This is a genomic window from Sporomusaceae bacterium (genome assembly GCA_031460455.1).
Taxonomy (GTDB): domain Bacteria; phylum Bacillota; class Negativicutes; order Sporomusales; family UBA7701; genus Anaeroselena.
The window spans coordinates 1-56,595 of sequence record JAVKTQ010000008.1; the positions used below are offsets into that span (position 1 = coordinate 1).

At 61.6% G+C, this 56,595-nt stretch carries 57 protein-coding genes, 6 tRNA genes and 2 rRNA genes (1 of these 65 only partly in view); 55 read left to right on the top strand and 10 right to left on the bottom strand.

Translation table 11 applies throughout. The features are described 5' to 3' along the window. The 5 genes from RIN56_12410 to RIN56_12430 form a co-directional block, all read left to right on the top strand. Nucleotides 1–95 (top strand): 23S ribosomal RNA (locus RIN56_12410); the annotation flags it as partial. Nucleotides 96–187: 92 nt separating this feature from the next. Further along, a 5S ribosomal RNA gene (gene rrf / locus RIN56_12415) occupies nt 188–304 on the top strand. Nucleotides 305–394: 90 nt separating this feature from the next. Continuing rightward, nucleotides 395–1,444 (top strand): DUF2157 domain-containing protein, encoded by a 1,050-nt coding sequence (locus RIN56_12420; GenBank protein ID MDR7867614.1) that lies wholly within the window; start codon nt 395–397, stop codon nt 1,442–1,444. 24 nt (nt 1,445–1,468) lie between these two features. Further along, entirely contained in the window at nt 1,469–2,089 is a 621-nt protein-coding gene (locus tag RIN56_12425; protein ID MDR7867615.1) for a hypothetical protein, read from the top strand. After that, a complete protein-coding gene (locus RIN56_12430; GenBank protein ID MDR7867616.1) occupies nt 2,071–2,445 on the top strand; it encodes a spore germination protein GerW family protein in 375 nt (124 codons plus the stop codon). The genes RIN56_12425 and RIN56_12430 overlap by 19 nt, the downstream gene beginning before the upstream one ends. Nucleotides 2,446–2,678: 233 nt before the next feature. Here the strand turns inward: RIN56_12430 and RIN56_12435 are convergent, their stop codons facing one another. The 3 genes from RIN56_12435 to speD form a co-directional block, all read right to left on the bottom strand. Continuing rightward, nucleotides 2,679–3,611: a CsgG/HfaB family protein gene (locus RIN56_12435; GenBank protein ID MDR7867617.1), complete on the bottom strand. Its 933-nt coding sequence runs from the start codon at nt 3,609–3,611 to the stop codon at nt 2,679–2,681. 127 nt (nt 3,612–3,738) lie between these two features. Beyond that, nucleotides 3,739–4,230, bottom strand: a complete 492-nt coding sequence (locus RIN56_12440; GenBank protein ID MDR7867618.1) for a rubrerythrin family protein — start codon at nt 4,228–4,230, stop codon at nt 3,739–3,741. A gap of 178 nt (nt 4,231–4,408) precedes the next feature. Next, nucleotides 4,409–4,864, bottom strand: a complete 456-nt coding sequence (gene speD / locus RIN56_12445; protein MDR7867619.1) for an adenosylmethionine decarboxylase — start codon at nt 4,862–4,864, stop codon at nt 4,409–4,411. 319 nt (nt 4,865–5,183) lie between these two features. Here speD and RIN56_12450 point away from each other — a divergent pair, with 319 nt between their 5' ends. From RIN56_12450 to disA, 9 genes are all read left to right on the top strand, one after another. Beyond that, nucleotides 5,184–6,131, top strand: coding sequence for a nitronate monooxygenase (locus RIN56_12450; protein MDR7867620.1), 948 nt, complete (start codon nt 5,184–5,186; stop codon nt 6,129–6,131). Between the two features lie 54 nt (nt 6,132–6,185). Beyond that, entirely contained in the window at nt 6,186–6,713 is a 528-nt protein-coding gene (locus RIN56_12455; protein MDR7867621.1) for a hypothetical protein, read from the top strand. Between the two features lie 2 nt (nt 6,714–6,715). After that, nucleotides 6,716–7,897 carry a class I SAM-dependent rRNA methyltransferase gene (locus RIN56_12460; protein MDR7867622.1) on the top strand — a complete coding sequence of 394 codons (1,182 nt, stop codon included), beginning with the start codon at nt 6,716–6,718 and terminating at the stop codon, nt 7,895–7,897. A 284-nt stretch (nt 7,898–8,181) separates the two neighbouring features. Continuing rightward, complete coding sequence (locus RIN56_12465) at nt 8,182–8,628, top strand: CtsR family transcriptional regulator (protein ID MDR7867623.1); 447 nt, start codon at nt 8,182–8,184, stop codon at nt 8,626–8,628. Nucleotides 8,629–8,644: 16 nt separating this feature from the next. Further along, nucleotides 8,645–9,160, top strand: a complete 516-nt coding sequence (locus tag RIN56_12470; protein ID MDR7867624.1) for a UvrB/UvrC motif-containing protein — start codon at nt 8,645–8,647, stop codon at nt 9,158–9,160. 5 nt (nt 9,161–9,165) lie between these two features. After that, nucleotides 9,166–10,242 carry a protein arginine kinase gene (locus RIN56_12475; GenBank protein MDR7867625.1) on the top strand — a complete coding sequence of 359 codons (1,077 nt, stop codon included), beginning with the start codon at nt 9,166–9,168 and terminating at the stop codon, nt 10,240–10,242. After that, the gene (locus RIN56_12480; GenBank protein MDR7867626.1) at nt 10,235–12,694 is read left to right on the top strand and encodes an ATP-dependent Clp protease ATP-binding subunit; all 2,460 of its coding nucleotides are present in this window, start codon (nt 10,235–10,237) and stop codon (nt 12,692–12,694) included. Before RIN56_12475 ends, RIN56_12480 begins: the two co-directional genes overlap by 8 nt. Nucleotides 12,695–12,778: 84 nt before the next feature. Next, a complete protein-coding gene (gene radA / locus RIN56_12485) occupies nt 12,779–14,146 on the top strand; it encodes a DNA repair protein RadA (GenBank protein ID MDR7867627.1) in 1,368 nt (455 codons plus the stop codon). Next, the gene (gene disA, locus RIN56_12490) at nt 14,143–15,225 is read left to right on the top strand and encodes a DNA integrity scanning diadenylate cyclase DisA (protein MDR7867628.1); all 1,083 of its coding nucleotides are present in this window, start codon (nt 14,143–14,145) and stop codon (nt 15,223–15,225) included. The genes radA and disA overlap by 4 nt, the downstream gene beginning before the upstream one ends. A gap of 17 nt (nt 15,226–15,242) precedes the next feature. On the opposite strand, the gene RIN56_12495 is transcribed toward disA, so the two are convergent. The 3 genes from RIN56_12495 to RIN56_12505 all read right to left on the bottom strand — a co-directional run bounded on the left by RIN56_12495 (nt 15,243) and on the right by RIN56_12505 (nt 17,310). Continuing rightward, on the bottom strand, nt 15,243–15,593 hold the full coding sequence (locus RIN56_12495; protein ID MDR7867629.1) for a stage II sporulation protein P: 351 nt from the start codon (nt 15,591–15,593) through the stop codon (nt 15,243–15,245). Between the two features lie 17 nt (nt 15,594–15,610). Then, a complete protein-coding gene (spoIIP, locus tag RIN56_12500; protein MDR7867630.1) occupies nt 15,611–16,780 on the bottom strand; it encodes a stage II sporulation protein P in 1,170 nt (389 codons plus the stop codon). 134 nt (nt 16,781–16,914) lie between these two features. Beyond that, nucleotides 16,915–17,310, bottom strand: coding sequence for a DUF1573 domain-containing protein (locus RIN56_12505; GenBank protein MDR7867631.1), 396 nt, complete (start codon nt 17,308–17,310; stop codon nt 16,915–16,917). Nucleotides 17,311–17,551: 241 nt separating this feature from the next. Between RIN56_12505 and RIN56_12510 the strand changes: the two genes are divergently transcribed. From RIN56_12510 to sigH, 14 genes are all read left to right on the top strand, one after another. After that, complete coding sequence (locus RIN56_12510) at nt 17,552–18,046, top strand: CarD family transcriptional regulator (protein MDR7867632.1); 495 nt, start codon at nt 17,552–17,554, stop codon at nt 18,044–18,046. Between the two features lie 118 nt (nt 18,047–18,164). After that, nucleotides 18,165–19,271: a PIN/TRAM domain-containing protein gene (locus RIN56_12515; protein MDR7867633.1), complete on the top strand. Its 1,107-nt coding sequence runs from the start codon at nt 18,165–18,167 to the stop codon at nt 19,269–19,271. Nucleotides 19,272–19,644: 373 nt separating this feature from the next. Continuing rightward, the gene (locus RIN56_12520) at nt 19,645–20,841 is read left to right on the top strand and encodes an HD domain-containing phosphohydrolase (GenBank protein ID MDR7867634.1); all 1,197 of its coding nucleotides are present in this window, start codon (nt 19,645–19,647) and stop codon (nt 20,839–20,841) included. A 68-nt stretch (nt 20,842–20,909) separates the two neighbouring features. Continuing rightward, nucleotides 20,910–22,076 (top strand): 2-C-methyl-D-erythritol 4-phosphate cytidylyltransferase, encoded by a 1,167-nt coding sequence (gene ispD / locus RIN56_12525; GenBank protein ID MDR7867635.1) that lies wholly within the window; start codon nt 20,910–20,912, stop codon nt 22,074–22,076. Nucleotides 22,077–22,160: 84 nt separating this feature from the next. Next, complete coding sequence (locus tag RIN56_12530) at nt 22,161–22,433, top strand: hypothetical protein (protein ID MDR7867636.1); 273 nt, start codon at nt 22,161–22,163, stop codon at nt 22,431–22,433. A gap of 261 nt (nt 22,434–22,694) precedes the next feature. Beyond that, nucleotides 22,695–24,155: a glutamate--tRNA ligase gene (gltX, locus tag RIN56_12535; GenBank protein MDR7867637.1), complete on the top strand. Its 1,461-nt coding sequence runs from the start codon at nt 22,695–22,697 to the stop codon at nt 24,153–24,155. A gap of 369 nt (nt 24,156–24,524) precedes the next feature. Next, nucleotides 24,525–25,208 (top strand): serine O-acetyltransferase, encoded by a 684-nt coding sequence (gene cysE / locus RIN56_12540; GenBank protein ID MDR7867638.1) that lies wholly within the window; start codon nt 24,525–24,527, stop codon nt 25,206–25,208. Next, entirely contained in the window at nt 25,189–26,658 is a 1,470-nt protein-coding gene (gene cysS, locus RIN56_12545) for a cysteine--tRNA ligase (GenBank protein ID MDR7867639.1), read from the top strand. Before cysE ends, cysS begins: the two co-directional genes overlap by 20 nt. Continuing rightward, nucleotides 26,648–27,145 (top strand): ribonuclease III domain-containing protein, encoded by a 498-nt coding sequence (locus RIN56_12550; protein MDR7867640.1) that lies wholly within the window; start codon nt 26,648–26,650, stop codon nt 27,143–27,145. The genes cysS and RIN56_12550 overlap by 11 nt, the downstream gene beginning before the upstream one ends. Next, on the top strand, nt 27,142–27,822 hold the full coding sequence (thyX, locus tag RIN56_12555; GenBank protein MDR7867641.1) for an FAD-dependent thymidylate synthase: 681 nt from the start codon (nt 27,142–27,144) through the stop codon (nt 27,820–27,822). The genes RIN56_12550 and thyX overlap by 4 nt, the downstream gene beginning before the upstream one ends. 660 nt (nt 27,823–28,482) lie before the next feature. Continuing rightward, on the top strand, nt 28,483–29,235 hold the full coding sequence (rlmB, locus tag RIN56_12560; GenBank protein MDR7867642.1) for a 23S rRNA (guanosine(2251)-2'-O)-methyltransferase RlmB: 753 nt from the start codon (nt 28,483–28,485) through the stop codon (nt 29,233–29,235). Between the two features lie 5 nt (nt 29,236–29,240). Then, nucleotides 29,241–30,608 carry a VanW family protein gene (locus RIN56_12565; GenBank protein ID MDR7867643.1) on the top strand — a complete coding sequence of 456 codons (1,368 nt, stop codon included), beginning with the start codon at nt 29,241–29,243 and terminating at the stop codon, nt 30,606–30,608. A gap of 18 nt (nt 30,609–30,626) precedes the next feature. Next, nucleotides 30,627–31,145, top strand: a complete 519-nt coding sequence (locus RIN56_12570; GenBank protein ID MDR7867644.1) for an NYN domain-containing protein — start codon at nt 30,627–30,629, stop codon at nt 31,143–31,145. A gap of 148 nt (nt 31,146–31,293) precedes the next feature. Beyond that, the gene (gene sigH, locus RIN56_12575; protein MDR7867645.1) at nt 31,294–32,031 is read left to right on the top strand and encodes an RNA polymerase sporulation sigma factor SigH; all 738 of its coding nucleotides are present in this window, start codon (nt 31,294–31,296) and stop codon (nt 32,029–32,031) included. A 57-nt stretch (nt 32,032–32,088) separates the two neighbouring features. Here the strand turns inward: sigH and RIN56_12580 are convergent, their stop codons facing one another. After that, complete coding sequence (locus tag RIN56_12580; protein MDR7867646.1) at nt 32,089–32,445, bottom strand: hypothetical protein; 357 nt, start codon at nt 32,443–32,445, stop codon at nt 32,089–32,091. Nucleotides 32,446–32,588: 143 nt separating this feature from the next. On the opposite strand from RIN56_12580, the gene RIN56_12585 reads away from it, so the two are divergent. The 7 genes from RIN56_12585 to RIN56_12615 all read left to right on the top strand — a co-directional run bounded on the left by RIN56_12585 (nt 32,589) and on the right by RIN56_12615 (nt 37,478). Beyond that, nucleotides 32,589–32,906, top strand: a complete 318-nt coding sequence (locus RIN56_12585) for a hypothetical protein (GenBank protein MDR7867647.1) — start codon at nt 32,589–32,591, stop codon at nt 32,904–32,906. 84 nt (nt 32,907–32,990) lie between these two features. After that, nucleotides 32,991–33,455: a BREX-3 system P-loop-containing protein BrxF gene (gene brxF, locus RIN56_12590; protein ID MDR7867648.1), complete on the top strand. Its 465-nt coding sequence runs from the start codon at nt 32,991–32,993 to the stop codon at nt 33,453–33,455. Between the two features lie 216 nt (nt 33,456–33,671). Beyond that, nucleotides 33,672–34,208: a peroxiredoxin gene (locus RIN56_12595; protein MDR7867649.1), complete on the top strand. Its 537-nt coding sequence runs from the start codon at nt 33,672–33,674 to the stop codon at nt 34,206–34,208. A 235-nt stretch (nt 34,209–34,443) separates the two neighbouring features. Then, entirely contained in the window at nt 34,444–35,148 is a 705-nt protein-coding gene (locus tag RIN56_12600; GenBank protein ID MDR7867650.1) for a DUF421 domain-containing protein, read from the top strand. Nucleotides 35,149–35,200: 52 nt separating this feature from the next. Further along, complete coding sequence (locus RIN56_12605) at nt 35,201–35,731, top strand: NUDIX domain-containing protein (GenBank protein ID MDR7867651.1); 531 nt, start codon at nt 35,201–35,203, stop codon at nt 35,729–35,731. 39 nt (nt 35,732–35,770) lie between these two features. Next, nucleotides 35,771–36,568 (top strand): undecaprenyl-diphosphate phosphatase, encoded by a 798-nt coding sequence (locus RIN56_12610; GenBank protein MDR7867652.1) that lies wholly within the window; start codon nt 35,771–35,773, stop codon nt 36,566–36,568. 25 nt (nt 36,569–36,593) lie between these two features. Next, on the top strand, nt 36,594–37,478 hold the full coding sequence (locus tag RIN56_12615; GenBank protein ID MDR7867653.1) for an alpha/beta hydrolase: 885 nt from the start codon (nt 36,594–36,596) through the stop codon (nt 37,476–37,478). A gap of 500 nt (nt 37,479–37,978) precedes the next feature. On the opposite strand, the gene RIN56_12620 is transcribed toward RIN56_12615, so the two are convergent. Next, nucleotides 37,979–38,419: a hypothetical protein gene (locus tag RIN56_12620; GenBank protein MDR7867654.1), complete on the bottom strand. Its 441-nt coding sequence runs from the start codon at nt 38,417–38,419 to the stop codon at nt 37,979–37,981. A gap of 218 nt (nt 38,420–38,637) precedes the next feature. Between RIN56_12620 and RIN56_12625 the strand changes: the two genes are divergently transcribed. Beyond that, entirely contained in the window at nt 38,638–38,892 is a 255-nt protein-coding gene (locus tag RIN56_12625; GenBank protein ID MDR7867655.1) for a hypothetical protein, read from the top strand. A 214-nt stretch (nt 38,893–39,106) separates the two neighbouring features. On the opposite strand, the gene RIN56_12630 is transcribed toward RIN56_12625, so the two are convergent. Continuing rightward, nucleotides 39,107–39,847 (bottom strand): MBL fold metallo-hydrolase, encoded by a 741-nt coding sequence (locus tag RIN56_12630; protein MDR7867656.1) that lies wholly within the window; start codon nt 39,845–39,847, stop codon nt 39,107–39,109. Nucleotides 39,848–40,052: 205 nt separating this feature from the next. On the opposite strand from RIN56_12630, the gene RIN56_12635 reads away from it, so the two are divergent. Then, nucleotides 40,053–41,252, top strand: coding sequence for a metallophosphoesterase (locus tag RIN56_12635; protein MDR7867657.1), 1,200 nt, complete (start codon nt 40,053–40,055; stop codon nt 41,250–41,252). A 79-nt stretch (nt 41,253–41,331) separates the two neighbouring features. Here the strand turns inward: RIN56_12635 and RIN56_12640 are convergent, their stop codons facing one another. Then, entirely contained in the window at nt 41,332–42,414 is a 1,083-nt protein-coding gene (locus RIN56_12640; GenBank protein ID MDR7867658.1) for an HD-GYP domain-containing protein, read from the bottom strand. A 423-nt stretch (nt 42,415–42,837) separates the two neighbouring features. Here RIN56_12640 and RIN56_12645 point away from each other — a divergent pair. The 18 genes from RIN56_12645 to rpoC all read left to right on the top strand — a co-directional run. Further along, nucleotides 42,838–42,913 (top strand) — tRNA-Thr (locus RIN56_12645). A gap of 11 nt (nt 42,914–42,924) precedes the next feature. Further along, nucleotides 42,925–43,009: transfer RNA gene (locus tag RIN56_12650), tRNA-Tyr, on the top strand. A 36-nt stretch (nt 43,010–43,045) separates the two neighbouring features. Then, nucleotides 43,046–43,121 (top strand) — tRNA-Met (locus tag RIN56_12655). A gap of 42 nt (nt 43,122–43,163) precedes the next feature. After that, a tRNA-Thr gene (locus RIN56_12660) sits at nt 43,164–43,239 on the top strand. An 8-nt stretch (nt 43,240–43,247) separates the two neighbouring features. Continuing rightward, a tRNA-Met gene (locus RIN56_12665) sits at nt 43,248–43,324 on the top strand. Between the two features lie 135 nt (nt 43,325–43,459). Further along, the gene (locus tag RIN56_12670) at nt 43,460–44,434 is read left to right on the top strand and encodes a hypothetical protein (protein ID MDR7867659.1); all 975 of its coding nucleotides are present in this window, start codon (nt 43,460–43,462) and stop codon (nt 44,432–44,434) included. A gap of 172 nt (nt 44,435–44,606) precedes the next feature. Beyond that, complete coding sequence (gene tuf, locus RIN56_12675; protein ID MDR7867660.1) at nt 44,607–45,809, top strand: elongation factor Tu; 1,203 nt, start codon at nt 44,607–44,609, stop codon at nt 45,807–45,809. Nucleotide 45,810: 1 nt separating this feature from the next. After that, a complete protein-coding gene (locus RIN56_12680) occupies nt 45,811–46,197 on the top strand; it encodes a VOC family protein (GenBank protein MDR7867661.1) in 387 nt (128 codons plus the stop codon). Between the two features lie 297 nt (nt 46,198–46,494). After that, nucleotides 46,495–46,644 (top strand): 50S ribosomal protein L33, encoded by a 150-nt coding sequence (rpmG, locus tag RIN56_12685; protein MDR7867662.1) that lies wholly within the window; start codon nt 46,495–46,497, stop codon nt 46,642–46,644. Nucleotides 46,645–46,672: 28 nt separating this feature from the next. Beyond that, nucleotides 46,673–46,748: transfer RNA gene (locus RIN56_12690), tRNA-Trp, on the top strand. A gap of 88 nt (nt 46,749–46,836) precedes the next feature. Continuing rightward, nucleotides 46,837–47,010, top strand: a complete 174-nt coding sequence (gene secE, locus RIN56_12695; GenBank protein MDR7867663.1) for a preprotein translocase subunit SecE — start codon at nt 46,837–46,839, stop codon at nt 47,008–47,010. A 64-nt stretch (nt 47,011–47,074) separates the two neighbouring features. Then, nucleotides 47,075–47,608 carry a transcription termination/antitermination protein NusG gene (nusG, locus tag RIN56_12700; GenBank protein MDR7867664.1) on the top strand — a complete coding sequence of 178 codons (534 nt, stop codon included), beginning with the start codon at nt 47,075–47,077 and terminating at the stop codon, nt 47,606–47,608. Between the two features lie 85 nt (nt 47,609–47,693). Further along, the gene (gene rplK / locus RIN56_12705; protein MDR7867665.1) at nt 47,694–48,119 is read left to right on the top strand and encodes a 50S ribosomal protein L11; all 426 of its coding nucleotides are present in this window, start codon (nt 47,694–47,696) and stop codon (nt 48,117–48,119) included. Nucleotides 48,120–48,212: 93 nt separating this feature from the next. Next, on the top strand, nt 48,213–48,920 hold the full coding sequence (gene rplA / locus RIN56_12710; GenBank protein ID MDR7867666.1) for a 50S ribosomal protein L1: 708 nt from the start codon (nt 48,213–48,215) through the stop codon (nt 48,918–48,920). Nucleotides 48,921–49,160: 240 nt separating this feature from the next. Continuing rightward, entirely contained in the window at nt 49,161–49,706 is a 546-nt protein-coding gene (gene rplJ / locus RIN56_12715; protein ID MDR7867667.1) for a 50S ribosomal protein L10, read from the top strand. Nucleotides 49,707–49,771: 65 nt separating this feature from the next. Continuing rightward, nucleotides 49,772–50,149 (top strand): 50S ribosomal protein L7/L12, encoded by a 378-nt coding sequence (rplL, locus tag RIN56_12720; protein ID MDR7867668.1) that lies wholly within the window; start codon nt 49,772–49,774, stop codon nt 50,147–50,149. A 351-nt stretch (nt 50,150–50,500) separates the two neighbouring features. Further along, the gene (rpoB, locus tag RIN56_12725; protein ID MDR7867669.1) at nt 50,501–54,325 is read left to right on the top strand and encodes a DNA-directed RNA polymerase subunit beta; all 3,825 of its coding nucleotides are present in this window, start codon (nt 50,501–50,503) and stop codon (nt 54,323–54,325) included. Between the two features lie 92 nt (nt 54,326–54,417). Further along, nucleotides 54,418–56,595: the 5' portion of a DNA-directed RNA polymerase subunit beta' gene (rpoC, locus tag RIN56_12730; protein MDR7867670.1), read on the top strand. Its footprint extends 1,767 nt past the window's final position; only the first 2,178 of its 3,945 coding nucleotides appear in the window; its start codon is at nt 54,418–54,420; its stop codon lies beyond the right edge, outside the window.

Below are 56,595 nucleotides of genomic sequence, written 5' to 3' on the forward strand. Positions count from 1 at the left end.
AAGGCCCCTTGTAGAACACGAGGTTGATAGGCCAGGAGTGTAAGGTGAGTAATCACTTCAGCTGACTGGTACTAATAGGCCGAGGGCTTGACTTATATTGCCAAGCCTGATCCAATGAAATGTGCAACACTTTCTTCCGTGCTGTTTTGAGGGAGCATACTCCGCAAGAGATGCTTACCTCTTAAAATCTGGTGCCGATAGCTGTGGGGATCCACCCGTTCCCATACCGAACACGGCAGTTAAGCCCACATACGCCGAAAGTACTTGGCTGGAAACGGCCTGGGAGGATAGGTAGGCGCCGGTTAGAAAAACCCGCTCGTTTATACGAGCGGGTTTTGTCTGTTTGTAGGAGCTGACCCGACGGGCGTCGAAAGTTTCTTTATGAGGTGAAGAGATGAAAACTACAATCGGGCGCGAGGATATGGCGGAAGCCGTTGATAGAGGAATATTGACCCAGGAGCAGGCGGATGCGCTCTGGCAGATGGCGCTGGCGAAAGGCGAGGGCGCGGAGCGGTCGGAGGAGAGTTCGACTTTGAGCCAGTTCCTTTATTATCTGGGGGCGCTGATCGTGATCGGCGCGATGGGCTGGTTTATGAATTCGGCCTGGGAGATATTCGGCGGGGCGGGGCTTTTCTCGATCGCCGCCGCCTACGCGGCTGCGTTTATTATCGCCGCCCGCCATTTCCGGGATAAGTCGGCGGTGCTGAGCGGGCTGCTGATCGTTATGGCGGTCTGTATGACGCCGCTGGGCGTGTACGGGCTGCAGAAGTGGCTGGGGCTATGGCCGAAAGGCTACCCCGGCGTTTACCGGGATTTTCATATGTGGGTTAAGAGCGGCTGGGTTACGATGGAGGTGGCGACACTGGCCGCCGGCCTCATCGGCATGAGGTTCGCCAGGATACCGTTCGCGATGGCGCCGGTGGCGTTCACGCTCTGGTATATGTCGATGGACTTGACGCCGATCCTGTTCGGGCCGGACCGTTACTGGACCTATCACAAGTATGTGTCGATGGGTTTCGGGATGGCCATGACCGCCGCAGCTTTCGTTATCGACCGCCGCCGGGAGGTGGATTACGCCAAGTGGCTGTATATCTTCGGGGCGATGGCTTTTTGGGGCGGCCTGTCGATGCTGAACAGCAAGTCGGAGCTGAACAGGGCGATATATTGCGCCATCAACGTGGCCATGATGTTCTGCGGGGTGCTGCTGGAGCGGAAAGTTTTCCTGGTGCTGGGCGGGATTGGCACTTTCGGCTATATCGGGCATCTCGCGTGGACGGTGTTCCGCGATTCGCTGTTTTTCCCGTTCGCGCTTACACTGGTGGGGCTGGCGGTGGTTTATGCGGGCTGGCTCTATCATCGCAGGCAGGCGGAGCTGGACCGGCTGGTGCGGGCGGTGACGCCTGGCTGGATAATCAGGCTGCTGCCGCAGAACAGGAAGTATTAACCAGGGTTGCTGGGAGGTGTTGCCATGGTGTGGGTGCTGGTCGCGGTCGTCGCGGCGATAGCGGCGGTGCTGTTTGCGCCGCTGCGGCTGCGGGCCGGGCTGGACGGCGAAGGCCGGCTGCGCTGGTTCGCGGAGGCGGCGGCGCTGGGCGGCCTTGTGCGGGTGGGCCGCGACGGCGACGGCGGTTATTGGGCGTGCGGCGGTTTGCGCCGCGCTCTGACGCCGTCCGCGGATATTCGGCGGGAGCCCGGAGCTTCGCCGGCGGAGCGCGGCCGGGCGCTGGCCCGGAAGTGGGGCGGCCTTGGCGGCGGCGAGCGGCGGGCTTTGTTTAGGGCGCTGGCCGACATTTGGGCGGCTGTGGATTTGGCGGTGCAGGGCAATATCCGCTACGGGTTCGCCGACCCGGCCGTGACCGCCTGGCTGCACGCGCTGTACTGCGCCGCCCGCGGCACGGGAAGATTGGCCGGGCTAGAAGCGGCGGCGGATTTCGCGGATGCCGGCTGGTCAGGGCGGGCGGCGGCGGTGCTGACGCTGCGGCCGGTCGCGGTGGTGCTGCCGGTGGCAAGGTTTTTAGGCAAGTTTTATTGGCGACGGATAAGCGAAAAATTGACGGGAGGCAGAAGAAAATGGCAGGTACAGGCATAACCGATTCGATGCAGGTGTTGTTCGACCATCTCGAGAAGATGCTGCAGGCCAAGACGGTGTTCGGCGACCCGATCACGGTCGGCGAGGTTACGCTGATCCCGGTGGTCGACATCGCTTTCGGGGCCGGTTCGGGCGGCGGATCGTGCCCGGACAAGGGCGCACACGGCGAGGGCGGCGGCGGGGCTGCCGGGGCGAAGATCTCCGCTTCCGCGGTCATCGTGGTGCGCGAGGGCCAGGTGCAGGTGATGAAGCTGAAGAACGCCGCGCCGCTGGACAGGTTGATCGAGCTGGTGCCGGAGGTGCTGGAGGGATTGAAGAAGAAAAAGCCGGCGGCGGAGAAGGCCGCGGAGGAGTAAAAGGGAAGGGAGGCTGCAATAGCAGCCTCCCTTTGAACTGTCATAAAGCCTAAGGTTGCCTAGAAAGCTCCAGATGAAAGACACACCGGATAAGCAGACACACAACGCTTTAGCGTTGATGTGATCGCTTATACCCGAAAGGGTGCAAGCGCGCTGCGCCGCGTACTTTGTGGCGTACGCAAGCAAGCGCTTTGAGGAGCAACGCCGCAGATGGGGCTTTCTAGGCAACCGGCTTATGGTCTTTGGATCATCATGCCTTTGCCGATCGCCCCCGCATCGCCGCCGATGACTTCGCAGACCGACAGCTTTTCCTTGACGGTCGTCACCTGTAGGCGGGCGATCTCGTCGACGCTCTCGTCGAGCACTTCGCCGGTGCTGGGATCGCGGATGACATTGGCGGCGCCGACGAGGAACTCCTGGCCAACGGCGACGCCTTCGCGCGCGCCGCGGTTGACGTAGACGCTGCCGTCCCGGACCATGACCACCTCGCCCCGCCAGGGGACCTTGGGCAACTGGGCGATCATCCACTGGACGCCGTGGGCGACGGCGTCCTCGACCGCTTTGCCGATGTTGCTTTTCTGGAAGTTGCTGTAGCCGCCCGACCAACCGGGGCCGTGATAATGGATGGAGGTGCGGCTGCTGGTCGACTTGCCGACGACGCTGGTGGAGGCGAGCACCATGCCGGTGGTGGCGTCGACGATATACATGGTGGCGTTTATTTCCGCTTTGCCGCCGCCGCCGCCGACCGTCACGCCGCCGACGGAGATGCCGCCGCCGCTGTGGCCGGTTTCCTGGACATGGGTGATGGCTCCCTTGACGAGCAGCTGGGCCGGGGTCAGGTGGCCGGCGACCGGCGTCTTGGCTCCCTGGGCGGTGCGTCCTGATTTGGCGAGGTCTTGCTCATCAAGGGTTTCCGTGCGCATGTCTTTTTCGCCGAGGACGATGAAGCGGCCGCTCTGGTTTAGTAGGTCGGTGAGCACCATCCCCCAGGCGTCGCCGACATCCCACTGGCCTCGCCAGCCGGCCCGGTTCTCGAATTTGACCACGCTGACGGTGTAGCGGAGGCCGCCGGGCTCGGCCGCCAGCGCGGCCTGCGGCAGCCACAGCGCGAGCAGGAACGCCCCGCACAAAAGCCATATCAGCCGCCTGGCAATCAGTCTGGACATGATATTAACCCCCTTCGCTAAAATGTAAAAAATTTACAGTGTCTATATTATAATATGTTTTGGGAATAAATGTAAAACAAAAAAGCCGCGGCATAACCGCGGCTTCGCAGGGGGCTCGGAGATCAGGTCAGTCGATTTTCTTGTAGGCCGCGGCCTTGGCGCCGCAGATGGGGCAGGCGTCGGGCACGGAGCCCTCGGCGACATGGCCGCAGACGGGGCAAAGGAAGACGTCGTAAACTTCCTTGCTGGCGAGGTTGGCAAGCGCCTTCTTGTAGAGCTCGGCGTGGATTTTCTCCGCCTCGTTGGCCAGCTTGAAGGTGCGGACAGCGGCGGCGTTGTTGTCGGCCTCGGCTGTCTTGATGAACGGCGGGTACATTTCTTCGAATTCGTACGTTTCGCCCGAGAAGGCGGCTTTGAGGTTCTCGGCGGTCGACTTGACGCCGCCCATGGCTTTGAGGTGGGCGTGGGCGTGGATGGTTTCGGCTTCGGCGGTGGCCCGGAAGAGTTTGGCGATCTGGGGGAAGCCTTCCTGGTCGGCCTGTCTGGCGAACGCGAGGTATTTGCGGTTGGCCTGGGATTCGCCGGCGAACGCGGCGGCGAGGTTTTTGTCGGTGCTCATCATAATCCCTCCAAACAATAATAATTATCATCTAATGAACATTATTCTTTATTCCGACCAATTTGTCAAGTACATTTTACCATATCTGCCAATCGTATTTTAGCCGTTGCGGCCGTTTTTATACCGGGGAGCGCAGGGACAAAAAATAACAGCCCGGCTGGCGCCGGGCTGTTCGTCGCTATTTCGCGCGGGACAGGAAGCTGAGCACCCTGGCGCCGGTGGTACGGACGCGGCGCAGGGGGGTCATGCTCACTTTGACTTTGGGTTTCATATCGCTTTCCGAGCCGAAGTCGCCGCGCTTGATGTTGGTGATCTTCGTTTTCTCCGGCTTGAGGAAATTTTTGAGGATGGAGACGGCCTTATCGGGACGGCTGTGGTCGCCGCAGGTGAAGACGTCTACCGCCGCATATCCCAGCTCGGGGTATGTGTGGATACTCATGTGGCTTTCGGCTAAAAGCGCCAGGGCGGTCAAACCTTGCGGTTCGAACTTGTAGTAAGAGAAGTCCAGGAGAGTCATGTTGGCTTCGCGTACCGCGGTATGCATGGCCGTCTTGACGAATTCCAGGTCGTCGAGGCGCTCGAAGCTGCAGCCATACATGTCGACCGTGATATGTTTGCCAATCACTTTCATCATAATTATCGCCCCTTTGCCAGGTATTACCGACCCCTAAACAGCAACTTTTCCGCAAAAACAGCCGAAAACCCGGAAATTTTTGATGAAAAGCGGCATTCTCCACAAGGAATTGCTGTCTTCCTCCCATTATTATATGCTTTATACAGTTTTTCATTATAAGTCTCTTGGACATGAATGTAAAGAGTAATTTATAAAATCTCCAAAAAAAATTTCCGCCGCGCACTTTCGGCCGGGAGAGGTGGCATACTATCTTGCAAGGAAGGCGCCCGCCATAGTAAAATCTTGGCATAGAACGTAGCGTCAATCGCTTAAAAGGAGAATGAATATGCAGACAAAATTGACGTCATTGCTGGGTATCGAATACCCCGTTTTACAGGGAGCCATGGCCTGGGTTTCCGAAGCGCGCATGGCCGCCGCGGTGTCCGCTGCCGGGGGGGCGGGGATCATCGCCACCGGCGGGCAAAGCGGGGCGTGGGTGCGGGAGCAGATCCGCCTGGCCAAGTCGCTGACTTCCAAGCCGTTCGGCGTGAATGTCACGCTGCTGTCGCCGACCAAGGATGAGGTTATCGAGGTTATCTGCGAGGAGAAGGTGGCGTTCGTGACCATCGGCGCCGGCAATTCGGTGCCGTATTTCCCGGTCTTCGACAAGGCGGGGATCAAGAAGATCCCCATCGTGCCCAACGCCAAACTGGCCCAGCGCGTCGAGGCCAGCGGCGCCGACGCCATCGTCATCGAGGGCATGGAGGCTGGCGGCCATATCGGCGTGCTGACGACGATGGCGCTGATGACGCAGGTGATCCCGCTGGTATCGATCCCCGTGGTCGCGGCCGGCGGCTTCGCCGACGGACGGGGCCTGGCGGCGGCGCTCGTGATGGGCGCGGCCGGCGTCCAGATCGGCACACGGTTCATGGTCGCCGAGGAGTGCCCGGTGCACGCGAAGTTCAAGGAGAAGCTGCTGGCGGCGGTCGACACCGACACCGTCGTGACCGGCGCGACCATCGGCCACGGGGTGCGCGGCCTCAAGAACAAATTCACCGAGAAGTTTCTCGCCCTGGAGCGCAGCGGCACCCCGGTCGAGGAGCTCAACCGCCTGGCCGCCGGCACCAACCGCCTGGCGGCGGTGGACGGGGATATCGAGAACGGCATGGTGCAGGCGGGGCAGAGCCTGCTGCCGCTCAAGAAGATTGAGCCGGTCAAGGATATAATCGCGGCGATCGTCGCCGAAGCCGGCCGCGTGCTGGCCGGGGCGCCCGGTCTCGTTAAGTAGCATACGCTTCCGCACCTCGTGCCACAATAAGGGTAAACAGGCGGCGAGGTGCGGATGTTCACTTTTCATCATGGCTTCTGGCTGTATTTCCTTTCCCGGCGCCATCCCAAGGTATGGCAGTTTGTCGCCGGGTCGATGCTGCCGGACTACGTATATATCTTTCTCATGGCCGTCCTGCTGGCGCGGGGCGATTTCGGCTGGCGCGAGCTATTCCGCCTTTCGCCGACGACATTTATGACCTATCTGCCGCAGTACCCCTGGGCGCTGCATGTCGATCTCGCCGGCCATTCGGCGGTCTTCTGGGGCGCGGCCTTTGTCCTGTCGCTGCTGCCGCCCTTCAGCAGCGGGCAGGCGTTCGTCGTCGGCTGGGGCACGCACATACTCCTTGACGGCCTCACCCACGCCGCCCACGCCAACCTTTTCCTGTACCCGCTGTCGCTGCTGGCGGCGCACAGCCCGGTTTCCTACTGGGAGCCGTCCTATTTCGCCCGCGAATTCAAACTCGTCAACGGCACGCTCATGGGCCTCACAGCGGCCTACCTCGTCTATCATTGGTGGAAAAAGCGGAGAGAGAGGAACTGAATATGGACGCGACAGCCAAGATAATCCTGCGCAAGGGGGCGCAGCACCGCGTGGAGGCGGGCCACCCCTGGGTATACCAGACCGAGCTTGACGCCGTGGAGGGCGACTTCGCCCCCGGCGACATCGTCGACGTGTACAACTTCCGCCGCCGTTTCATCGGCCGCGGCTACATAAACCCCCGCTCGCAGATCATCGTCCGCATCTTAAGCCGCGAGCAGGAACCGATCGACCGCGAGTTCCTCAAGCGACGGCTCGCCGCCGCCTGGCAATGGCGGCAGCGGTTTGTCGCCGAGCCGGAGTACTGCCGGCTGGTCTTCGGCGAGGCCGACTTCCTGCCCGCCCTGATCGTCGACAAGTTCGGGCCTTACCTCGTCATCCAGACGCTCGCCCTCGGCATCGATATATATAAGGATATGATCGTCGGCATCCTCGAGGAGATGTTCAGCCCCGCCGGCGTGTACGAGCGCAACGACGTGCCGGTGCGCGAGCTGGAGGGGCTGGAGCAGCGCAAGGGCTTCCTGCGGGGCGAGTTCCCCACCCTCATCGAAGTGCGCGAGAACGGCATCCCCTTTTACGCCGATATCGAAAACGGCCAGAAGACCGGCTTTTTCTACGACCAGCGGGAGAATCTCACCCTGCTGAAGGACTTCGTCGCCGGCGCCCGCGTCCTCGACTGCTTCTGCCACACCGGCTCGTTCACCGTCCACGCCCTCCGCTACGGGGCCGAGCACGTCAACGCCGTCGATATCTCCGCGCCGGCCGTCGAGCTGGCGGCCAAAAACGCCGCCTTGAGCGGCGTGGCCGACCGCTGCGACTTTCAGGTGGCCAACGCCTTCGATGTGCTGCGCAGCCAGTCCGACGAACGCAGGCAGTACGACGTCGTCATCCTCGACCCGCCGGCTTTCACCAAAAACCGCGGCGGCCTGGAGGGGGCGGCCCGCGGCTACAAGGAGATCAACCTGCGCGGCCTCAAGCTGGTGAAGCCGGGCGGCTTCCTCGTCACCTGCTCGTGCTCTTATCACATGGACCGCGATTTCTTCGCCGCCATCGTCCTCGACGCTGCCCGCGACGCCCGGCGGACGGTGCGCCAGGTCGAATACCGGACGCAGGCGAAGGATCACCCGATACTGCCGGCCGCGCCGGAGACGAATTATCTCAAGTTTTTGGTGCTGGAAGTACTTTAGCGATTGCCTAGAAAGTCCATCTGCGGCGTTGCTCCTCAGAGCGCTTGCTAGCGTACGCAACCAAGTACGCGTCGCGGCGCGCTCTTCCGGTGCGCCTTGCATCTGGAGCTTTCTAGACAATCGCTGACCATCCCCTTAGTGCTTTTTAAACCCCTGCCTGACTAGTGGCGGGGGTTGTTATTTTTTTCATATTCCCTCTTGCAAAAAGTCAAAAAGTCAGATACAATAAAGTCAAAGGTCAAAATGTCAAAAGATCAGATAGTCAGAAACCGGGAGTTGGTAACATGGGTAATTTGGCCGATATTATCGAGAACTTCATCCTGAGCCGCCTGGCGGACGAGGAGAAACATGTCGCCGTTCTCAGGCGCAACGAGATGGCCGATGAGCTGAACTGCGCCCCGTCGCAGATCAGCTATGTACTCAGCACGCGGTTCACGGTCGAGCGGGGCTTCATCGTCGAGTCGCGGCGCGGTTCGGGCGGGTTCGTCCGCATCGTCCGCATCCCCGTGCGGCAGATTGTCTACGAGGACGCCGCCCGCCAGCTTAGTGAGGAGGCGCAGGCCGACGAGATCGAGCAGACCATTGAGCGGCTGAGGATGTACGGCATGCTGAGCGACCGCGAGGCGGGCATCATGCATCACTTTTTCCAGACGGCCGGCGGCCAGCTCGGCGCGGCCGAGAAGGCCCGCATTCTGAGGTCGCTCTTAAGGCGGCTGACGGATTTCGAGTAAACGGGAGGTAACGGTAATGCTGTGCGACGATTGCAAGGAAAAACAAGCCAGTGTGCATATCACCAAAATCAACAATAATCAGAAGACCGAAAAGCATCTGTGCGATACCTGCGCCGAGAAGGCGGGCGAGTTGTCTTTTTCGACCGACGCCAATTTTGCCTTCCAGGATTTCCTCAAGGGGATGATGGGCGCCAGCCTCGCCGGCCCGCCCCAGCACAGGAGCGAGACTGCCTGCCCCAACTGCGGCCTGACCTACGGAGATTTCGGCCGCAGCGGCAAAATCGGCTGCGGCGAGTGCTATACGGCATACGGCGACCGGCTCGAACCGCTGTTGCGCCGCATCCACGGCACAAGCGCCCACACTGGCAAGGTGCCGCGGCGGGGCGGCGGCAAGCTGGCGCTCAGGCAGCGGCTGCGTCAGCTCAGAAGCGAGCTCGACCGTCACGTGGGCCGCGAGGAATACGAGCAGGCCGCCAAGGTGCGTGACGAGATCAAGGCCCTCGAAGGGCAAATTAACGCGGAGAAGGGGTGAGACCGATGTCGATAGAGAATCTGCTCGATAAGCCGCTGACCCCGTGGATGAAGGGCGGCGGACCGGACGGGGACATCGTCCTCTCCAGCCGCATCCGCCTGGCCCGCAATCTCGAAGGCGTGCCTTTCCCGGGGCGGGCTGACGGCAAGGCGCTGGCCGCCGTCGCCGACGAGATCCGCAAATCGGTGGGCGACCTCGGCGCCGCCGACAAACACGTATATATGTATGTGGAAATGGACAAACTGCCGCAGTTGGAGCGCAACGTGCTGGTGGAGAAGCACATCATCAGCCCGCACCACGCCGACGACCGCGGCCACCGCGCTCTTGTCGTGCGCGACGACGCCGCGGTGAGCATCATGGTCAACGAGGAGGACCACCTGCGCATCCAGTGCCTGGTGCCGGGGCTGAGCCTCCAGGAGGCGTTCGCTCTCGCCAACCGCGTCGACGACCTGCTGGAGGCCAAGCACACCTTCGCGTTCAGCGAACGGGCCGGCTACCTGACCGCCTGCCCCACCAACGCGGGCACCGGCATGAGGGCATCGGTGATGGTGCACCTGCCGGCGCTGGTTCTCACCGGCCAGATCAACCGGATTGTCGCCGCCGCCACCCAGCTCGGCCTGGCGGTGCGGGGCCTCTACGGCGAAGGCACCGAGGCCATCGGCAACATCTTCCAGATATCCAACCAGATCACCCTCGGCCACAGCGAGCAGGAGATCATCGACAACCTACAGGGTATCGCCAGGCAGGTCGTCGAGCAGGAGCGCGCGGCCCGGCAGGCGCTGGCGGGCAAATCGCCGGACGCGCTTGACGACAGGGTATGGCGGGCGTACGGCGTCCTCAGCTACGCCCGCAGCATCTCCGGCCAGGAGGCCATGAGCCTGCTCAGCGAGGTGCGCCTGGGTATCGACCTAAAACTAATTACCGGCGTGGATGCGGCGGTGTTCAACGAACTGCTCGTCACCACCCGCCCGAATTTCCTGCAGAAAATCGCCGGCCGGGAGGAAATCGATCCCGGCGAGCGCGACCGCCTGCGGGCCCAGTTGATTAGAGAGAAATTGAAGGAGGGGAAACCCAATGCTTAACAAATTCACCGACCGCGCCCGCAAAGTGCTGACTCTCGCGCAGCAGGAGGCCGGCCGCCTGGGGCACAACTATATCGGCACCGAACACCTGCTGCTGGGGCTGCTCGCCGAAGGCGAGGGCGTCGCCGCCAAAGCCCTCGGAACGCTGAACATCAACCTTGACGACGTCCGTGCCCAGGTGGAGAGCACCATCGGCCGCGGCGAAGAGAACAACGGGGAGATCGCTTATACACCGCGGGCCAAGAAGGTCATTGAGCTGTCGGTGGAAGAAGCGCAGAACCTCGGCCACAATTACATCGGCACCGAACATATCCTCCTCGGCCTCGTCCGCGAGGGCGAAGGGGTGGCCGCCCAGGTGCTTACCGGCATGGGTATTGCCGTCGACCAGCTGCGCCAGCGGGTGATCGAACTTTTGGGCGGATACGCAACTCAGGGACCCGCGCCTAATCCCCACCAGCACGGCCCGGCGCCCAAGGCCGCCGGCAAGCAGCAGCAGTCGAGCACGCCCACCCTGGAGGAGTTCGGCCGCGATATCAACAAACTGGCCACCGAGGGCAAGATCGACCCGGTCATCGGCCGCGAGAACGAGATCGAGCGGGTCATCCAGATACTGAGCCGCCGCACCAAGAACAACCCGGTGCTCATCGGCGAACCCGGCGTGGGCAAAACGGCCATCGCCGAGGGGCTCGCCCAGCGGATCATCGACGGCAAGGTGCCGGAGACGCTGCGCGATAAGCGGGTAATTTCGCTCAACATGGGCTCGATGGTCGCCGGCACCAAGTACCGCGGCGAGTTCGAGGAGCGTCTCAAGAAGGTTATGGACGAGATCCGTCGCGCCGGCAATGTCGTGCTGTTCATCGACGAGCTGCACACCCTTATCGGCGCCGGGGCCGCCGAAGGCGCCATCGACGCCGCCAACATCCTCAAACCCGCCCTGGCCCGCGGCGAACTGCAGGCCATCGGCGCCACCACTCTTAACGAGTATAAGAAGCATATCGAGAAGGACGCCGCGCTGGAGCGCCGCTTCCAGCCCATCCAGGTGGGCGAGCCCAGCGAGGAGGAGGCGGTCGCCATCCTCAAGGGCCTGCGCGACAAGTACGAGGCTTTCCACCGCGCCCAGATCACCGACGAAGCCATCGAGGCGGCTGTCAAGCTTTCCCACCGCTATATCTCCGACCGCTTCCTGCCCGACAAGGCCATCGACCTCATGGACGAGGCGTCTTCGCGGGTGAGACTGAAGGCGTTCGTGCCGCCGGCCGACGTCAAGGAGATCGAGCAGCGGCTGGCCAAGACGCGCACCGAAAAGGAGGCGGCCATCGCCGCCCAGGAGTACGAGCGGGCGGCCAGCCTCCGCGACGACGAGAAGAATATCCAGGAAGAACTGGAAACTAAGCAGAAGGAATGGAAGCAGACCGGCGGCGAGCGCATCACCGTGACCGGCGAGGATATTGCCCAGGTGGTGGCAAGCTGGACGGGCATCCCGGTCAAGAAACTGGCCGAGGAGGAAAGCGAGCGCCTGCTGAAGCTGGAGGAAGTCCTCCACCAGCGCGTGGTAGGCCAGAATGAGGCCGTCGAAGCGGTGGCCCGCGCCGTACGGCGCGCCCGCTCCGGGCTCAAGGACCCCAAGCGGCCCATCGGTTCCTTCATCTTCCTCGGGCCCACCGGCGTCGGCAAGACCGAGCTGGCCAGGGCGCTGGCCGAGGCGCTGTTCGGCGACGAGAACGCCATGATCCGCATGGATATGTCGGAATACATGGAGAAGCACACCGTGTCCCGCCTGGTCGGCGCGCCTCCCGGATATGTCGGCTACGACGAGGGTGGCCAGCTGACCGACGCCGTCCGCCGCAAGCCCTTCTCGGTCATCCTCTTCGACGAGATCGAGAAGGCCCACTACGATGTCTTCAACATCCTGCTGCAGATCCTCGAGGACGGGCGGCTGACCGACAGCCACGGCCGCGTGGTCGACTTCAAGAACACCGTCATCATCATGACCTCGAACGCCGGGGCCAAGCACCTTAAGAAGGACAGCGGCACCGTCGGCTTCCTGGCCGGCGCCGACGCCGAAGACACCGAGGCGGCCAAGAACCGGGTCATGGAGGAGGTGCGCCGCACCTTCCGGCCGGAGTTTCTCAACCGGGTCGACGAGATAATCGTCTTCACCAGCCTGAACGACGACCAACTCAAAGAGGTTGTGGACATCATGCTGCGGAGCGTGACCAAGCGGCTGCAGGACAACGGCCTCGGCCTGGAGGTCGGCGACAAGGCCAAGACGCGCCTGCTGACCGAAGGCAAGGACTATGCTTACGGGGCGCGCCCGCTGCGCCGGGCCATCCAGAAGCTGGTCGAGGACGCCATCGCCGAGATGCTGCTGAAGCGCGAGGCGGCCGCCGGCGACACCGTCGTGGTCGACGCCGACGATAAAGGCCAGCTTACTTTCAGCAAAAAAAGCTGATTAGGAAGGAAATGCGCGAAATATAACGAAAAAGGTACTCAGAGCAATCTGAGTACCTTTTTCCCGTGAAAGGGGCCACTATCGGTGTCCAAGACGAAAATCCGCTTCGCGTGCCAGGAGTGCGGCCACGATTCGCCCAGATGGCTGGGCCGCTGTCCCGGCTGCGGCGCGTGGAACAGCATGGTCGAGGAGGTTGTGGCCAAGCAGCCGGCGTCTAAGGCTGCCGCCCGCTCCCTGCCTGCGGCCAGGCCGCTGCCGATCACCGCTGTGGACACCGCCGGCCTGCCCCGCATCAAGACGGGGGTGGGGGAATTCGACCGTGTGCTGGGGGGCGGCATTGTGCCCGGTTCGCTCGTCCTGCTGGGCGGCGACCCCGGCATCGGCAAGTCGACGTTGCTGCTGCAGGTGGCCGGCGGCATCGGCGACGCCAGCGGCCGCGTGCTGTACGTCTCCGGCGAGGAGTCGGCCGCGCAGACGCGCCTTAGGGCCGAACGCCTCGGCAAAATGAGTGATAATCTGCTCGTTATGACAGAAACTAATCTCGACGAAATCATCGCCCAGGCCGAGGGGATCGCCCCGGCGATGGTGGTGGTGGATTCGATCCAGACGATGTTCAGCCCCGACCTGCCGTCGGCGCCGGGGAGCGTCGGCCAGGTGCGGGAAGCGACCGGCCGCCTGCTGCGCTTCGCCAAGGAGAGCGGCATCCCGGTGGTCATCATCGGCCATGTCACCAAGGACGGCAATATCGCCGGGCCGCGGCTCCTTGAGCATATGGTGGACGTCGTCCTCTATTTCGAGGGGGAGAGAAGCTATTCTTTCCGGGTGCTGCGGGCGATGAAGAACAGGTTCGGGGCGACGACGGAGAGCGGTCTGTTCAGCATGGAGGAGGACGGCCTGACCCAGGTGGAGAACCCTTCAGCGCTGCTGCTGGCCGAACGCCCGCAGGGCGTCCCCGGCTCGGTCGTGCTGGCCTGCCTCGAAGGGGCGCGCCCGCTGCTGATCGAGATCCAGGCTCTGGTGAGCACCACTTGCTTCGGCATGCCGCGGCGCATGGCGGCGGGGTTCGATTATAACCGCCTGATCCTGCTGCTGGCGGTGCTGGAGAAACGCGTCGGCCTGGCCATGGGCAACCAGGACGCATATGTGAACGCCGTCGGCGGCATCCGCACCGACGAGCCGGCCGCCGATCTGGCGGTATGCCTGGCGCTGGTGGCCAGTTTCCGCAACCTTGTCATCGACCCGGCGACGGCGGTCATGGGCGAAGTCGGCCTGACCGGCGAGGTGAGGATGATTTCCCGCGTGGACCTGAGGGTCAGGGAAGCGGCCGCGCTGGGCTTCGAGCGGGTCGTCGTCCCGGCGGGCAACCTCGCGGGCCTCAAGGCCCGCCCGGCCGGGCTGGAGATAATCGGGGCAAGCAATGTCATGGAGGCGATGGAGGCGGTTATGACATGACAAAGGACCGGGAAGAACAACTATGGGATGCAAGATTCGTTAAAACGCTCAAGTACCTCGCCCCCGGCACCATGCTTCGCGAGGGGCTGGAGAACGTTCTCCGCGCCAAGATGGGAGCGCTGGTGGTCGTGAGCGACGGCCCCAGGGTCATGGCGGTGGTGGACGGCGGGTTCGCCATCAATTGCGAATATTCGCCGGCGGGCTTCTACGAGCTGGCGAAGATGGACGGCGCGCTCGTGCTTTCCACCGACGCGCGGCGGATCGTGTACGGCAACGCTCAGCTCGTGCCCGATGCGACGGTGCCCACCACCGAAACCGGTACCCGCCACCGCACCGCCGAGCGGGTGGCCCGGCAGACGGGGGCGCTGGTTATCGCCATCTCTCAGCGGCGCAACATTATCACCGTGTATCTCGGCAACCTCCGTTACACTCTCAAGGATATCACCGTCATTCTCAGCCGCGCCAACCAGGCTCTGCAGACGCTGGAGAAGTACAAATCGGTACTGACGGATGGGCTGCTGACGCTGAGCGCCCTCGAATTCGAGGATCTCGTCACCCTCAGCGACGTGGCGGCGGTTATCATCCGGGCGGAACACGTCAGCCGCATCGCCACCGAGATCGAGCGCAACATCATCGAACTGGGCAGCGAGGGCCGCCTCATCAGCATGCAGCTGGGCGAACTCACGCCCGAGGAGGACGATGTCCTGCTGCTTATCCGCGATTACTGCGTGACTGCGGACGCCAGGACCCACGAAGCGGTGCGCGACCAACTGGCCGCCCTGCCCGAGGATAACCTCGACCCTTACAACGTCTGCCGCATTCTCGGCTACGGCGTAACCCCCAACGCGATCGACGTGCCGGTGGTGCCGCGGGGCTTCAGGCTGCTGAACCGCATTCCCCGCCTGCCGATGCCGGTGGTCGAGAATCTTGTCAGCCATTTCAAAACCCTCAAACGGGTTTTTACCGCCACCATCGAGGAGTTGGACGAGGTCGACGGCATCGGCGAGGTCCGCGCCAAAACAATAAGGGACGGCCTCAAACGCCTTAGGGAACAGGCGCTGCTCGACCGTCACTCGTGATCTGACCGGGTATTATATTATTGCTTTTTCTTCTCTTTCTTTTCTTCTTGGCCGTCTTTGGGTATACCGACGTTTTCGACGAACCGGGCGTAAGCCCGGTTTTCTTCTATCCTCACGACCTCGTAGCGCTTGTTTTCATCTGTTATCAGTTCGTCGCCGACGCTGACCACCAGGGGCACGTACATGAGCATGCGGTCTGTCCCGTCTTCGAGGATGACATAGTGGTCGTAGACCTTCTGCGGCGCTTGCTCGGGTTTTTGCTGGATAGGCAGCAGGTTGACGGGCAACAGGTTGAGTAGCAGGTAGGCGGCGACGCCGCCGACCAGCAAGGCGGCGACGAGGATGAATAGGCGCCTTTTGGCAACCACGGCAGTTCACCCCTTGTCTAATCCTTGCGCTTTTTGCCGAGGAAATTGGTGAATTCAAAGCGGCGGAAGCGGGCCAGTTTACGTTTGGCTTCCCGCCAGCTGCCGGTGCTGATGAAGAGGAAACCGGCAATCCCGGCGACAAGGACGGCGACGATGTTCATGATGTCGCGGCCGAAGCCGCCTTCGTCCGCGCCCGTGCCTTCCCCGCCGGGCGGAGCGGCCGCCGCTGGGTTTTCCGGCGACGGCGCAAGAAAAAGGGGGACGACATCGGCGAACAGGGCGGCGGTGCGTTCGGCCGCCTCCCGGGAGTTATACTGGGTGCCCATTTCCACCAGCATCGTCCGCGGGCTGAGGTCCTGGTTGTAGTTGCCGTGGGCGATGAAAATGCCTCGTACCAGGCCCTCATGCTTTGAGTCGACCGCGGCTTTGATCTTTTTGGCGTAGTTCATGGTTGTCTGGCGGTTTTGGTTCTGGCGGCCCACGACCAGCAGCATTTTGGTCGCCGGCTGGCCGTTGACGGTGATCTGGTAGGCGCTCGCCGGCGCGCTGTCGCGGTGGATGTCGAACGAGGCGGCCGGCCCCTGCTCTAGCAGGCGTTTGAAGGTGCGGCGCGAGCGTTGGTAGGCGTTGGCGTCGTGGGGGTCGTGGCGCGTCTGGTCGTTTTCGACCGCGTAGCCGAGTTCGATGAGGCGCTGGGCGAACGCGCCGCCCACGCTGAAGATGCCGCCGTTGCCCTTGATGGTCGCCGTGCCGTCGGTGGGAATGTAGGATTCGTCGTTGTGGGTGTAGTAGACGGCGATGAGCTGTTCGGGCGGCGTCTGAGCCGGCGCCTGGAGGCTGTCGGCGGCCGGGGCGGGAATGGCCGGGTCAGGGGGGACAGGAGCGCCCGGCGGCACAGCCGGGGCCTGGGCGGGAACGCTTGCTTCAGCCGCCAGGGTTTCGTCGCGCAGGAAGCGCGCTCTGGCCAGCGTCCCTTCGACGGCGCTTATCTCGTACAGGCGGTTGTCTTCGCTGATATACATATCGCCGGCGCGGACCGCCAGCCCTGTTTCCAGGAGGACGGCACCGCGCTCGTCGACCACGGTCATATAGCCGTCAAGCAGCTCGTGGCCGTCGTCGGCGGCCGCCGACGCCAGCGGCGGAGCGAGGCAGAGACAGAATGCCAGGATTAACGCAACGCGGCCCATTACGGCACCTCGCAAATAGGGAGTCGTGGGATTAGGATAACCTGGCATTTGCCTATTTATGTGGGCGAGGCCTGTCAACGACCACAATGGAAAGGCCGCCGGGGGCTGTGCCCGGCGGCCTTATGCGGCAAGTTTTAGGAGAGGTGGAATATCCCCAGGGTTGCTATGTTCCGGTGCTCGCGGCGGAGGACGTCGTGGAGGCTGAGGCCGGAGATGTTGCACAGGGCTGCGGTGTAGAAGAGGCTGCGCCCCAGCTCTTTTGTGAGGACTTCCTTGCAATGCTCGCACGGTTCGCCGGAGACGTGGGAGGAGACGAAGTTCTTCAGGTCGCTGTACTGAACTTCGGCCGGGGCGGACTGGCGGCCGGCCTTGATTTCCACGCAGCCGCACTCGGTCACGGCTTTGGCCAACGCGCGGTTGACCCTGGCTGTAGCCTCCTGATACTTGGTGAGAACATCGAGGACGCTGCGATGGCGGATCAGATACTCATCCACCGCCGCCTGGAAGTCGACGCAGCACTTGTCATCCACTCGGCCAACACCTCACTTTAGGCTTATTATATAAATACCGTTCCGCCGTTGTCAATGGCTGCCACCTTATCCGGCGCAGAAAGATGGCGCTGTTTTCGCGCCTGCGCCGCAGTTTGGCGGCGGCTAAAATTCTTAAAAATCATTCATTGACAAGAAACGGAGGCCTGTGATAAAATAATTGATTTTGACAGAGGTGTGACCCTTGTGCTATACTATACGCATACGCTAGGGAGGTGCCGCGATGTTGATGATTGGCGACAAGGTAGTCTACCCCATGCATGGAGCCGGGGTGATCGAAGCAGTCGAAGAGCACGAGGTGCTCGGCCAGCGGCAGTTCTACTATATCCTGACCATGCCTTACGGCGGCATGCGGGTGATGATCCCGCTGAAGAACGCCGACAGCGTCGGCTTGCGCGGCGTGATCGGCGAGCCGGAGATTCCCAGGGTTCTCGATGTTCTCCGCACCGCCCCGGCCCAGACCAACGCCAACTGGAACCGGCGGTTCAACGCCAACCTGTCGAAGATCAAAAGCGGCAACATCTTCGAGGTGGCCGAGGTGGTCCGCAATCTCATGCTGCAGGACAGAATCAAGAAATTATCCACCGGCGAACGGCGGCTTCTGGATACAGCCAAGCAGATACTGGTCAGCGAACTTGTGTTAGCCTGCAATAAGGACCTCTGTAGCGTGGAAGCCTGGATCGACGGCTTATTTACCGAAAATACGCCAGGCAACTGACGTATTTTTTTGTGAGCACGGGATAAACTAGTGCTGATTTCCAATTTATGTATTTTTCAGCTTGTCGTGAGGCGTAATGTCCTATATAATTTAATAGTGACCGATAGGAGGTGAAATATTGCTTGATAAGGCACTAAGATTCGTGATCACGGTTCTTGCAGCTGTCGCCGGACTAGTTTTGGCCGACCGAATAATCCCCATCCTGGCCACGTTCGTCAACCCCGAGTTTCTGCGCTACGGTTTCTTCGGCATCACGATGGCGACCATCCTGTCCTTCGCATTCGGCGCGGTGGCGGGCGGCTTGATCGGGTACCTGCTCTCGCCCGTCATCATCAAACGCTTGTGGCAGTTTACCTACTGGGTGGAAGCCAGGCTCAACAAAATGCCCGTATATGATGTGATTGCCGGTTCCCTGGGTTTAGCCGTCGGACTTATAATTTCTAATTTGTTAGGTTCCGCGTTTTTGCCGATTCCCATCGTGGGCAAGTATGTTCCCGGTATCATCAGCATTGTCCTCGGTTATATCGGCATAAACGTCGCCATCCGCAAGCGGGAGGAACTTTTTGGCCTGTTTGCCATGGTCCCATGGCTGGCCAAGGACAAGGCGAAAGATAAGGCGTCGAATATCGCCCAGTATAAGATTCTGGACACCAGCGTCATCATCGACGGGCGGATCGCCGACATCTGCAAGAGCGGCTTCATCGAAGGCACGCTGCTCATCCCCCAGTTCGTTCTCGAGGAGCTGCAGCATATCGCCGATTCTTCCGACCTGCTGAAGCGCAACCGCGGCCGCCGCGGGCTGGACATCCTCAACCGCATCCAGAAGGAGCTCGGCATGTACGTCCAGATCGACAGCCGCGATTTCGACGATATCGCCGAGGTTGATTCCAAGCTGGTGAAACTCGGCCAGGTGCTCAAGGCCAAGATCGTGACCAACGACTACAATTTGAATAAGGTCGCCGAACTGCAGGGCGTGCCGGTGCTCAACATCAACGAGCTGGCCAACGCGGTCAAACCGGTGGTGCTGCCCGGCGAGGAGATGGTCGTGCATGTCGTCAAGGACGGCAAGGAGTTCGGCCAGGGCGTGGCTTATCTCGACGACGGCACGATGATCGTCGTCGACGGCGGCAAGCGCCATATCGGCGAGACGATCGGCGTGCTGGTGACGTCTGTGCTGCAGACGGCCGCCGGCCGCATGATATTCGCCAAACCGAAAGCGCTGTAAACTAAGGACCGACTGCCGCAGGCCGCAAACCCCAAAGGTTTGCGGCCTTGTCTTTTTGGTCTATCAGAAAGTATAAACTTTCTGATAGACATAGAAAAGACTTGGCTTCCGCGACGGAAGCCTTAGTCGTTCTATCCGGCGTCAGCCGGGAAAGCGCAACTATGGCTTCGCCTGCGACGCCCCACGGAAGGGGCTAGTGCCGAAAGAGCCATGGACGGATACTCTTTCGGCCGCCGAGAGGCTTGGCGAAGCCAAGTTTTCTAATCGCCCGGCGGCGGGAAATGTCAGGATGTGTCCGGCGCTGTGGAGGAAAAAGGCGCCGGCGGGCCGAACAGAATAGCATTCGGCCCCTTAAGGGAGGATATAGTCACCCGTGTACTTGCTGACAGGCATTCTGGCCATGGTCGCGGTTGTATCCAATGTCGTTCATGAGTTGCGTATCCATGATGGCAGTTTCCCGGTGACAGTCATCAACCTTATCGCCCTCGGCGGGCTGTGCCTGGCCGCCTGGCGGGCGGTGCGCGAGCGGCGCGAGTACCGGCGGCAGCGGGAGGACGCCGTGGCGCGGGCCAGGGAGAGCGACGCCGCGCTCAAACATATCCTCGAACAGCTGCCGTGCTCGGTAGTGGCCCTCGACCCGGCGTTCACGATCAAGCGGATGAACAAGCAAGTGGAGGAATTGACCGGTTTTACCGCCGATGAGGTGATGGGCCGCAAATGCTACACCTTGTTCGGCCCGGGCCGCGTCTGCGACGGCTGCCCGGTGGAGCGCGCCCTGGCGACGGGCCAGGTGCAGCAGAACATCAAGCAGGAAAAAACGGCCGCTGGGCAGGAGATATTCATCGAGCAGACGGCTATCCCGCTGATTGGCGATGACGGCGAAATAAGGCAGGTCCTCGAGATTGTTTTCGACGCCACCCGCAAAGTGACGCTGGAACGGGAGAACCGCGATGTTTTCGTCCAGACGGTGGGGGCTCTCGCCAGCCTGATCGACCGCCGCGACAACGCCACGGGGCGGCATTCGGTCGCCGTGCGGGACATTGCCCTGCGCATCGGGCATCAGCTGAAGCTCCCGTCCGATGTAATCGAGGAAATCTCCATTGCCGCCCTTCTCCACGATATCGGCAAAATCGGTGTGGGCGAGGCCATCCTCAACAAGCCGGGACGGCTGACGGCGGAGGAATACGCGGTCATTCGCCAGCATCCGGAGACCGGTTATAATACTCTGGTGGTCGTCAGGCCGCTGGCCAAAATAGCCGACTACATATTGGCTCATCACGAGCGCTTTGACGGCACCGGCTATCCGAGGGGGATAAAGGGCGACGAAATCCCGCTCGTAGCGCGAATACTGTGCGTCGCCGACGTATACGAGGCCATCACCGCCGACCGCATCTACCGGCCGGCGATGAGCATACCGGAAGCGGTGAGGATAATGCACGCAGGAAAGGCTACCATGTTCGACCCCGTTGTGCTTGAAGCATTCTTCGCCGACCTCGGGCGGCGGAATATCGAGGCGGCGGCCGTCATAGCCGCCCTTGAAGCGACGCGTGAGGCGAAAGATAACAGATAGACCGGCTGAAAGAAAATCGGGCGCACCTACCGTGCGCTCCCGGAGATACCGGAAGGGGGACGGGACCTGTGGTGACAGCGGTTGTCGCCGCCGCCGGCAGCGGCCGGCGGATGGGAAGGGAAGTCAATAAGGTGTTTCTGCCGCTGGCCGGCCGGCCGATTCTGGCCCGCAGCGTCGCAGCGATAGCGGCCTGCCCGGAGGTGGACAGCCTGGTGGTCGTCGTCGCCCCCGGGGAAGAGGAGCGGGCCGCGGCGATCCTCGCACCGCTGGCGCTCGCCAAACCGTGGCGGGTGGTGACCGGCGGCGCCGAAAGGCAGCATTCGGTCGCCAACGCACTGGCCGCCGTGCCCGAGGGCGCCGACCTCATCCTCATCCACGACGGCGCCCGGCCGCTCGTCGACGACGCCACCGTCGCCGCCGCCGTCGCCGCGGCCCGCGAGCACGGGGCGGCCGGCGTCGCGGTGCCTGTCAAGGATACGATCAAGACGGTCGACGAGGGCGGCTGTATCGCCGCCACCCCCGACCGCCGCACCCTGTGGGCCATCCAGACCCCGCAGGTCTTTGCCGCATCGCTGCTGCGCGAAGCATACGCAGCGGCGGCCGCCGCCGGCGTGCTGGCCACTGACGACGCCGCGCTGGTGGAGCGGCTGGGCCACAAAGTCAGGATCGTGCCCGGCAGCTACCGCAACCTCAAGATTACGACCCCGGAAGATATGATCATGGCGCAGGCGCTGTTAGAAAGCGAGGCGGAGAAAATGCGGCGAATCGGCATCGGCTACGACGTGCACCGCCTGGTGGCGGGCCGCCCCCTCATCATCGGCGGCGTGGAAATCCCCTGGGAGAAGGGCCTCGAAGGTCATTCGGACGCCGACGTTCTCCTCCACGCCATCAAGGACGCCCTGCTCGGGGCGGCGGCGCTGGGCGATATCGGCCGCCATTTCCCCGACACCGACCCGGCGTATAAGGGCGCCTCCAGCCTCAGGCTGCTGGCCGTCGTGGGCGAAAAGCTGGCCGCCGCGGGCTGGCGGGCCGCCAATATCGACGCCGTCGTCATCGCCGAAAAGCCCAAACTCGCCCCGCATATCGCGGCCATGAACGCCAACATCGCCGCCGCGCTCGGCATCGCCGCCGGCCAGGTCAACGTCAAGGCCACCACCACCGAGGGGCTGGGCTTCGCCGGCCGCCGCGAGGGCATCGCCGCCCAGGCGGTCGCCGCGATCGAGCCGGTCGGGTAAGGACGGCATAAATACGGAGATTTGGCGCATACTATGCACAATCCTCGGCTCACGCGCATATTACGGATAGCGGGGGTGTGAAGTATGGCCAGGATATTATGCGTTTTGCTGCTGGTATTTGCGCTGCTCGCGCCGGCTACGGCCAGCGCCGCGGAGTTCAATTTGGGCGTCGCCGTCAACCGCCAGGACGACGGCACCACAACCGGCGAACTGTGGTACAACGACCGGGTGGTGTGGCGCCTCAGGATCGCGAGCGACGGCGCCCAGCCGGTGACCGGCCCCGCCGGGACGAGGACGACGGTGGTGGTGCCGGATATGGAGGGCGGGCTGTTCCTGCTCAAAGTCTACAACCAGTAACTTTGCAGGCCGTTGATAGACCCCATCTGCGGCGTTGGTCCTCAGAGCGCTTGCTAGCGTACCGCCCGAGTACGCGTCGCGGCGCGCTCTTCCGGTCCGCCTGGCATCTGGGGCCTCTGAACGGCCTGGCACATTCCGGGGATGGCACTTGCCAGGTCAAGTGCTATTTTGTTTTTGCCAACTTCGGTTTGCTTATTGTCCTGATATGGATTAAAATACTAAAAGAAACGACAGACTCGCGGCATTAGGAGGCAATATACTATGGACAAGCAACTCAGGGTGCGGTTCGCCCCCAGCCCGACCGGCCCCTTCCATATCGGCGGGGCCCGCTCCGCCCTGTTCAACTGGCTGCTGGCCCGCAAGGAGGGCGGCAAGTTCATCCTGCGCATCGAGGACACTGACCTGGAGCGGTCGACCCGCGAATCGGAGGAAAATATCAAGGACGCGCTGCGCTGGCTCGGCATCGACTGGGACGAGGGCGTGGACGTGGGCGGCCCCTACGGCCCCTACCGCCAGACCGAGCGGCTCGGCATCTACCGCGAATACACCGATAAGCTGCTGGCTGCCGGCCACGCCTACCACTGTTACTGCAGCGAGGAAGAACTCGAAGCCGAGCGGCAGGCGCTGACCGCCAAGGGCGAGACGCCCCGCTACCTCGGCCGCTGCCGGTCGCTGACCGACGCCGACCGGGCGAGGTTCGCCGCCGAAGGCCGCAAGGCCACCGTGCGCTTCAAGGTGCCGGAAAGCAGGCAGATAATCTTCACCGATCTTGTCCGCGAAACCGTCAGCTTCGAGTCGAGCGGCATCGGCGACTTCGTCATCGTCAAATCGGACGGCATCCCGGTCTACAACTACGCCGTCGTGCTCGACGACGCCCTTATGCACGTCACCCATGTCATCCGCGCCGAAGAGCACCTCTCCAACACCCCGCGCCAGATACTCATCTACCAGGCCCTCGGGCTGCCTTTGCCCGAGTTTGGCCATATCTCGCTCATCCTTGGCAAGGACCGCAGCAAGATGAGCAAACGCCACGGCGCCACCTCGGTGGAGCAGTACAAGAGCCTTGGCTACCTCTCCGGGGCGCTTGTCAACTTCCTCGCCCTGCTCGGCTGGGCGCCGGAAGGCGAAGAGGAAATCTTCAACCGCGAGGAGCTTATTGAGAAGTTTTCGCTCGACCGGGTGGCCAAGAACCCGGCCGTCTTTGACGTCGACAAGCTCAACTGGCTCAACGCCCACTATCTCCGTCAGGCCGGCCCGTCTGTCATCGCCGAGCTCGCCCTGCCTCACCTCGAAGCGGCCGGCTACATCTCCCTGCCGCTGGCTGAAGAACGGCGGGCATGGCTGGAGCAGGCGGTGGCCGTCGTCCAGGAGCATATCAGCTATGCCGCTCAGGCCGTCGAGCACCTCGCCGTCTTCTTCAAGGACGAAGTCACTCTCGAAAGCGACGAAGCGCGCGATATCCTCCGCGACGCCGATATCCCGCAGGTCATGGCCGCCTTCCGCGAGCGGCTGACCGCCCTGCCGGCCGTGGACGACGCCGCGGTGAAGGGTGTGCTCAAGGGGATTGTCAAGGATTTCAAGCTGGGCGGCAACAAGGTCTACATGCCTGTCCGCGTTGCCCTTACCGGCCAGGCCCACGGCCCCGATCTCATCCGCCTGATCGTGCTGCTCGGCAGGGAGAGGGTGCTGGCGCGGATGGAGAAGACGCTCGCCGCTGTATAGGGGCGGTTGTCTAAAAAGTCCATCTGCGGCGTTGACAACAACGCTTGTCTCCCTCTATAATGTGAGTATAAGTTAAATACAACAAAACCTATCACAATACTAGGAAATGCGAAGATCGGGAGAAGTAGGCGCACACCACCCGGCAGAGAGGTACCGTCACAGGCTGCGAGCGGTACCGGGAGCGGCGCGACCGAAATGCCCCCGTGAGCAGGACGGCGGAAAGACAGTATGCCGTCCCGGCCGCCGCCGTTACCGGAGCGAGAGGGGCGCGTCCGCGCCCGAAGCAGAGTGGAACCACGGAACCACCGTCTCTGAGAGACGGTGGTTTTTTGCATCCCATGCAATCCTGAAGCAAGAGAGGGGAACAATATGTTCGCACGCCTGAAAAAGGATATCCAGGCCGTTTTCGACCGCGATCCGGCCGCCAAGAGCGCGCTCGAGGTCGTCCTCTGCTACCCCGGCCTCCACGCCATCTGGGCTCACCGCCTCGCCCACCGCCTTTTCGTGCGCGGCTGGGTGGTGCTGCCGCGCTTCATCTCCAATTTCGCCCGCTTCCTCACCGGCATCGAGATCCACCCCGGCGCGAAGATCGGCGAGGGGCTGTTCATCGACCACGGTATGGGGGTGGTCATCGGCGAGACGGCCGAGGTCGGCAATAACGTCACCCTCTACCAGGGGGTGACCCTCGGCGGCACCGGCAAGGAGAAGGGCAAGCGCCACCCCACCATCGGCGACAACGTCGTCGTCGCCACCGGCGCCAAGGTGCTCGGCTCGTTCACCGTCGGCGCGAATTCCAAGATCGGCGCAGGTTCGGTGGTGCTGAGCGCCGTGCCGCCCAATTCGACTGTCGTCGGCATCCCCGGCAAGGTGGTCGTCAAGGACGGCTGCAAGGTATTGTCGGACGCGGCGGCGAATATAGACCTAAATCACGACAACCTCCCCGATCCCGAGGGCGAAATGCTGCTCTGCCTCCACCGGCACCTGGCCAGGCTGGAGCAGCGGGTGGTCCAGTTAGAAGAGGAGCTGAAGAACCGTGACCCTGAGAGTGTATAACAGCCTGACCAAGAAGAAAGAGGAATTCGTTCCGGTGGAGCCGGGCAAGGTAAAGATGTACGTCTGCGGCGTGACGCCCTACAACCACCCCCACATCGGCAACGCCCGCCCCTTCGTCACCTGGGACGTCATCCGCCGCTACCTGGAGCACAAGGATTACGCCGTCTACCATATCCAGAACTTCACCGACGTGGACGACAAGATCATCAACGCCGCCAACGCCGAAGGCGTCACCTGGGACGTCATCGCCGACCGCTATATAAAGGCCTACTTCGAGGTCATGGATAAGCTCAACATCCGCCGCGCCCACCTCTACCCGACCGTATCGGGCCACATGGCCGAGATAACCGCCATGATCGAAAAGCTCATCGCCGACGGCTACGCGTATGCCGTCGACGGCGACGTCTACTACAGCGTCGAGAAGTTCGCCGACTACGGCAAGCTGTCCGGCCGCAGCCTCGACGATATGAAGGCCGGGGCGCGGGTGGACGTCGACGAGCGCAAGACCCACCCGATGGACTTCGCCCTGTGGAAGAGCGCCAAGCCCGGCGAGCCCTCGTGGCCCAGCCCGTGGGGCCTCGGCCGCCCCGGCTGGCACATCGAATGCTCGGCGATGTCGGCCAAGTATCTTGGCCACGGCTTCGACTTCCACGGCGGCGGCAGCGACCTCGTCTTCCCCCACCACGAAAATGAGATCGCCCAGTCCGAGGCCTACGCCGGCGGCGGCCCCTTCGTCCGCTACTGGCTGCACAACGGCTTCATCACCGTCAACGAGGAGAAAATGTCCAAGTCGCTCGGCAACTTCTTCCTCGTCAAAGACATTCTCGCCCACTACCCGCCCGAGGTGCTGCGCTTCTTCATCCTCTCCACCCACTACCGCAGCCCGCTCAATTTCAGCGACGAGCAGCTGGCCGAGGCCGGGCGGGGGCTGGAGCGGCTGCGCGCCGCGGTCGACAATATGAAGTACCTGGCCGGCACCACCGTCGCCCGCGGGGCGAGCGACGCCTCCCAGGCGCTGCTGGCGGCGGCCGCCCAGGCCCGCGCCGATTTCGACGCCGCCATGGACGACGACTTCAACACCGCGCTGGCCATCAGCGTCCTCCACGGCCTGGCCAAGGAGATCAACATCTACTACAGCGCCGTAATGGCAGGGAAAGCGCCTGTGGCCGGCGAAGCAATAGCCTCAGTGCAGGCCGCCTATTACGAACTGGCCGATATCCTCGGCCTGCTGGTGGCAGAGCGGATGGGCTCCCCCGACGTGGTCGGCGCGGCGCCTGTCCAGGATACCACAGCCCCCGCCCTTCTCGACCTTATCGTCGAGATCCGCCAGGAAGCCCGCGCCAAAAAAGACTGGGCGACCGCCGACCGCATCCGCGACCGGCTGGGCGAGCTGGGCTACGTCATCGAGGATTCTCCCCAGGGAGCAAGGTGGAAAAAACGTGAAGTTTGACCAGTTTGAGCTGCTGGCCGCCAGGACGTTCGGCGACCTGGACGTCGACGGCGTCCCCCAGGCCCGCTTCGCCGCCGCCGACGCCAGAGCCCTTCACCCGCTGGTGCTCGCCTATATCGGCGACGCCTACTTCAACCTCTATGTGCGCACAAGGCTGCTGGCTTTCGAGCAGAGCCGCGTGCGGGTGTTGCACGGCCACGGGGCGAGGATGGTGTCGGCGACGCTGCAGGCCCATGCGCTCAGGGCGCTGGAGGGCGGCCTGAGCGAGGACGAGCTGGCTGTGGTGAAGCGCGGCCGCAATGCCAAGTCGACGGTGCCCAAGAGCGCCTCGGTGGGCGATTACCGCGCCAGCACCGGATTCGAAGCCCTGCTCGGGTACCTGTATCTGAGCGGCGACGAGGCCCGGCTGACGGCGCTCGCCGGCGACGCATTTGTCGTTATTTCCCGGAAATTATCGAATCCGGACGGAAGTGGGGAAGAGAAATGAAGGTCAAACTTATCTGCCATACCCCCGACCCCGAACGCACGGTGGCCATGTCGGCCCGCCTCTGCTATTCGGCGGTCGGCGCCGAGCAGCTTGTCGAAAAAATGTCGCCCGAGCAGGTGGCCAAGCTGGTCGACAAGATCGTCGAAATGGGGCATCTGTCCACCTTCGAGCACGCCAGCTTCACCTTTGCCGTTGAAGGTGTGTCGCGGGTGCTTACCCACCAACTCGTCCGCCACCGTATAGCATCGTATTCCCAGCAGTCGCAGCGCTACGTCAAGGAGCACGACTTCGAGTACATAGTGCCGCCGTCGGTGGCGGCCAACCCGCAGGCGGCGGCCAAGTTCGCCGCCGTCATGGGCCAGATCCGCGTCGCCTACGACGAACTCGCCGCCCTCGGCGTCCATCAGGAGGACGCCCGCTATGTTCTCGCCAACGCCACCGAGACCAAGATCGTCGTCACCATGAACGCCCGCTCGCTACTGCATTTCTTCGAGCTGCGCTGTTGCACGCGCGCCCAGTGGGAGATCCGCCGCCTGGCGGAAGCGATGCTGGCCGAGGTGCGCAAAGTGGCGCCGCATCTGTTTTCGAAGGCGGGGCCGACGTGTGTCACGAGGAGCGTTTGCGAAGAGGGCGATCTCAGCTGCGGGAGACTGGCGGCGATGCAGAAAAAAGGCTAACCGGGGATACCCCCGGTTTCTTTGTAGGCAGGCTTGGTTTCAGTCGCCTTTGCATGGCTTAGGCGACCCCGACATTGGGTACCCCACGCGCTGCGGGCGGCGGACTTACTAAGCTCGTCGCCGACTCCGCCGCGCCACCGCCAAACGAACGTCCGTGTTCGTTGTCGGTTCTCGCCGCCGTCCATGGCGGCTCGCGCGGTGTCGTTTCGGCTCTCTCGCCAAGTAGCGGCCGCCGTCCTCGCTAATGTGGGTTACCCAATGCCGGGGACGCCGGAGGCGGCGGAGGACGCAGGCGTAGGCGACGTTGCGGAAAAGCAGACACACGACGCTTCAGCGGCGATGTGGTCGCTTTGTTACGCGCCGTTGGCGCAGCAGGCCGGTAAGTGCGCAAGTTCTTGGCGCTTCAGCGCCTAGAACTGCGGCCTGCCCCTTGCGGGTACACGAACGTACGCCCGTCCATGGACGGACGGGCGAGGAGCCATCTGTCACGGATGACAGTTGGCGACGGTACGGCTGTGTCGGCGCAAGCCTTACGACGCGTTCGGCCGGAGCTCCGGCGCACAGCCTGTGTTCTCCGCGGGAGTTATGCAGGTAGTTGGACCAAAACACTCATAAACACCCGCCGTTCGGGCAAATAATAAAAGGCCGCCTTATCGCGGCATGGGGGTCAGAGGAATGAGCGAAGAATTCGTCGCCGGGCGCAACAGCGTCCTCGAGGCGCTGAAGAGCGGCCGGCCGGTCAACAAGGTGCTGGTGGCCAAAGGCGAGCGGCAGGGCTCGCTGCGGGAGATAATCGGCCAGGCCAAGGCCAGGGGATTGGTCGTCCAGGAGGTCGACGCCGCCAAGCTGGCGGAGCTGAGTGGCGGCATGCGCCACCAGGGAGTCGTCGCCATGGTGCCGCCGGTGGCCTACGCCGAGGTCGAGGATATCCTCGCCAAGGCCCACGAGCTGGGAGAACCGCCCTTCATCGTGCTGCTCGACGAGCTGGAGGACCCCCACAACCTCGGCGCCATCCTCCGCACCTGCGACGCCGCCGGCGCCCACGGCGTCCTCATCCCCAAACGACGCAGCGCCCCTCTCTCGGCGACCGTCGCCAAGACTTCGGCCGGAGCGGTCGAGTATGTGCCGGTCGCCAGGATCGGCAATGTCGTCCAGGCCATCGAGGCCCTCAAGAAGGAGGGCCTGTGGGTGGTGGGGGCCGATATGGACGGCGATCGGCCGTACTACAAGGCCGACCTCAAAGGGCCGATCCTGCTGGTTGTGGGTGGCGAAGGCCGCGGCCTCAGCCGGCTGGCCAAGGAGACGTGCGATTTCCTCGTGCGCATCCCGATGAAGGGCCAGATCACGTCGCTGAACGCGTCGGTGGCGTGCTCGTTGTTATTGTACGAAGTCTATAAACAAAGGGAGTCATGAACTGAGTGATACGGAAATCCCGGCTGGTCGCAGCAACCGCCATCATCGTCCTCGCCCTGGCCGCCGCGCTCGCTCGCCCGCTCGCCGGCGGCGGGGTCTATGAGGGCGTGGCTGTGGAAGGCGTGGCCGTCGGCGGCCTTGGCCGGGAGGAACTCAGGCAGCTTCTGGCGGCGTGGCGGCAGGAATACCATGGCCGCCACATCGTCGTTTATTACGGCGACACCGCCTTCAAGCTCGACGCCGCCAGCATCGACTATGACCTCGATATCGAGGCGACTGCCGATGAGGCATGGACGTACGGCCGCCGCGGTTCGTGGCCGGACCGGCTGAAAAATATCGGCGCCGCCCGCCGGGAAGGCTATCGCATCCCGGCAAGGGTCAGGTATAATGAGAATAAACTGTCCGCCCTGCTCGATTCGTGGCGGGAGGCCATCGACCGGCCGCCGCGCAACGCCGCCATCAGCCTCGAAGAAGGCGGCATCGTGCCCCAGGAGCTGGGGCGCAGGCTCGATGTGGCGACGGTGAAGCCGCTCGTCCTCAAGGCGCTGCACGCCGGCGATCCCGCCAACCTGCCGCTGCCGGTGACGCCGCTTTATCCCGACGTTACCGTGGCCGACCTGCGCCAGACGGGCATCAGGGAACTGTGGTCTTCTTTCACGACCGCCTTCGACCCCGCCGACGCCAACCGCACCGCCAACATCCGCCTGTCGGCGCGCCGCATCAACGGCCACATCGTCTATCCGGGGCAGGTCTTCTCCTTCAACCAGGTAGTGGGGCCGCGGGACCGGGAACACGGCTTCAAGGAGGCGCTGGAGATCGTGGACGGGGAATTCGTCCCCGGCATCGGCGGCGGCGTGTGCCAGTTGTCTTCCACCCTTTACAACGCCGTCCTGCTCGCCAATCTGACCGTCGTCGAGCGGACCAACCACTCCAAGCCGCTCGGCTATGTCGGCCTCGGCCGCGACGCCACCGTCGTGTTCGGGGCGCTCGACTTCAAGTTCGTCAACGACACCGGCGCGCCGGTCGTCATTATGGCCGAAACGGCCAAGAACAAGCTTACCGTGGGCGTCGTCGGCCGCGAGCCGCTGGCGGTGGCGGTGGAGCTGCTGTCCGCCGACCGCCAGGTCATCCCGCCGGCGGTGGTCAAAAAGCAGGACCCTGGGCTCTATCTGGGCGAGACCAAGGTGGACAAGCAGGGCAAGCCCGGCTACGAGATTACCACCCTGCGGGTGGTGTCGGCCAGCGGCCGGGAGCTCAGGCGGGAGGTGCTGGCCAAGGACCGCTACCAGCCGGAGAACACCATCGTCAAGGTGGGCACGAGGCTGCCGCCGTTCGCCCAGGAAAAGGTTGACCCGGTCCAGGATAAAAAGTAACGCGCGGAGGAAACTGATTTGGCGGACATCATGCTGGTCGACGGCTACAACGTGCTGGGCGCCTGGCCGGAGCTCGCGGCGGTGAAAGAGGACAACCTCGAACACGCCCGGACGAAATTAATGGACATTCTTGCGGGCTATGGCGCATATAAAGACTATAGAGTTGTCATCGTATTCGATGCCCATGCCGTATCCGGGGATTCCCGGGCCGAGACGCTGCCCGGCGGCCTGGAGGTGGTCTTCACCGCCGAAGGGGAGACGGCCGACAGCTATATCGAGCGGCTTACCTACCAACTGACCCACGCCGGCCAGGGGGTTTATGTCGTCACCTCCGACCGGGACCAGCAGTTTGCCGTCCTCGGGTCGGGGGCGTGGCGGATATCGGCCCGCGAGCTGCGCCTGAGCGTGCTGGCCGCCGAAAAGGAGGTCCGCGAGGGGTATACCGAGGCCGATCAGCTGCGCCGGAGACAGGAACTCGGCGGGCGGGTCGGCGAGGAGGTCAGGAAGCGTCTCGACGCGCTGCGCCGCGGCCTGTGAGGGCCCGCGACCCCAATAATAGCTTGACTAAGTGGCGGGTGTGGGTTATAATTTGGTTTGAAAGTGGCATGTACAATCGATTGTGGCACTAAGTTATTTAGTGCGTTTTCTTTTTACGGCCGGCAAGATGAAGAGTGGGGGCGATATGATGCGGGCTAGTACCCAACGCGATCTGTACGGTTGTTTCGAAAACATGACAGATGAAGAAATCGTAATCGACGCAAAAGACAACGACAACACGGTCGCACTGGAGTATTTGATCAACAAGTACCGCAATTTCGTCCGGGCCAAGGCCAGATCATACTTCCTCATCGGCGCCGACCGCGAGGACATAATCCAGGAAGGGATGATCGGTCTCTACAAGGCCATCAGGGATTTCCGCAACGACAAACTTTCCTCGTTCCGCGCCTTTGCCGAACTGTGTGTAACCCGCCAGATAATTACCGCCATAAAGACCGCCACCCGGCAGAAACACATCCCGCTCAACTCTTACGTTTCCCTCAACAAACCGATATACGACGAGGACTCCGACCGCACCCTGCTTGACGTTCTTTCCGGGTCGAAGATTTCCGATCCCGAGGAACTGGTCATCAGCCGCGAGGAATTTGTCGACATCGAGGAGAAGATGGGGGAGATCCTCAGCGACCTAGAGTGGAAAGTGCTCATGTCCTATCTCGACGGCAAGTCCTACCAGGAGATCGCCGTCGAGCTCGACCGGCACGTCAAGTCGATCGACAACGCTCTGCAGCGCGTCAAGCGCAAACTGGAACGCTACCTCGACAACCGCGCCGACGACAGCGAAGTCGGCAGCATGTACAAGGGGCTGGCCAACCTGAACAAGGACCTGCAGGGCGATCTGGACGACCTGGATGTTATCGACGACTAATGCAAAAAAAACGACACCAGACGGTGTCGTTTTTTTCAACCTGGGGCTTGTCTGTTGTCAGTCTTCCTTGGTTTCGCAGCCGCCGTCTTTCTTCTGGCCGTACTCGCTGATGTAATCGCGCAGGTGGGCGGGCGAACCGGAGTAGCCATGCCAGAAGTCGTCGCCTTCCACCACAACCCAGCTCTCATTGGGGCGGATGGCGGCCTCGCAGTCATCGTCGGCGCTGAATTGCTTGATTACCAACACAGGGGTGTTCTGGTAGGTGATAACAAGACCCTTGGCGGCCAGCAGGTTGATAAGGTAATCGTACGGGCTTTCGGTGCCGAGCCAGAAGCACTTGCCGCACATATACTCGCCGTTTTTGAAATAGACGTCGCGGACGGCCCGCCCGCAGCCGCAGGTGAATTTTTGCATCGGGTTCGCTCCCTTCGGTCAAAATATGGCCAAATTGATTATAACACACTTGTCGGCGCGCCGGCCTACAAACAGGCGTCGTCCATATAGGAGATTGTTATTGCCGTCACATACATCGTTTATGATAACGGGAGGAACAGGCGATGGAATTCATCATCAATACGCCTAAAGGGGACCCGGCCGCCGTGGCCGAAATAACGCCGGAGGTCATCGCCAATCAGCGGGTCGGCTCGCGGGTCGAGTTCAAGGCCCCGCACGACCTGACGGTCGTATTTGCAGGCGGCGCCTGCATCGTCGACGATATCGACCTCATCGTCTATATTGTGCCCGACGAGTTCTTCTGTTATCGGGGCGACAGCTTTGTCCTCAAGTTCGTGATGGAGTGCCGGAACGTGCGCATCGATCACCGGCCGCAGCCCGGCGGCGTCAACGCGCAGGCGATCATCTCCGCCGCGCCGTAGTTTTTTGTCAATCCGGGCAGGATTTTGCCACACATTGCCGAATATGACTAGTGCAAATTTCGCGGGGCGGGAGGGGACTGTACCATGCCGGTAGCAATACAGATGGTAGTAGACTACGTCCAGGAACTGAAGGATTCGCAGGAACGCCTCGTGCTTATCGTCGGCCGTCCGGGAAGCGGCAAGAGCAAGATCATGCGCGAGCTCGGGCTCAACCGTGGCTGGCGTTATGTCGATTGCCGCGAGCTGATCACAGACGAATTGCTGGAGCTTGTACCCAAGGCGCGGCCGCGGGAGGCTCCCCATATCATGGACAAGATGCTGGAGCGCGAACGCGCGGACGTTATTTTGCTCGACAACGTCCAGGTGCTCTTCACCCCTATCCTGAACCTCGATCCCCTGGAGCTGCTGCGGCAGCTCGGCAAGAAGCGCACCATCGTGGCGGCGTGGCCGGGCGATTACGCCGACAGCCGGTTGGGGTACATGGAAGCGGGACTGCCTGAGCCCAAACGCTACCCGGCGACCGAGTTGAAGGTCATCGAGATAGGCTGACAGACTCTGGCATTTGCCCTGACAAAAGCATACAAAATATCTGTCGGAAATTCTGACGTCATATCTGACATTCGACGCCGGTTGTTCATAGAGCAACCGGCGTATATTTTTTCGCTCCTGGCGAAAATTATTTTCATGCGCGGGAGGAATTTTTCAGTGCGCGCATAATATAATAAATATCAAATAATAATAATTATTAATTGAGGAGGAATACATATGTCCGCCAAAGTAGGCCAGAAAGCTCCCGATTTCGCCATGCCGACGACCAAGAACCTCGAGGCGCTCGACCATGTCGCCAAGTTGGCCGATTTTCAGGGGAAGTGGCTGGTATTGTTTTTTTATCCGCTTGATTTTACGTTCGTCTGCCCGACCGAGATCCGCGGCTTCAATTCCCGGCTCGCCGAGTTCCGCGCCACGGGGGCGGAGATTCTGGGGGTGAGCGTGGACAGCGTTTACAGCCACCGGGCGTGGGTGAAAAGTTCGCCGGCCGATGGCGGCCTGGGCGGCCTGGATTACCCGCTGGCGTCCGATATCACGAAAGACGTCGCCCGCCGCTACGGGGTGCTGGTGGAGGAGGAGGGCATCGCGCTGCGCGGCCTGTTTATCATCGACCCCGAAGGGATACTGCGTTATGCGGTGGTGAGCGATCTGAACGTCGGCCGCAGCGTGGACGAGACGCTGAGGGTGCTGCAGGCGCTGCAGAGCGGGGGGATGTGCCCCCTCGACTGGCACCCCGGCGACAGGACTTTGTAGCAAAAACTGTGCGGCCGTTGATAAGCCCCCATCTGCTGTGTTGTTCTGTCGGGCGCTTGCTTGCGTACGTTCCGAGTACGCGGCGCGCCGCACCCGACAGAGCCGCCTTGCATCTGGGGGCTTCTGAACGGCCGCGGCAAAGAATACGAAAGATCGGGGGACGCGGTAGCGTCCTCTTTGTGTTTGTCATAACCCATCGGCGGGCGGTTACACTAGCGATATGGGAGGTGCGCATGTGGGTGAACTGGGCTCGATCGCTTTCACCGTCCTCGCGACGATGGCGGTGCTTGTCGCCGTTTTGCTGGTGGCCGGCAAACGGCAGATGGCCGACCTTACGCCGGTGGATTTCGCGCTGTCGATTACCGCCGGGACGGTGGCCGGGGCCAGCATCGCCGATCCCCGCATCAGCCTGGGGCACGCGCTGGTCGCTCTGGTGCTGCTTGGCGCGATCCAGGTGGCGGTCAGTTGGCTGAGCCTGAAGTACCGGGGGGTGTATACACGTCTTAATTCTGCGCCGGCGGTGGTGGTGGAGAACGGGCAGATAATCAAGGCTAACCTGCGGGGGGCGAGATTGACGGCCGAGATGCTGCTGCAGCTGCTGCGCGAGAAGGATGTTTTCGATATTACCGAGGTGGAGCTGGCGGTGCTGGAGCCGACCGGCAGGCTGAGCGTGCTGAAGAAGGCGGAGTATCTGCCGGTGACCGCCAGCCGGCTGGGGCAGAAGGTGTCGCCCAACCGGGTGCTGGTGCCGGTGGTGCTGGAGGGGGAGCTGCAGGAGGAGACGCTGGCGAGGCTGGGGTTTTCCGCCGGGCAGATCGCCGATTTTCGCGGCAGCTACGGCGCGCGGCTGGAGGATGTGTTCATCGCTCTGATGGACAGGGACGGGCAGATGCACGTCATCCGCGAGGATGTGACGGAAAGCGGCTCTTTCCTGCACTGAGCGGAGGAGTTAGGGGCGCGGGCGGCGAAGGGGAGGGGAGAGGTGACTTATTTTGACAAAAAAGCAGCGGTTCGCTTTCTGCCCGAAGTGCGGCGGGGCTCTCGCCCTGCGGCCGCGCCGGGAACGGGAGCGGCTGACGTGTTCGGCCTGCGGCTATGTTATGTACGAAAATCCGGTCGTCGGCGTGGCGGCGATCGTGCTGGACGACGAGAACAGGATACTGCTCGGCCGCCGGGCGGGGTGGTCGACCTATCCGGGGCTGTGGTGCATACCGTGCGGGTATGTGGAATATGATGAGGATGTGTATGCGGCGATAAAACGCGAATTTTGCGAGGAGACGGGGCTGGCCATCGAGGTGGACGGGGTGTTCACGGTGCTGTCGAACTGGCACAATCCCGCGGCGCATACGGTGGGCGTCTGGTTCGACGCCAGCGTGACGGGCGGCCGGTTGGAGGCGGGGGACGACCTCGACGCGGTGGCGTATTTTCCGCTGGACGCGCCGCCGACGCTGGCTTTTCCGACGGACGCGACGGTGCTCGCTATGCTGAAACGCCGCTTGCATTCGGCCGACGGTGGTATATAATGTATATTAGTGTGTCAAAGTAGCGGGAGGAAATAAGCGTTGAACGAGTATGTAATTGCAATTATCATCGGCATCGTGGAGGGGCTGACCGAGTTTTTGCCCATTTCGTCGACCGGGCATATGATCCTGGCGGGGTCGCTGCTGGGCTACGAGGGGGAGAAGGCGAGCGTCTTCATGGTATTTATCCAGCTGGGGGCCATTTTGTCGGTATTCATCCTGTACCGCGACAAGTTCCTGCGGATGATGGATCTCAGGCGCATCACGAGCACCGACGGCCTGTCGGCCTGGCATGTGGCCGCCGGCATCGTGCCGGTGATGGGGGTGGGCTTCCTGCTCCATAAGCTTATAAAGGCGTATCTGTTTTCCAATTTCACGGTGATCATCGGGCTGGTGGCCGGGGCGGTCGTGATGCTGGCGGCCGAGAAGGTTGCTAAGCGGCCGGTGACCCGCGATGTCGAGGATATGACGATCAGACAGGCTTTTTTCGTGGGCCTTTTTCAGATATTGTCGCTGTGGCCGGGCTTTTCCCGCTCCGGCTCGACGATCGCCGGCGGCCTGTTGTTCGGCATGAGCCGCACGGCGGCGGCCGAGTTTTCGTTCATTATCGCGGTGCCGCTGATGCTGGTGGCCTGCATGTACGACCTGCTGAAGATACTGGACAAGCTTAACGGCGACGATCTGGCGATGATCGCCGTCGGCTTCGTGGTGGCTTTTATTGTCGCTTATATTTCGATCGTGTGGTTCCTGCGCTTCCTGAACAAGTCGACGCTGGCGTCGTTCGCCTATTACCGTTTCGTGCTTGCGGCGGTGTCGTATTGGTATTTCTTTATGCGCTGAGCGGCCTGGCCCGGAGGATTTAACGATGGCAATCGATATGGTTAAAATCGCCGAGGCGGCGATCGCGGCGAGAGGTTATACGGGAAGCAGGGCGCCCCGTTCCCGAAACGCCTTGGCGGGCGGCGCGGCGGAGCATATTGTGCGCACCGGCGCGGGCGATACGCGCGTGCTCGTGTACAGGCCGGCGGGACAAGTCCGCGGGCCTTTGCCCGTTTTCGTGAGTTTTCACGGCGGCGGGTTCGTGATGGGCAGCGCGGACGATGACGATGGGTGGTGCCGCAGGATAGCGGATGCGGCGGGGTGCGCGGTCGTTAATGTGGACTACCGGCTGGCGCCGGAGCACAGGTTCCCGGTGGCGCTGGAGGAGTGCTACGATGTGGCGAAGTGGGTATGCGCGGACGCGGACGGGCTGGGCGTCGACCCCGGCCGGCTGGCTGTCGGCGGCCACAGCGCGGGGGGGAACCTGGCGGCGGGGCTGTGCCTGCTGGCGAAAGCGAGACGCGAGTTTTCCGTTGTGTATCAGGTGCTGGATTATCCGCCCCTCGATCTGACGGTCGACCCGTACGCGGCGGTGACCGGCGACAAGCTGATGACGCCGGCGACGCGGGCGTTTTTCACCGCCTGCTATGTGAGTGCGCCGCAGGATGTGCATAATCCGCTGCTTTCGCCGCTGCTGGCCGACGATCTTTCCGGGCTGCCGGCGGCGCTGGTGATCACGGCGGAGCACGACCCGCTGCGCAGCGACGGGGAGCGGTACGCGGCGCGCCTTAAAGACGCGGGGGTGGAGGTCACGTACCGGATGTTTCCCGGCTGTATGCACGCTTTTACCCATTTCGGCCCTGAGGAGGCGGCGCTGGAAGCCTGGCGGCTGATCGAGGACAAGCTCCGCGCGGCGTTCGCGAAGGAATAAGCTATGTAAAAGAGACCGTCTGAAGTTGATGCTTCCAGACGGTCTCTTTGGCGTTTGTAACAAGCCGGGCGGGCGAAAGCCGCATCGCCGCTCGCGTGTCTCCGGTTGAACGCGCTGTACGCCTTGCGCCGACTCAGCCGTACCGGCGCCAAACGGGCGTCCATGCCCGTTGTCGCCTCGCCCGGCCGTCCATGGCCGGGCGTACGGTTTCGTTAACGGCTTGCTTCGTCTACAGCGCGTATCAACCTGCGCCAATGCTCGCTTGCGATGCAGCTTTCGCTTCCGGCGCTCCCCGGATTCCCGGATTGCCGGGATTGGCTAGAAGGCCCCAGACGCAAGGCGCACCGCAGGCTGACACCACCGTTTCCTCCGCGACAATGTTTAGATGCGTTGTTTGCACAGGATCGGTTTAACAGCATCGCGCGTACACGAACGTACGCTGAGGATGGCAGCCGAGGAGCAACGCAGCAGATGGGGCTTTATCGCCAATCCCCTAGTAATTACTCTACAGTTACCCGGAGGTCGACGGCGCGGTCGGTCTTGTCGGTATCCGGTATAATCTGCAACTCGCCTTGGCCGGCTTTGACGGCGGTGAAGACGACGCGGCCGTCCTGGCCGGTTTCCTGTTTCATGATGTCGCCGATGAAGTATTTGCCGGCGGATTTGAAGCGGGTGTTTTTGGTGAGGCCGGCGGCGGGCTGGAGGATGAGTTTCTCGCCGACTTTGAGGACGAGGTCGTTGGCGGAGAGCTGGACTTTATCGGTGTCGTTGTAGTTGTAAACGACCTTGACTTCCCCGGCGCCGGTCGAGGGGCCGGAAGGCGCGGACGGGGCGGAGGGGGAGCCGGTTTGGGTGAGGTTTACGCAGCCCCCGAGAAGCAGAGCTCCCGATAGCAGAAGTACGGCGAGGAAGCTGGCTGATTTTGTGCGCATGGTGTTCATCGAGACCTCCTTGTCATTATTTATTAGTTGCCACGTACTATTAAACGGCGCCGGCGGGGAAAGGTAACGCCGGGACGGGGGAGAAGGGACTGGGAAAATACGGCGGCGTGGCGATATCCGAGGGAGGGCGGGGGAGGAAAAAGGCGGTTATCGACGAAAGTCTTGTTTGATTGGCATTTTGGGGGACAATATATCATAATCAAAGGGGGATAACGGAAATGCAGCAGGAGATTTTCGCCGACGGCATCAGCGCCATCCATATAACCGGGAATCTTGTCCGCATCGATCTGATGACGGTGCAGCCTCACCTGACGAGTGGCGACGGCCAGCCGGTCATCGATGTCAGCCGCAGGATAATAATGCCGCTGGAGGGCTTCGTGCAGGCGCTGTCGATTCAGGAGGATATCGTCAATCAGCTGATGGCGGCGGGGGTGATCACCAGGACGCCGCCGGAAGAGATGGGCGCGATGTAGCGCCATACGGGCATACAGCATGAGAAAGGCTGCTCCGGATAACGGAGCAGCCTTTGTGTGTTTTCGGGACGGAAAACCTATTTTGGGTTGAATTATGCCAAACCAAGGTTGCCGAGAAGGTCCCAGATGCAAGGCGCACCGGAAAAGCGCGCCGCGCCGCGTACTCGGATGTACGCAAGCAAGCGCTTTGAGGAGCAACGCCGCAGATGGGGCCTTATCGGCAACCGATGAGGGCGGCGATGCGGGAGTGTGCGTCTGGCCCATACGCGCCGCCATGGTAGCAGAGGACGGTGTCGATGTCGTAGGCGGCAAGTTTTTTGAGGGAGGCGAGGGCGGCCGGCATGTCGGGGGTGTGTTCGGGGGCGGGGCCGACAAGGGCACCGTCGATGACGCGGAGCTGGTCGCCGGCGATGAGCAGGCGGCGGGATTTGATATATAGGCAGATGTTGCCGGGGGTGTGGCCGGGGGCGTGGACGACTTCGAGGCCGCCGTGCCAGGGGAGGAGTTCGCTGTCTTCAAGGGCGCGGCCAACCGGGGCGTGGGGAAGGGCGGCGAAGGTGGCGGCGGCACTGGGGCGCATATCCGGGGGGAGGGCGGCGATGCGGGCGGCGATTTTTTCGGGGGTGAGTTTGTAGTCGGGGAGGGCGCCTTCGATGTAGGGTTTTTCGAGGCGGTGGGCGCAGACGAGGATGCCGGGGCCGGCGGCGAGGAGGTCGGGGAGGGCGCCGGTGTGGTCCCAGTCCTGGTGGGTGAGGATGACGCGGCGGAGCTGGGGGAAGGGGACGCCGGCGCGTTCGATGGCCTGGCGGAGGCGGGGGAAGAGGCCGGGGTAGCCGGTGTCGACGAGGGTGGCGCCGTCAGTATCGTCACGGATGAGGACAGGGTGGATGGTGCTGGTGCTGCCGAAGACGTCGGCGTCGATGGCGAGGGCCTGGATGTCGACGGTGTTTGCCATGGGGCGCGGGACGTTGTCCCGCCGTCACCTCCCGGTGTGGTTTTGTCAGGATAATTATACCACGCGCAAAGCGGGTTATTCGAGTGGGGGCGGCTGATTGCCGGCGGCGGAACGGGGAAGATTATGGCGGGGGACGGACAGGAGGTATCGGGGCCGCGGGCGTCAAAATGTGTATTATAAGTCTGATTAGGTTACGGAGGTATTGATGCGTTTTCTGTTCGCCATTTATTCGCTGCTGGCGTTGACGGTCTTTCTGAGTTGGCTCAATTACCGGCTGCTGGCGCGGCTGTTTATCTTCTGGCGCGGCCGCATGGTGCGGTATGTTTATCTGCTGCTGACGGCGGCCGCGGCGCTGGTGCTGGTGTTCGGCTGGCCGCACCGCCCCTGGTCGGCCGACCCGGCGCAGCAGTATCTGATTTTTCTTATCTACGGCGCGTTGGTGTGGTTGGCCGGGCAGCTGGTGCTCATCGCTCTGCAGCCGCTGTTTTTCGTCATCGACCGCTGGGGCGGGGGGCGAAGGAAGGGGCAGGAGTCCGGACCGGCGGGGCCGGGGATGACGCGCCGCGCTTTTTTGCGGGGCGCGCTGGCGGCGGCGCCGCTGGCGGCGTTCGTGCCGGGGGCGCAGGGTATCTACAGTGCCCAGGTGGAGCTGGCGGTCGTCCGCCACGAGCTGAAGATGCCCGATCTGCCGCCCGGCCTCGACGGCTTCAGGATCGGCCAGGTGAGCGATACGCATGTGGGGCAGTATTTCAGCCTGGAGAGGCTGGATGAGGTGTGCGCGCGCCTGCTGGGCGAGCGGCCCGATCTGGTGGTGATGACAGGCGATTTTGCCGACGATCTGCGGCAGATCGGCCCGGCGGTGGAAAGGCTGACCGCGCTGGCGCAGAGTGTGCCCCACGGGGTGTATTTCTGCTGGGGCAATCACGAGTATTTCCGCGATCCCGGCCTGATCGAGGCGACGCTGCGGGCGGGAGGGATAAAGATCCTCAAGAACGCCGCGGCGGAGATCGTGCCGGGCGAGCGGCCGCTTTATCTGCTGGGGGTGGATTATCCGCCGGCCGAGAGCGCCCGCCGCAGTATGAATATCCCGGCAGAGCGCCGGCGGGAGTGTTTCGCGGCCGCTAACCGGGGCGTCCCGGCCGGGGCGGTCCGGGTGTTGATCGCTCACCATCCCGATTTTATCATCGACGGGTTTGCCGGGAAGGTGCCGCTGACGCTGGCCGGACATTCCCACGGCGGGCAGGTGGTGATCGGCGGCAAGCCGCTGGTGTCGTTGCATAAGTATGTGCGCGGCCTGTACCGCGAGGACGGGCTGTGGGGGTATGTGTCGAGCGGCGCGGGGCACTGGTTCCCCTTCCGGCTGGGGTGCCCGCCGGAGGTCAGCGTGTTTGCGCTGCGGGCATGAGGTGCGCGTGGAGGATAATATGTAAGAAAACCCGCCGGAGGGCGGGTTTTTGGTTTGGGGGTATTATCGGCAACCTGGGCTATTGGCGGAATTTGAGGACTTCGACGATGGTCGTCCTGTTGCTCAGGTGCAGGTCGGCGATGAGGCCGTTGTTGGTGGCGACGACGGGTTTGCAGGACATGTAGTGGGCAAGCTGGAGCACTTCGGCCTGGGCGCCGTCGCTTAGCAGGACGGTGGAGCCCATCAGGCTGTAGATGACGTTGCGGATGAAGGTTTGGCTGAGCTCGCGCTCTAGGTGGATGAACATGAGGTCCTGGAGGGTTTCGAGCGCCTGGAAGGGGGTGACGCTTTTCTGGTAGGCTTTGTCGGTGGTGAGGGCGTCGTAGGTGTCGGCGATGGCGACGATTTTGGCGTAGGGGTGGATGCGGTCGCCGCGCAGCTGGCCGGGATAGCCTTCGCCGCTTTCGCGCTCGTGGTGGTGCCAGACGGCGTATTGCACGTCGGGGGTGATGCCGGGGATGCTTTTGGTCATGTAGTAGCCGTATTCGGGATGGAGGATGACGGTTTTCCGCTCTTCGGCGTTGAGTTTCCCAGGTTTGTTGAGGATGGACAGGGGGATCTGCGATTTGCCGATATCGTGCATGACGCCGCAGAGGATGAGGCTTTTTATCTCTTCCTCGGGCAGGCCGTTCCACATGGCCAGCAGCCCGGAGAGGAGGCCGACGTCGACGGCGTGCATGAAGGTGTAGTCGGTGTAGGATTTGAGCCGGTAGAGGTTGCCGAGGATGCCTTTGTTGCGCAGCAGGTTGTAGAGGTTGACGGTGGCGAGCTGGCGGAGTTCCTGGAAGGGCACGGTCTGTTGTTCGCGCATGAGGTGGAAGAGTTTGCCCGCGGTGGTTATCGCTTTGCCGTACTGCTCGAAGAAGGCGGGGTTTTCCTTGACGAATTCGGCGCTGAGGTTGGCGATGGATCTGGCGCCGTCTTCGTAGCTCGGCTCCTGGTTGACCCGTACGCTGCGAACGTGCCAGGCGGCGAGGCGGCGGATGATGTTGCTGGTGAGGACGGTGTTTTCCTGCAGGATGACCTGTTTGTCGGCGCATACGCTTTCCGCTACCGTCATTCCGGGTTTGAGGGCGTTTGTCGGTAATAGGATGGTTGCCATCGCGTCTGATTCCCCCCCGCGCTTTATAACGATCAGTATAGATGTTATCGCGGCCGGGCGGGGTGGGGCTGAGGGCGGGTTTGCCTGCGGCCGTCCAAGCGGTGTATGATTGTATAGTAAGATTATAGCAAAAATATGAAAGTTTTTCTGCAACTTTCGACAATTACTGTGTCGGCAGAGCGGGCGGCAAGGGGCGGTGCCGCCACCGCGGAAAAGCGCGGCAGGATGGGGGTGGCCCCGGGGGGCGGATAACGCGATAAAAATACACGATTTACCACTTGCGCGGCCGAGGGAGGTATGATAAACTTATATCTCGTCAGGTGGAACGAGCCCAATAGGTTTCGTCAGGAATTCGTTGCGGTCTATTGACATAAAGAGACGGTTATTATATAATAACTTCTGTCACTAAAGACGCAGACCTTCGCTGGCGTAGCTCAATCGGCAGAGCACGGGTTTTGTAAACCCGCGGTTGGGGGTTCGATTCCCTTCGCCAGCTCCACAGCATAATATGGAGGGGTTCCCGAGTGGCTAAAGGGAGCAGACTGTAAATCTGCCGCGTTTCGCTTCGGTGGTTCGAATCCACCCCCCTCCACCATTTACCTCATCTGCTGGAGATTGGCGTTTTGCACATCGCGGGGTGGAGCAGCTGGCAGCTCGTCGGGCTCATAACCCGAAGGTCGCAGGTTCAAATCCTGCCCCCGCAACCAAGTGAATATCCGGCCGACGGTTATCCGCCGGCCGGTATAAATGCTGGTGTAGCTCAGTTGGTAGAGCGTATCCTTGGTAAGGATAAGGTCACCGGTTCAATCCCGGTCACTAGCTCCATTTTTTTTGGCGGCGTAGCTCAGTTGGCTAGAGCAAGCGGTTCATACCCGCTGGGTCCGCGGTTCAAATCCGTGCGCCGCCACCATTTTGGACAAAACCCCCGCAGGGATGCGGGGGTTTTGCCGCGTTTGTGCGACTCAATTGCCAATATATACTTCGGAAATAGACGCCTTCCCCGGCGAAGACTAAAAATAAATACGACGACGGGGAGGGGAGCGTATTGCATACGACGACAAAGAAGAGACGGATGAAGCGGCGGTATCGGAAGATGGCGGTCGCGGCGGCGACGGCGGCGGTGATGTCGACGGCGCTGCTGCACGGGTTCCCGGTGGCGAAGGTGTTGGCGGCGCCGAGTCTGCCGGCGGAGAGCGCGGTGGATGAGGCGACGGTCCAGGACCAGGGCGGCGGGGCCGCCGAGGCGGCCCGCGAGCGGGACCGGGACGGCGACAGGGACCGCGACCGGCAGGATTGGCGCGACCGCGACCGCTCGGAGACGCGGAGCCCGGTGCAGGTGGTGATGGATAAGGCGGCGACGTTCGGTTTCGATGTTCACAGTGATTCTTTTTCGCTGCTGTCGAAGACGGCGAACAGGGCGACGGTGCGGGTGCGGCATGACGGGCAGACGTTCAAGGTCGACCTGGAGCGGGCCGGCGATTCGTGGGTTATCACGACTATCCGCGGGATCGGCGATATGAACCATCCGGCCACTTATACGCCGGCCAGCTTTTTTCCGGGCGCGGCGCTGCTGCCGACGCCGACAGCCCCGGCCGAGCAGACGACGGTTTTTGCGACCGAGGCGTTTAATACCTGGAATTGGACTGAGGCGGTTTATCCCGGCGATATGTCTTTCGGCATCGCGCTGCAGGACCCGCGGCCGGCGGGCCTGGCGACGACAATCCCCGCCGACGTGCTCGATAAGCTCGACTTTGGCCGGCAGATGCTGCTGTTTGCCCATGTCGGGTCGGTGTCGCCGCAGGGGTACGGGGTGGGCATCGCGAAGGTGGTGCGGAGCGGCAACGATCTGACGGTGACGGTGCGCGCGAAGAGCCCGCAGGCCGGCGATAAGGCGGCGACGAAGACGGACGATTATCTGGCGGTGGACCGGGTAAATCTCGATTTCAGCAGGCCAGTGCGTATTGCGTTCGTGGATCAGTACGGGACGGTGCTGGTGACGTATACGGTCGTGCCGCGGTAGATTTCGGCAACCTTTGGCCCCTGCCTGTCGGGCGGGGGTTTTTTGCGTCTTGTCCGCCGGTTGGGAGGGGTGGCGTGCAGGAATTTACCTTAACTTATAGAATATCCTTGTTTTGTAAAATACTAGTGTTGTCACCGCGTCCGGGCGACTAGGGTTAAGGAGGAAGAGGAATATGGCAAAGAAGAAGTTTGAGAGGACCAAACCGCACGTTAACATTGGCACCATCGGTCACGTCGACCATGGCAAGACCTCGCTGACCGCGGCTATCACGCTGCTGCTGTCCAAGTCGGGCGGCGCGACGTTCGTCGCCTACGACCAGATCGACAAGGCGCCGGAAGAGCGCGAGCGCGGCATTACGATCAACACCGCCCACGTGGAATACGAGACCGAGAAGCGCCACTACGCGCACGTCGACTGCCCCGGCCACGCCGACTATGTCAAGAACATGATCACCGGGGCCGCCCAGATGGACGGCGCTATCCTGGTGGTAAGCGCGGCCGACGGCCCGATGCCCCAGACCCGCGAACACATCCTGCTCTCCCGCCAGGTCGGCGTGCCGGCGATGGTGGTGTTCCTGAACAAGGCCGATATGGTTGACGACGCCGAGCTGATGGAGCTGGTGGAGATGGAAGTGCGCGAGCTGCTGTCGAGCTACGAGTTCCCCGGCGACGACATCCCGGTAGTCTCCGGCTCGGCGACCAAGGCGCTGGCCTGCGGCTGCGCGAAGCGCGACTGCCAGTGGTGCGGCAAGATCATGGAGCTGATGGATGCCGTCGACGAGTACATCCCGACTCCGGAGCGCGCGACCGACAAGCCTTTCCTGATGCCTGTCGAGGACGTGTTCACGATCACGGGCCGCGGCACCGTGGCGACCGGCCGTGTGGAACGCGGTCAGGTCAAGGTTGGCGATACTGTCGAGATCGTCGGTATGACCGAGAAACCGAAATCGACGGTCGTAACGGGCGTGGAAATGTTCCGCAAGCTGCTTGATTCGGCAGTGGCGGGCGACAATATCGGCGCGCTGCTGCGCGGCGTTGACCGCAAGGAAATCGAGCGCGGCCAGGTACTGGCGAAGCCGGGTTCGATCAAGCCGCACACCCAGTATAAAGCCGAGGTGTACGTGCTGTCGAAGGAAGAGGGCGGCCGCCATACGCCGTTCTTTAACGGCTACCGTCCGCAGTTTTACTTCCGGACGACGGACGTAACCGGCGTGGTGACTCTGCCGGAGGGCGTCGAGATGGTAATGCCTGGCGATAACATCCAGATGGCGATCGCGCTGATTACGCCGATCGCGATCGAGGAAGGCCTGCGGTTCGCGATCCGCGAAGGCGGCCGCACGGTCGGCGCCGGCGTTGTCACCGCGATCAGCGAGTAGCGTGGCCGCTTTCGTCCCGCTGCTGGCTGTGGACGATGTGCGGGCGGCGGTGGAGTATTACGAGCGCAAGCTGCTGTTTGTCCGCGAGTTCGTTTACCCTGAGGCGGAGCCGGTTTTCGCGACGATGGGACGCGAGGGCGCGCGGCTGATGCTTGAGGCGGCGACGGGGTTCGCGGCCAAGTACGGTATGGAAGCCGCGGTGTGGCCGCGGGGCCGGGGCGTGGATCTGAACGTGAGGCTGGACGGCGATATCGACGATTACTACGGCCGGGTGACGGCCGCGGGGGCCGATGTGGTCAGGCCGATTTTCACGACCGAGTACGGGATGCGCCAGTTCACCGTCCGCGATCTCGACGGTTATCTGCTGACGTTTATCAGGCAGGAATAAACGCCCGTTATATTAGGCATAATTATTGGGCAGGGGAGACCCTGCCCGCGTCTTTCTTTTGTTGAACAAGGCCGAGGTCGCCGAGAAGCGAGTATAGCTAGGCGCACCGAGGACGCGCAGCGACGCGTACTTGGGCGTACGCTAGCAAGCGCCCGCAGGGGCAACAACGCTAGACGAAGCTTATCGGCGACCGAAATATGACAAACGGGGATACGTGTACTGGACTATTGACATGTCCGTAACTCTTGTGATACTCTATATTAGCGACATTTATGACTAGCAAGTGAGGTGTAATCGATGCGTGTGGCGATCACCGTTGCCTGTACCGAGTGCAAGCAGCGCAACTATCAGACGAACAAGAACAAGAAGAACGACCCGGACCGTATGGAGTTTAACAAATACTGCAAGTTCTGCAAAAAATCGACTTTACACAAAGAAACAAAGTAATCTATAATTAATCTGCATTAACATAAGTAGGGGCATAGCTCAATTGGTAGAGTAGCGGTCTCCAAAACCGTTGGTTGTGGGTTCAAGTCCTACTGCCCCTGCCACACGGTTTTTGCATGTGTCTGGCAGTATTGAGAGGGATGTGAGAAAGTGACTGCCCAGGAAACAGCGATAAAATCAAGGACCTCCGGCATGAAGCGCTTTTTGCGGGAGGTTAAAGCCGAACTCAAAAAGGTGTCGTGGCCGGATAAGAAAGAACTCTCCGCCTACACGGGGGTTGTTTTTATTTCTGTTGTAGTCGCCGCCTTTGTCATCTGGGTGATGGACGCCGGGTTCACCGAGGCTCTGAAGGCCCTGCTTAAATAATGTCCCGCTTAAATAGTGAGTGTAGCTAAGGGGGTGGGGGCCCGCGCCGCGCGGCCCTTATACGATGGAATCGGATAAGAAGTGGTATGTCATTCACACCTACTCGGGCTATGAGAACAAGGTGAAGGCCAATCTCGAAAAGAAGGTCCACTCCATGGGCATGGAAAATGAGATTTTCCGTGTGCTCGTTCCGATGGAAGACGAGGTGGAGTACAAGGACGGCAAGAAGAAGATTTCGAAGAAGAAGGTCTTTCCCGGGTACGTGCTTGTTGAGATGACCGTGAACGACAGGTCATGGTATGTCGTGCGCAATACCCCTGGCGTCACGGGTTTCGTGGGGTCAGGTTCGAAGCCCATCCCGCTTACGCAGGCCGAGGCCAAGAATATTCTCAAGTCGATGGGTATGGAAGAGATCAAGGCGAAGAAGATCGACGTCAAGCCGCAGGAAGTGGTTCGCATTACCTCCGGCGCGTTCGAGAACTGGACCGCCACGGTCACCGACGTTTATCCCGACCGCGGCAAGCTGAAGGTGCTTGTCAATATGTTCGGGCGCGAGACGCCGGTCGAATTGGACTATACTCAGATAGACAAACTATAGCTGGTGTACTGCCGCCTCGCGGCGGTTCAATAGTGGGAGGGCTTCGGCCCGCCATTACCACATTTTAGGGTAAGGAGGTGTAACCATGGCGAAAAAGGTTGTCAAGCTTGTAAAGCTGCAGGTTCCCGCCGGTAAAGCTACCCCGGCGCCGCCCGTCGGTCCCGCCCTCGGTCAAGCCGGTGTCAATATCATGGCTTTTGTTAAGGAGTTCAACGAGAGGACGGCGGCTCAGGCTGGTCTGATTATCCCGGTAGAGATTACCGTGTTTGAAGACAGGTCGTTTTCTTTCATCACCAAGACGCCCCCGGCCGCGATCCTTCTGAAGAAGGCCGCCGGTATCGAGACGGCGTCGGGCGAGCCGAACAAGAAGAAGGTCGCCAAGGTTTCGCGGGCCAAGGTGCGCGAAATCGCCGAGACCAAGATGCAAGATCTGAACGCCGCCAGCGTCGAAGCCGCTATGCGGATGATCGAAGGCACGGCGCGCAGCATGGGCATCGACATCGTCGACTAGTCGGCGGTGCTCAGTTCGAGGCTGATTGTCAGCCGAGGGCGATGTGGGAGGGTTTCCCGTTATCACCACATTATTTTTTAGGAGGATTTACCAATGCCGAAACACGGTAAAAAATACGCTGAAGCTTTCAAGCTGATCGAGAAGAACAAGCTCTACGACCCGGAAGAGGCTGTGGAGATTGTTAAGAAGACCGCCAGCGCCAAGTTCGACGAGACGGTCGAGGTGGCGGTCAGGCTCGGGGTCGACCCCAAGCACGCCGATCAGCAGGTCCGCGGCGCGGTCGTCCTGCCCCACGGCACCGGCAAGACCAAGACGGTTCTGGTGTTCGCCAAGGGCGAGAAGGCCAAGGAGGCGGAAACGGCGGGAGCCGATTTCGTCGGCGCCGAGGATATGGTTGAGAAGATCCAGGGCGGCTGGTCGGATTTTGATGTGGCTGTGGCCACCCCCGATATGATGGGTATGGTGGGCAAGCTGGGCAAGATCCTCGGTCCCAAGGGCCTGATGCCGAACCCCAAGGTCGGCACGGTGACGATGGATATCACCCGCGCTCTGAACGAGATCAAAGCCGGTAAGATCGAGTACCGTACCGATAAGGCGGGCAACATTCACGCCCCGATCGGCAAGGTTTCGTTCGATAACGACAAGCTGGCCGGCAACTTCTACACGCTGCTGGACACGCTGATCAAGGTCAAACCGTCGGCGGCCAAGGGCCAGTATCTCAGGGGCATCACCCTGTCGACGACGATGGGCCCCGGTGTGAAGGTCAACCCGCTCAAGGCGCAAGGCGCGAAAAAAGAGTAGACAAAGCCTTGAAAGTGTAGTATAAATAAGAGGCTGACTTTAATAGAATGTGGCTTTCCCAAGTGAGAGCCGAATTTGATGGCTGTAGACAGCAGGTATGTGTAATGGGTTAAAACCCGCCTGCCGAGGCCGGAGCTCCGCGCTAATTGGCTTTGCCATGGCGACCTCCGGTGTTTACCGCCGGCAGGTCGCCTTTTAGTTTATATTCTCCGGATGTTTTATCAGCGAGGAGGTGTGTTTGTGGAAAAGGAAAAGGCAGTTTTGACCGAGAAGAAGGCGGTCGTCAGCGAGCTGAAGGATAAGCTGGCCGCCACCAAGGGCGCCGTGCTTACCAACTACCGCGGCCTGACTGTGGCGATGGATACCAAGATGCGCCGCAAGCTGCGCGAGGCTGGCGTGGAGTATCGCGTCGTGAAGAATACGATGACCCGCTTCGCCGCCAAGGATGCCGGTATCGAAGGGCTCGACAAGTATCTGGAAGGCCCGACGGCTATTGCGCTGTCCGAGACCGATCCGGTGGCTCCCGCCAAGATTCTCTCCGATTTCATCAGGGAGAACAAGCTGCAGGCGCTGGAGATCAAGGCCGGCCTGGTGGAAGGCAAGGTTATCGACGCCGCCGGTGTGAAGGCGCTGGCTACCCTGCCGCCGCGCGAAGTGCTCGTCGCCACGCTGCTGGGTACGATGCAGGCGCCGATTGCCGGCTTCGTGCGTACGCTTAACGGTATCCCGAGCAATCTGGTGTATGCGCTGGAGGCTATCCGCAAGCAGAAGGAAGCCACTGCGTAGTCTGGCTGGATAGGGTTCCCCCCAAAAAAAAATTAACTTTAAGAAAGTATTGGAGGTATATCAAAATGAACAAAGAGCAAATCATGGAAGCTATCGAGAAGATGACCGTTCTCGAACTGGCCGAGCTTATCAAGGCCCTCGAAGAGAAGTTCGGCGTTAGCGCCGCCGCCCCCGTGGCTATGGCCGCCGCCCCCGCCGCCGCTTCTGCCGCCGCTCCGGCCGCCGAAGAGCAGACCGAGTTCGATGTTATCCTGACCAGCGCCGGCGCTGCCAAGATCAACGTTATCAAGGTTGTCCGCGAAGTCACCGGCCTGGGCCTGAAGGAAGCCAAAGACCTGGTCGACGGCGCTCCCAAGCCTGTTAAAGAAAAGATTTCCAAAGCCGATGCCGAGGCTCTCAAAGCCAAGTTGACCGAAGCCGGCGCTTCCGTCGACGTTAAGTAAGAGTTCCAAGGTCCCGAGCGGAGGGCATCGTCGATGCCCTCCGTATTTTTTCCAGGATACTTTTCTCATTTATGGGTAATTGTTACTTGACAGGGTAAAAACCATATGATAACATTTTAAAATGCGGTACGTATTTTCCTGCTGCGAAAATTTTATCGGTTGCGGCCGGTATAGTTTAACGATTGGCAGGAAATAGTAATATAGTGGAGGATGGATTTTTTTCATCAGCTGAAAAGAGCAAGGTTATGCAAACTAGTATAAACCTTGCTTCTTTTTCGCATTTTATTGTTTCCTGCCATGTGTGTTGCTGCGTAAGTGGCCGTGAAAATGGGCTAAGGGGTGAAGGCTTTAATGTTCAATCCTGTTCCCGTGGGCAATAGGATGAGGTACAGCTATGCCAAGATCAACGAAGTGTTGGATATGCCCAATCTCATCGAGATTCAGAAGAATTCCTACAACTGGTTCTTGAAGGAAGGATTGCAGGAGATATTTCACGATATTTCCCCAATCCAGGACTTCACCGGTAACCTGGTGCTGTCGTTCGAGAATTTCACGCTGGGGGAACCGAAGTACGCGGTCGAGGAGTGCAAGGAGCGCGACGTGACTTATTCGGCGCCGCTCCGCGTCAGCGTGCGCCTGATTAACCGCGAGACAGGCGAGATCAAGGAACAGGAAGTGTTCATGGGCGATTTCCCGCTCATGACCGATAACGGCACTTTTATTATCAACGGGGCCGAGCGGGTTATCGTCAGTCAGTTGGTCCGTTCGCCGGGCGTTTATTACGGCGAGTCGATCGATACGAGCGGCAAGAAGCTTTATAACGCGACGGTCATTCCGAACCGCGGCGCGTGGCTGGAGCTTGAGACCGACGCCAACGAGGTGGTTTCGGTCAGGGTCGACCGGACGCGCAAGCTGCCGGTGACGGTGCTTGTCCGTGCGCTGGGCTGGGCGTCGAGCGCTTCGATTCTTGAGCTTTTCGGCGAGGATGTTCGCGTCCGCGCCACGCTGGAACGGGATAATACCGATTCCCGCGAGGAGGCGCTTGTCGAGATTTATAAACGGCTCCGCCCCGGCGAGCCGCCGACGGTGGAGAATGCGACCCAGCTTTTGGAGACGCTGTTTTTCGATTCCAAGCGTTATGATCTGGCTGCCGTCGGCCGTTACAAGCTGACGAAGAAGCTCGGCTGGCGCCGCCGCCTGATGGGCAAGACGCTGGATGCGCCGCTGGTCGACAAGGAGAGCGGCGAGATCGTGGTGGAAGCGGGCACGGTTATCGACGAAAAGGTGTTTGCCCGTATCGATAAGAGCGGTATCTGGGCCGGCCAGCAGCTCATTGAGGTGAAGCTGCGCCAGAAGGACGGCTCGGTGGTCAAGGTGCTGGCCAACCCGGCGCTGCCTTATACCCACCGGACGATTACCAGGGAAGATATTATCGCCGCGGTCAGCTATTTGCTGAACCTGATGGACGGCCACGGCAACGTTGACGATATCGACCATCTCGGCAACCGCCGCCTGCGTTCGGTGGGCGAGCTGCTGCAGAACCAGTTCCGCATCGGCCTTTCCCGCATGGAGCGGGTGGTCAAGGAGCGGATGACGATCCAGGATATCGATGTTATCACGCCGCAGGCGCTGATCAATATCCGCCCGGTGGTGGCGGCGATTAAGGAGTTTTTCGGGTCGAGCCAGTTGTCGCAGTTTATGGATCAGACTAACCCGCTGGCCGAGCTGACCCACAAGCGCCGTCTGTCGGCTCTCGGTCCCGGCGGCCTCAGCCGCGAGCGCGCCGGTTTCGAGGTTCGCGACGTTCACCATTCCCACTATGGCCGGATGTGCCCGATCGAGACGCCGGAGGGCCCGAACATCGGTCTTATCGGTTCGCTGTCGACGTTTGCCCGCATTAACGAGTTCGGCTTTATCGAGACGCCGTACCGCAAGGTGGACCGCGAGAACCGCAAGGTGACCGAAGAGGTGTTGTATCTTACGGCGGACGAAGAGGATGAGATGATTATCGCTCAGGCCAATGAGGTGCTGGGCGAGGACGGCTGGTTCGTGGAGCCGCGGGTTTCGGTGCGCTATAAGCACGATATCCTGGTGGTGCCGGCCGAGAATGTGGACTATATGGACGTTTCGCCGAAGCAGGTCGTGTCGATCGCGACGGCGATGATTCCGTTCCTGGAGAACGACGACGCCAACCGCGCGCTGATGGGCGCGAATATGCAGCGTCAGGCTGTGCCGCTCCTCAAGACGCAGGCGCCGCTTGTGGGCACGGGGATGGAGTTTAAGGCGGCCCGCGATTCGGGGGTCGTCGTGCTGGCGAAGAACGCCGGCAAGGTGGAAAGGGTCACGGCGAACGATATCCAGATCCGCACGGAGAAGGGCGGGCTGGATAGCTATAAGCTGCTTAAGTATATCCGTTCCAACCAGGGGACGTGCATGAATCAGAAGCCGGTGGTCGTACACGGCGAGCGGGTGGAGAAGGGCCAGGTGCTGGCCGACGGCCCGTCGACCGATTACGGCGAGTTGGCTTTGGGTTACAATGTGCTGGTGGCGTTCATGCCGTGGGAGGGCTACAATTACGAGGACGCCATCCTGCTGTCCGAGAAGCTGGTTAAGGAAGATGTTTTCACTTCTATTCATATAGAGGAGTATGAGTGCGACGCGCGCGATACCAAGCTCGGCCCGGAGGAGATTACCCGCGATATCCCCAATGTGGCCGAAGAGGTGCTGCGCGATCTTGACGACCGCGGCATTATCCGCGTGGGCGCCGAGGTGAGACCGGGCGATATTCTGGTCGGCAAGGTGACGCCGAAGGGCGAGACCGAGCTGACGGCCGAGGAACGCCTGTTGAGGGCGATTTTCGGCGAGAAGGCGCGCGAGGTGCGGGATACTTCGCTCCGCGTGCCCCACGGCGAGGCCGGTAAGATCGTCGATGTGAAGGTGTTCACCCGCGAGAACGGCGACGAGTTGCCGCCGGGCGTCAATCAGCTTGTGCGGGTGTATATCGCTCAGAAGCGCAAGATTTCCGAGGGCGATAAGATGGCGGGCCGCCACGGTAACAAGGGTGTCGTGTCGCGCATTCTGCCTGAGGAGGATATGCCTTTCCTGCCCGATGGCACGCCGATCCAGATCGTGCTGAATCCGCTGGGTGTTCCGTCCCGTATGAATATCGGCCAGGTGCTGGAGACGCATCTCGGCTGGGCGGCGGCGACGCTCGGGATGCAGGTGACGAAGATGGATGAGGGCATCGAGGAGCGTTTGCGCACCGTGGGCTACGATTTCGACCGCCACGGCACGCTGAGGCCCGACGACGCCGGCGTGCATATGGCGACGCCTGTCTTTGACGGCGCAACCGAGGAGGAGGTCTTCCGGACGCTCCATATGGCCGGCCTGCCGGACGACGGCAAGTCGCAGCTTTTCGACGGCCGCACGGGCGAGCCGTTCGACAATCATGTCACTGTCGGCTATGTGTATATGCTGAAGCTGGCTCACCTTGTGGACGACAAGATTCACGCCCGTTCGACCGGCCCGTACTCTCTCGTTACCCAGCAGCCGCTGGGCGGCAAGGCGCAGTTCGGCGGCCAGCGCTTCGGCGAGATGGAGGTCTGGGCACTGGAGGCGTACGGCGCGGCTTATACGCTGCAGGAGCTGCTGACGGTGAAGTCCGACGATGTCGTCGGCCGCGTGAAGACGTACGAGGCGATTGTCAAGGGCGAGAATGTTCCCGAGCCGGGCGTGCCCGAGTCGTTTAAGGTTCTTATCAAGGAGCTGCAGAGCATCGGTTTGGATGTGAAGGTGCTGTCGGAGGACGCTCAGGAGATTCTCATCCGCGAGTCGGACGAGGATATCCACGAGACGGCCAAGGAGCTGGAGCTGTCCATCGGCGACGAGGGCGGCGGCCGCGTGTTGCCGCACGAACGCAAGATGACCGAGTTCGAGCCCGATATGGTCGACGAGCTGGAGGCTTCCGACGATATCGAGCCGATCGAGGAGGAGCTTGATATCATCGCCGAGTTGGGCGAGATGCAGCCGTCGGTTAGCCCGCGCGAGATCGAGGAGGATTTCGAGTCTCCGCTCCGCAAGGCCGGCGCCAAGAAGGCGGCAGTCGTCAAAAAGGAGAAAAAGGTCTCCCCCCGCGAGTATCTCGAGGAGGTCGATGACGGGGAAGAGAGCGAGTAACCGCGAGGCGGGTGTCCGTCAGGCCGGCTGAAGCCGGCGGCGTCGGTTGACGTGGTAAGGTAGGCTTGAAGAGTGAAGGGAGCGATACGCCCTTGTTGGATGTCAATAACTTCGATTCCATGCGCATAGGGTTGGCTTCGCCCGATCAGATCCGGGCGTGGTCCCATGGCGAGGTCAAGAAGCCGGAGACGATTAATTACCGCACCCTTAAACCCGAGCGCGAAGGTCTTTTCTGCGAGAAGATTTTCGGGCCGACGAGGGACTGGGAGTGTCATTGCGGCAAGTATAAACGCATCCGCTATAAAGGCATTGTCTGCGACCGCTGCGGCGTGGAGGTTACCCGCTCGAAGGTGCGCCGCGACCGGATGGGCCATATCGAGTTGGCCGCGCCGGTGTCGCATATCTGGTATTTCAAAGGCATTCCCAGCCGCATGGGGCTTATTCTCGATATTTCGCCCCGCGCGCTGGAGAAGGTGCTTTATTTCGCTTCGTATATCGTGCTCGATCCCGGCGATACGCCGCTGATGAAGAAGCAGCTTTTGACCGAGAACGAGTACCGCGATTACCGCGAGAAGTACGGCCATGCTTTTAAGGTGGGCATGGGCGCCGAGGCGATCAAGAGGCTTTTGGACGAGCTCGATCTTGAGAAGCTCAGCCGCGAACTCCGCCAGGAGCTCCGCGAGGTGAGCGGCCAGCGCAAGGTGCGGGCGATCCGCCGCCTGGAGGTTGTGGAGGCGTTCCGCAAGTCGGGCAACGATCCTTCGTGGATGATTCTCGATGTGGTGCCGGTGATTCCGCCCGAGCTGCGGCCGATGGTCCAGCTCGACGGCGGCCGCTTCGCGACGTCCGATCTGAACGATCTGTACCGCCGGGTTATCAACCGCAACAACCGTCTGAAAAGGCTGCTGGATCTCGGCGCTCCCGATATTATCGTGCGCAATGAGAAAAGGATGCTGCAGGAGGCGGTGGACGCGCTGATCGACAACGGCCGCCGCGGCCGGCCGGTGACGGGGCCGGGCAACCGCCCGCTGAAGTCGCTGTCGGATATGCTCAAGGGCAAGCAGGGCCGGTTCCGCCAGAACCTTTTGGGTAAGCGCGTCGACTATTCCGGCCGTTCGGTTATCGTTGTCGGGCCGGAGCTGAAGCTGCACCAGTGCGGCCTGCCGAAGGAGATGGCGCTGGAGCTGTTTAAGCCGTTCGTTATGAAGAAGCTGGTGAACGCCGGCCACGCCCACAATATCAAGAGCGCCAAGCGCATGGTGGAGAGGGTCCGGCCGGAGGTGTGGGATGTCCTCGAGGAGGTCATCAAGGAGCACCCGGTGCTCCTCAATCGCGCCCCGACGCTTCACCGCCTCGGCATCCAGGCGTTCGAGCCGGTGTTGTCCGAGGGCCGGGCGATCAAGATTCACCCGTTGGTGTGTACTGCGTACAACGCCGACTTCGACGGCGACCAGATGGCGGTCCATGTGCCGCTGTCGGCCGAGGCCCAGGCCGAGGCGCGCCTCTTAATGCTGAGCGCGCACAATATCCTGTCGACCAAGGACGGCAAACCGGTGGCTACGCCCACCCAGGATATGGTTCTCGGGTCGTATTATTTGACGATCGAGAAGGAAGGCGGCCTCGGCGAGGGGCGGGTTTTCGCTAACGCCAACGAGGCGCAGCTGGCCTACCACCATAAGGAGCTTGACCTCCAGGCGAAGATCACGGTGCGGTATCCTGAGCACGGTCGCGTGAATACGACCGTCGGCCGCATTATTTTCAGCGAGGCGCTGCCGCCTGAGCTGAGGCACTTCCACCAGAAGGACGGCGAGTGGCATCTCGGCGGCCTGATGGATAAGAAGCAACTGGGCAAGCTTGTTGCCGATTGCTACCGTCGCTACGGCACCGGCAAGACGGCGGCCGTTCTCGACGGCGTCAAGAAGCTGGGCTTTTCGTTCGCGTGCCGGGCCGGCATTACGATCGCGATTTCCGATATCAAGATTCCTGAAGCGAAGAAGGATATTCTCGCCAAGACCGAGACGCAGGTCGACCTGATCGATAAGCAGTACCGCCGCGGCCTGATCACCGAGGATGAGCGCTATAAGAAGATTATCGACATGTGGAGTAAGGCGACGGACGATGTGACGACGGCGCTGATGACTTCGCTCGACCGGTTCAACCCGGTGTATATGATGGCGACGTCCGGCGCCCGCGGCAATATCCAGCAGATCCGTCAGCTGGCGGGGATGCGCGGCCTGATGGCCGACCCCTCCGGCCGCATTATCGACTTG

What these genes read in the sequence shown, in the direction of transcription:
- speD (MDR7867619.1), bottom strand. Translation starts at nt 4,864, where the DNA reads ATGATGAAAGTGATTGGCAAACATATCACGGTCGACATGTATGGCTGC.
- rplK (MDR7867665.1), top strand. Translation starts at nt 47,694, where the DNA reads ATGGCGAAAAAGGTTGTCAAGCTTGTAAAGCTGCAGGTTCCCGCCGGT.
- spoIIP (MDR7867630.1), bottom strand. Translation starts at nt 16,780, where the DNA reads ATGGGCCGCGTTGCGTTAATCCTGGCATTCTGTCTCTGCCTCGCTCCG.
- RIN56_12625 (MDR7867655.1), top strand. Translation starts at nt 38,638, where the DNA reads ATGCAGCAGGAGATTTTCGCCGACGGCATCAGCGCCATCCATATAACC.
- gltX (MDR7867637.1), top strand. Translation starts at nt 22,695, where the DNA reads ATGGACAAGCAACTCAGGGTGCGGTTCGCCCCCAGCCCGACCGGCCCC.
- sigH (MDR7867645.1), top strand. Translation starts at nt 31,294, where the DNA reads ATGCGGGCTAGTACCCAACGCGATCTGTACGGTTGTTTCGAAAACATG.
- RIN56_12460 (MDR7867622.1), top strand. Translation starts at nt 6,716, where the DNA reads ATGGACGCGACAGCCAAGATAATCCTGCGCAAGGGGGCGCAGCACCGC.
- tuf (MDR7867660.1), top strand. Translation starts at nt 44,607, where the DNA reads ATGGCAAAGAAGAAGTTTGAGAGGACCAAACCGCACGTTAACATTGGC.
- RIN56_12470 (MDR7867624.1), top strand. Translation starts at nt 8,645, where the DNA reads ATGCTGTGCGACGATTGCAAGGAAAAACAAGCCAGTGTGCATATCACC.
- rplA (MDR7867666.1), top strand. Translation starts at nt 48,213, where the DNA reads ATGCCGAAACACGGTAAAAAATACGCTGAAGCTTTCAAGCTGATCGAG.
- brxF (MDR7867648.1), top strand. Translation starts at nt 32,991, where the DNA reads ATGCCGGTAGCAATACAGATGGTAGTAGACTACGTCCAGGAACTGAAG.
- RIN56_12635 (MDR7867657.1), top strand. Translation starts at nt 40,053, where the DNA reads ATGCGTTTTCTGTTCGCCATTTATTCGCTGCTGGCGTTGACGGTCTTT.
- RIN56_12450 (MDR7867620.1), top strand. Translation starts at nt 5,184, where the DNA reads ATGAATATGCAGACAAAATTGACGTCATTGCTGGGTATCGAATACCCC.
- rlmB (MDR7867642.1), top strand. Translation starts at nt 28,483, where the DNA reads ATGGGGGTCAGAGGAATGAGCGAAGAATTCGTCGCCGGGCGCAACAGC.
- RIN56_12580 (MDR7867646.1), bottom strand. Translation starts at nt 32,445, where the DNA reads ATGCAAAAATTCACCTGCGGCTGCGGGCGGGCCGTCCGCGACGTCTAT.
- cysE (MDR7867638.1), top strand. Translation starts at nt 24,525, where the DNA reads ATGTTCGCACGCCTGAAAAAGGATATCCAGGCCGTTTTCGACCGCGAT.
- RIN56_12530 (MDR7867636.1), top strand. Translation starts at nt 22,161, where the DNA reads ATGGCCAGGATATTATGCGTTTTGCTGCTGGTATTTGCGCTGCTCGCG.
- RIN56_12420 (MDR7867614.1), top strand. Translation starts at nt 395, where the DNA reads ATGAAAACTACAATCGGGCGCGAGGATATGGCGGAAGCCGTTGATAGA.
- RIN56_12585 (MDR7867647.1), top strand. Translation starts at nt 32,589, where the DNA reads ATGGAATTCATCATCAATACGCCTAAAGGGGACCCGGCCGCCGTGGCC.
- RIN56_12630 (MDR7867656.1), bottom strand. Translation starts at nt 39,847, where the DNA reads ATGGCAAACACCGTCGACATCCAGGCCCTCGCCATCGACGCCGACGTC.
- RIN56_12475 (MDR7867625.1), top strand. Translation starts at nt 9,166, where the DNA reads ATGTCGATAGAGAATCTGCTCGATAAGCCGCTGACCCCGTGGATGAAG.
- RIN56_12425 (MDR7867615.1), top strand. Translation starts at nt 1,469, where the DNA reads ATGGTGTGGGTGCTGGTCGCGGTCGTCGCGGCGATAGCGGCGGTGCTG.
- disA (MDR7867628.1), top strand. Translation starts at nt 14,143, where the DNA reads ATGACAAAGGACCGGGAAGAACAACTATGGGATGCAAGATTCGTTAAA.
- rplL (MDR7867668.1), top strand. Translation starts at nt 49,772, where the DNA reads ATGAACAAAGAGCAAATCATGGAAGCTATCGAGAAGATGACCGTTCTC.
- RIN56_12455 (MDR7867621.1), top strand. Translation starts at nt 6,186, where the DNA reads ATGTTCACTTTTCATCATGGCTTCTGGCTGTATTTCCTTTCCCGGCGC.
- RIN56_12480 (MDR7867626.1), top strand. Translation starts at nt 10,235, where the DNA reads ATGCTTAACAAATTCACCGACCGCGCCCGCAAAGTGCTGACTCTCGCG.
- RIN56_12640 (MDR7867658.1), bottom strand. Translation starts at nt 42,414, where the DNA reads ATGGCAACCATCCTATTACCGACAAACGCCCTCAAACCCGGAATGACG.
- RIN56_12615 (MDR7867653.1), top strand. Translation starts at nt 36,594, where the DNA reads ATGGCAATCGATATGGTTAAAATCGCCGAGGCGGCGATCGCGGCGAGA.
- RIN56_12440 (MDR7867618.1), bottom strand. Translation starts at nt 4,230, where the DNA reads ATGAGCACCGACAAAAACCTCGCCGCCGCGTTCGCCGGCGAATCCCAG.
- RIN56_12430 (MDR7867616.1), top strand. Translation starts at nt 2,071, where the DNA reads ATGGCAGGTACAGGCATAACCGATTCGATGCAGGTGTTGTTCGACCAT.
- thyX (MDR7867641.1), top strand. Translation starts at nt 27,142, where the DNA reads ATGAAGGTCAAACTTATCTGCCATACCCCCGACCCCGAACGCACGGTG.
- RIN56_12435 (MDR7867617.1), bottom strand. Translation starts at nt 3,611, where the DNA reads ATGTCCAGACTGATTGCCAGGCGGCTGATATGGCTTTTGTGCGGGGCG.
- RIN56_12465 (MDR7867623.1), top strand. Translation starts at nt 8,182, where the DNA reads ATGGGTAATTTGGCCGATATTATCGAGAACTTCATCCTGAGCCGCCTG.
- rpoB (MDR7867669.1), top strand. Translation starts at nt 50,501, where the DNA reads ATGTTCAATCCTGTTCCCGTGGGCAATAGGATGAGGTACAGCTATGCC.
- RIN56_12620 (MDR7867654.1), bottom strand. Translation starts at nt 38,419, where the DNA reads ATGAACACCATGCGCACAAAATCAGCCAGCTTCCTCGCCGTACTTCTG.
- nusG (MDR7867664.1), top strand. Translation starts at nt 47,075, where the DNA reads ATGGAATCGGATAAGAAGTGGTATGTCATTCACACCTACTCGGGCTAT.
- RIN56_12595 (MDR7867649.1), top strand. Translation starts at nt 33,672, where the DNA reads ATGTCCGCCAAAGTAGGCCAGAAAGCTCCCGATTTCGCCATGCCGACG.
- secE (MDR7867663.1), top strand. Translation starts at nt 46,837, where the DNA reads ATGAAGCGCTTTTTGCGGGAGGTTAAAGCCGAACTCAAAAAGGTGTCG.
- RIN56_12510 (MDR7867632.1), top strand. Translation starts at nt 17,552, where the DNA reads ATGTTGATGATTGGCGACAAGGTAGTCTACCCCATGCATGGAGCCGGG.
- rpmG (MDR7867662.1), top strand. Translation starts at nt 46,495, where the DNA reads ATGCGTGTGGCGATCACCGTTGCCTGTACCGAGTGCAAGCAGCGCAAC.